General features: G+C 30.0%; 64 protein-coding genes and 1 riboswitch (1 of these 65 running past the window's edge). Of the genes, 50 read left to right on the top strand and 14 right to left on the bottom strand.

The window, feature by feature from the left end; translation table 4 throughout:
* Positions 1-552: 552 nt before the first annotated feature.
* The 12 genes from CP520_RS00005 to CP520_RS00055 all read right to left on the bottom strand — a co-directional run bounded on the left by CP520_RS00005 (position 553) and on the right by CP520_RS00055 (position 13,447).
* Entirely contained in the window at positions 553-2,199 is a 1,647-nt protein-coding gene (locus CP520_RS00005) for a hypothetical protein (RefSeq protein ID WP_096862437.1), read from the bottom strand.
* Positions 2,187-3,083: a carbohydrate ABC transporter permease gene (locus tag CP520_RS00010; protein WP_096862438.1), complete on the bottom strand. Its 897-nt coding sequence runs from the start codon at positions 3,081-3,083 to the stop codon at positions 2,187-2,189. The genes CP520_RS00005 and CP520_RS00010 overlap by 13 nt, the downstream gene beginning before the upstream one ends.
* A complete protein-coding gene (locus CP520_RS00015; protein ID WP_096862439.1) occupies positions 3,070-3,891 on the bottom strand; it encodes a carbohydrate ABC transporter permease in 822 nt (273 codons plus the stop codon). Before CP520_RS00015 ends, CP520_RS00010 begins: the two co-directional genes overlap by 14 nt.
* Positions 3,884-4,954 carry an ABC transporter ATP-binding protein gene (locus CP520_RS00020; protein ID WP_096862440.1) on the bottom strand — a complete coding sequence of 357 codons (1,071 nt, stop codon included), beginning with the start codon at positions 4,952-4,954 and terminating at the stop codon, positions 3,884-3,886. Before CP520_RS00020 ends, CP520_RS00015 begins: the two co-directional genes overlap by 8 nt.
* Complete coding sequence (locus tag CP520_RS00025) at positions 4,938-5,663, bottom strand: PD-(D/E)XK nuclease family protein (protein WP_096862441.1); 726 nt, start codon at positions 5,661-5,663, stop codon at positions 4,938-4,940. The genes CP520_RS00020 and CP520_RS00025 overlap by 17 nt, the downstream gene beginning before the upstream one ends.
* A 119-nt stretch (positions 5,664-5,782) precedes the next feature.
* Positions 5,783-5,846, bottom strand: a riboswitch (nucleoside riboswitch).
* 585 nt (positions 5,847-6,431) lie between these two features.
* Positions 6,432-8,072, bottom strand: coding sequence for a hypothetical protein (locus tag CP520_RS00030; protein ID WP_096862442.1), 1,641 nt, complete (start codon positions 8,070-8,072; stop codon positions 6,432-6,434).
* Positions 8,060-8,956 carry a carbohydrate ABC transporter permease gene (locus CP520_RS00035; RefSeq protein ID WP_096862443.1) on the bottom strand — a complete coding sequence of 299 codons (897 nt, stop codon included), beginning with the start codon at positions 8,954-8,956 and terminating at the stop codon, positions 8,060-8,062. The genes CP520_RS00030 and CP520_RS00035 overlap by 13 nt, the downstream gene beginning before the upstream one ends.
* Entirely contained in the window at positions 8,940-9,725 is a 786-nt protein-coding gene (locus tag CP520_RS00040) for a carbohydrate ABC transporter permease (RefSeq protein WP_169835694.1), read from the bottom strand. The genes CP520_RS00035 and CP520_RS00040 overlap by 17 nt, the downstream gene beginning before the upstream one ends.
* 44 nt (positions 9,726-9,769) lie before the next feature.
* A complete protein-coding gene (locus CP520_RS00045; protein WP_096862445.1) occupies positions 9,770-10,807 on the bottom strand; it encodes an ABC transporter ATP-binding protein in 1,038 nt (345 codons plus the stop codon).
* Positions 10,801-10,953 (bottom strand): hypothetical protein, encoded by a 153-nt coding sequence (locus tag CP520_RS03680; protein WP_157755758.1) that lies wholly within the window; start codon positions 10,951-10,953, stop codon positions 10,801-10,803. Before CP520_RS03680 ends, CP520_RS00045 begins: the two co-directional genes overlap by 7 nt.
* A gap of 267 nt (positions 10,954-11,220) precedes the next feature.
* Positions 11,221-13,119 (bottom strand): AAA family ATPase, encoded by a 1,899-nt coding sequence (locus tag CP520_RS00050; RefSeq protein WP_096862446.1) that lies wholly within the window; start codon positions 13,117-13,119, stop codon positions 11,221-11,223.
* 4 nt (positions 13,120-13,123) lie between these two features.
* Positions 13,124-13,447: a helix-turn-helix domain-containing protein gene (locus tag CP520_RS00055; protein WP_100679880.1), complete on the bottom strand. Its 324-nt coding sequence runs from the start codon at positions 13,445-13,447 to the stop codon at positions 13,124-13,126.
* 203 nt (positions 13,448-13,650) lie between these two features.
* On the opposite strand from CP520_RS00055, the gene alaS reads away from it, so the two are divergent.
* The 7 genes from alaS to CP520_RS00090 all read left to right on the top strand — a co-directional run bounded on the left by alaS (position 13,651) and on the right by CP520_RS00090 (position 23,451).
* Positions 13,651-16,332, top strand: a complete 2,682-nt coding sequence (gene alaS, locus CP520_RS00060) for an alanine--tRNA ligase (RefSeq protein WP_096862448.1) — start codon at positions 13,651-13,653, stop codon at positions 16,330-16,332.
* A gap of 63 nt (positions 16,333-16,395) precedes the next feature.
* Complete coding sequence (locus tag CP520_RS00065) at positions 16,396-18,822, top strand: hypothetical protein (RefSeq protein WP_096862449.1); 2,427 nt, start codon at positions 16,396-16,398, stop codon at positions 18,820-18,822.
* Entirely contained in the window at positions 18,773-19,108 is a 336-nt protein-coding gene (locus CP520_RS03685; protein WP_100679879.1) for a hypothetical protein, read from the top strand. Before CP520_RS00065 ends, CP520_RS03685 begins: the two co-directional genes overlap by 50 nt.
* Before the next feature lie 109 nt (positions 19,109-19,217).
* Entirely contained in the window at positions 19,218-20,075 is an 858-nt protein-coding gene (locus CP520_RS00075; protein ID WP_157755759.1) for a DpnII family type II restriction endonuclease, read from the top strand.
* A complete protein-coding gene (locus tag CP520_RS00080; RefSeq protein ID WP_096862452.1) occupies positions 20,075-20,899 on the top strand; it encodes a DNA adenine methylase in 825 nt (274 codons plus the stop codon). The genes CP520_RS00075 and CP520_RS00080 overlap by 1 nt, the downstream gene beginning before the upstream one ends.
* 7 nt (positions 20,900-20,906) lie before the next feature.
* Positions 20,907-21,620 carry a hypothetical protein gene (locus tag CP520_RS00085; RefSeq protein WP_096862453.1) on the top strand — a complete coding sequence of 238 codons (714 nt, stop codon included), beginning with the start codon at positions 20,907-20,909 and terminating at the stop codon, positions 21,618-21,620.
* Between the two features lie 64 nt (positions 21,621-21,684).
* Positions 21,685-23,451, top strand: coding sequence for a hypothetical protein (locus tag CP520_RS00090; protein ID WP_096862454.1), 1,767 nt, complete (start codon positions 21,685-21,687; stop codon positions 23,449-23,451).
* A gap of 75 nt (positions 23,452-23,526) precedes the next feature.
* On the opposite strand, the gene CP520_RS00095 is transcribed toward CP520_RS00090, so the two are convergent.
* Positions 23,527-24,735, bottom strand: a complete 1,209-nt coding sequence (locus CP520_RS00095) for a hypothetical protein (RefSeq protein ID WP_096862455.1) — start codon at positions 24,733-24,735, stop codon at positions 23,527-23,529.
* A gap of 224 nt (positions 24,736-24,959) precedes the next feature.
* Here CP520_RS00095 and CP520_RS00100 point away from each other — a divergent pair, with 224 nt between their 5' ends.
* The 31 genes from CP520_RS00100 (at position 24,960) to CP520_RS00250 (ending at position 41,638) form a co-directional block, all read left to right on the top strand.
* On the top strand, positions 24,960-26,072 hold the full coding sequence (locus CP520_RS00100; RefSeq protein ID WP_157755760.1) for a hypothetical protein: 1,113 nt from the start codon (positions 24,960-24,962) through the stop codon (positions 26,070-26,072).
* 194 nt (positions 26,073-26,266) lie between these two features.
* The gene (gene rpsJ / locus CP520_RS00105; RefSeq protein WP_096862457.1) at positions 26,267-26,575 is read left to right on the top strand and encodes a 30S ribosomal protein S10; all 309 of its coding nucleotides are present in this window, start codon (positions 26,267-26,269) and stop codon (positions 26,573-26,575) included.
* A 62-nt stretch (positions 26,576-26,637) separates the two neighbouring features.
* Positions 26,638-27,339, top strand: coding sequence for a 50S ribosomal protein L3 (rplC, locus tag CP520_RS00110; RefSeq protein WP_096862458.1), 702 nt, complete (start codon positions 26,638-26,640; stop codon positions 27,337-27,339).
* Positions 27,340-27,354: 15 nt separating this feature from the next.
* The gene (gene rplD / locus CP520_RS00115) at positions 27,355-27,981 is read left to right on the top strand and encodes a 50S ribosomal protein L4 (RefSeq protein WP_096862459.1); all 627 of its coding nucleotides are present in this window, start codon (positions 27,355-27,357) and stop codon (positions 27,979-27,981) included.
* Positions 27,981-28,265 (top strand): 50S ribosomal protein L23, encoded by a 285-nt coding sequence (rplW, locus tag CP520_RS00120; RefSeq protein ID WP_096862460.1) that lies wholly within the window; start codon positions 27,981-27,983, stop codon positions 28,263-28,265. Before rplD ends, rplW begins: the two co-directional genes overlap by 1 nt.
* Positions 28,266-28,341: 76 nt before the next feature.
* The gene (rplB, locus tag CP520_RS00125) at positions 28,342-29,181 is read left to right on the top strand and encodes a 50S ribosomal protein L2 (protein ID WP_096862461.1); all 840 of its coding nucleotides are present in this window, start codon (positions 28,342-28,344) and stop codon (positions 29,179-29,181) included.
* 21 nt (positions 29,182-29,202) lie between these two features.
* Positions 29,203-29,469, top strand: coding sequence for a 30S ribosomal protein S19 (gene rpsS, locus CP520_RS00130; RefSeq protein ID WP_096862462.1), 267 nt, complete (start codon positions 29,203-29,205; stop codon positions 29,467-29,469).
* Between the two features lie 20 nt (positions 29,470-29,489).
* Positions 29,490-29,825 (top strand): 50S ribosomal protein L22, encoded by a 336-nt coding sequence (rplV, locus tag CP520_RS00135; protein ID WP_096862463.1) that lies wholly within the window; start codon positions 29,490-29,492, stop codon positions 29,823-29,825.
* Between the two features lie 14 nt (positions 29,826-29,839).
* Positions 29,840-30,589, top strand: a complete 750-nt coding sequence (gene rpsC, locus CP520_RS00140) for a 30S ribosomal protein S3 (protein ID WP_096862464.1) — start codon at positions 29,840-29,842, stop codon at positions 30,587-30,589.
* A 2-nt stretch (positions 30,590-30,591) separates the two neighbouring features.
* Entirely contained in the window at positions 30,592-31,011 is a 420-nt protein-coding gene (gene rplP / locus CP520_RS00145) for a 50S ribosomal protein L16 (protein ID WP_096862465.1), read from the top strand.
* Entirely contained in the window at positions 31,004-31,405 is a 402-nt protein-coding gene (rpmC, locus tag CP520_RS00150; RefSeq protein WP_096862466.1) for a 50S ribosomal protein L29, read from the top strand. Before rplP ends, rpmC begins: the two co-directional genes overlap by 8 nt.
* Entirely contained in the window at positions 31,405-31,665 is a 261-nt protein-coding gene (gene rpsQ, locus CP520_RS00155) for a 30S ribosomal protein S17 (protein ID WP_169835712.1), read from the top strand. Before rpmC ends, rpsQ begins: the two co-directional genes overlap by 1 nt.
* Before the next feature lie 32 nt (positions 31,666-31,697).
* A complete protein-coding gene (gene rplN / locus CP520_RS00160) occupies positions 31,698-32,066 on the top strand; it encodes a 50S ribosomal protein L14 (RefSeq protein ID WP_096862468.1) in 369 nt (122 codons plus the stop codon).
* Between the two features lie 13 nt (positions 32,067-32,079).
* Complete coding sequence (gene rplX, locus CP520_RS00165) at positions 32,080-32,397, top strand: 50S ribosomal protein L24 (protein ID WP_096862469.1); 318 nt, start codon at positions 32,080-32,082, stop codon at positions 32,395-32,397.
* Between the two features lie 20 nt (positions 32,398-32,417).
* Complete coding sequence (gene rplE / locus CP520_RS00170; protein WP_096862470.1) at positions 32,418-32,963, top strand: 50S ribosomal protein L5; 546 nt, start codon at positions 32,418-32,420, stop codon at positions 32,961-32,963.
* Positions 32,964-32,988: 25 nt separating this feature from the next.
* Entirely contained in the window at positions 32,989-33,174 is a 186-nt protein-coding gene (locus CP520_RS00175; protein ID WP_096862471.1) for a type Z 30S ribosomal protein S14, read from the top strand.
* A 23-nt stretch (positions 33,175-33,197) separates the two neighbouring features.
* The gene (gene rpsH, locus CP520_RS00180; protein ID WP_096862472.1) at positions 33,198-33,587 is read left to right on the top strand and encodes a 30S ribosomal protein S8; all 390 of its coding nucleotides are present in this window, start codon (positions 33,198-33,200) and stop codon (positions 33,585-33,587) included.
* A gap of 19 nt (positions 33,588-33,606) precedes the next feature.
* Positions 33,607-34,149, top strand: a complete 543-nt coding sequence (gene rplF, locus CP520_RS00185; RefSeq protein WP_096862473.1) for a 50S ribosomal protein L6 — start codon at positions 33,607-33,609, stop codon at positions 34,147-34,149.
* A 21-nt stretch (positions 34,150-34,170) separates the two neighbouring features.
* Complete coding sequence (gene rplR, locus CP520_RS00190) at positions 34,171-34,524, top strand: 50S ribosomal protein L18 (RefSeq protein ID WP_096862474.1); 354 nt, start codon at positions 34,171-34,173, stop codon at positions 34,522-34,524.
* A gap of 15 nt (positions 34,525-34,539) precedes the next feature.
* Entirely contained in the window at positions 34,540-35,217 is a 678-nt protein-coding gene (rpsE, locus tag CP520_RS00195) for a 30S ribosomal protein S5 (RefSeq protein WP_096862475.1), read from the top strand.
* A 17-nt stretch (positions 35,218-35,234) separates the two neighbouring features.
* Positions 35,235-35,672: a 50S ribosomal protein L15 gene (gene rplO / locus CP520_RS00200; protein WP_096862476.1), complete on the top strand. Its 438-nt coding sequence runs from the start codon at positions 35,235-35,237 to the stop codon at positions 35,670-35,672.
* Positions 35,673-37,163: a preprotein translocase subunit SecY gene (gene secY, locus CP520_RS00205; protein ID WP_245832615.1), complete on the top strand. Its 1,491-nt coding sequence runs from the start codon at positions 35,673-35,675 to the stop codon at positions 37,161-37,163. It abuts the gene before it with no gap.
* Between the two features lie 12 nt (positions 37,164-37,175).
* On the top strand, positions 37,176-37,826 hold the full coding sequence (locus CP520_RS00210; protein WP_096862477.1) for an adenylate kinase: 651 nt from the start codon (positions 37,176-37,178) through the stop codon (positions 37,824-37,826).
* Positions 37,827-37,828: 2 nt separating this feature from the next.
* On the top strand, positions 37,829-38,590 hold the full coding sequence (gene map / locus CP520_RS00215; protein WP_096862478.1) for a type I methionyl aminopeptidase: 762 nt from the start codon (positions 37,829-37,831) through the stop codon (positions 38,588-38,590).
* 2 nt (positions 38,591-38,592) lie between these two features.
* On the top strand, positions 38,593-38,814 hold the full coding sequence (gene infA, locus CP520_RS00220) for a translation initiation factor IF-1 (protein ID WP_096862479.1): 222 nt from the start codon (positions 38,593-38,595) through the stop codon (positions 38,812-38,814).
* Positions 38,815-38,933: 119 nt separating this feature from the next.
* Entirely contained in the window at positions 38,934-39,047 is a 114-nt protein-coding gene (gene rpmJ / locus CP520_RS00225) for a 50S ribosomal protein L36 (RefSeq protein WP_096862480.1), read from the top strand.
* A 58-nt stretch (positions 39,048-39,105) separates the two neighbouring features.
* On the top strand, positions 39,106-39,471 hold the full coding sequence (gene rpsM / locus CP520_RS00230) for a 30S ribosomal protein S13 (RefSeq protein WP_096862481.1): 366 nt from the start codon (positions 39,106-39,108) through the stop codon (positions 39,469-39,471).
* Positions 39,472-39,490: 19 nt separating this feature from the next.
* Positions 39,491-39,880 carry a 30S ribosomal protein S11 gene (gene rpsK, locus CP520_RS00235; RefSeq protein ID WP_096862482.1) on the top strand — a complete coding sequence of 130 codons (390 nt, stop codon included), beginning with the start codon at positions 39,491-39,493 and terminating at the stop codon, positions 39,878-39,880.
* A gap of 5 nt (positions 39,881-39,885) precedes the next feature.
* Positions 39,886-40,833 carry a DNA-directed RNA polymerase subunit alpha gene (locus CP520_RS00240; RefSeq protein ID WP_096862483.1) on the top strand — a complete coding sequence of 316 codons (948 nt, stop codon included), beginning with the start codon at positions 39,886-39,888 and terminating at the stop codon, positions 40,831-40,833.
* A 29-nt stretch (positions 40,834-40,862) separates the two neighbouring features.
* On the top strand, positions 40,863-41,222 hold the full coding sequence (gene rplQ / locus CP520_RS00245) for a 50S ribosomal protein L17 (RefSeq protein ID WP_096862484.1): 360 nt from the start codon (positions 40,863-40,865) through the stop codon (positions 41,220-41,222).
* Positions 41,223-41,320: 98 nt separating this feature from the next.
* Positions 41,321-41,638, top strand: coding sequence for a hypothetical protein (locus tag CP520_RS00250; protein WP_096862485.1), 318 nt, complete (start codon positions 41,321-41,323; stop codon positions 41,636-41,638).
* Here CP520_RS00250 and CP520_RS00255 read toward each other — a convergent pair.
* The gene (locus CP520_RS00255; RefSeq protein ID WP_096862486.1) at positions 41,635-42,108 is read right to left on the bottom strand and encodes a dihydrofolate reductase; all 474 of its coding nucleotides are present in this window, start codon (positions 42,106-42,108) and stop codon (positions 41,635-41,637) included. The genes CP520_RS00250 and CP520_RS00255 overlap by 4 nt on opposite strands.
* A 492-nt stretch (positions 42,109-42,600) precedes the next feature.
* On the opposite strand from CP520_RS00255, the gene CP520_RS00260 reads away from it, so the two are divergent.
* The 12 genes from CP520_RS00260 to CP520_RS00315 all read left to right on the top strand — a co-directional run.
* On the top strand, positions 42,601-43,467 hold the full coding sequence (locus CP520_RS00260) for an energy-coupling factor transporter ATPase (RefSeq protein WP_373423239.1): 867 nt from the start codon (positions 42,601-42,603) through the stop codon (positions 43,465-43,467).
* Positions 43,452-44,480 carry an energy-coupling factor transporter ATPase gene (locus tag CP520_RS00265; RefSeq protein ID WP_096862488.1) on the top strand — a complete coding sequence of 343 codons (1,029 nt, stop codon included), beginning with the start codon at positions 43,452-43,454 and terminating at the stop codon, positions 44,478-44,480. Before CP520_RS00260 ends, CP520_RS00265 begins: the two co-directional genes overlap by 16 nt.
* Before the next feature lie 26 nt (positions 44,481-44,506).
* Entirely contained in the window at positions 44,507-45,499 is a 993-nt protein-coding gene (locus CP520_RS00270; protein WP_096862489.1) for an energy-coupling factor transporter transmembrane component T family protein, read from the top strand.
* A 12-nt stretch (positions 45,500-45,511) separates the two neighbouring features.
* A complete protein-coding gene (locus CP520_RS00275) occupies positions 45,512-46,282 on the top strand; it encodes a tRNA pseudouridine synthase A (RefSeq protein ID WP_245832616.1) in 771 nt (256 codons plus the stop codon).
* A 1,033-nt stretch (positions 46,283-47,315) separates the two neighbouring features.
* Positions 47,316-51,626 carry an ABC transporter permease gene (locus CP520_RS00280; protein ID WP_096862490.1) on the top strand — a complete coding sequence of 1,437 codons (4,311 nt, stop codon included), beginning with the start codon at positions 47,316-47,318 and terminating at the stop codon, positions 51,624-51,626.
* Between the two features lie 124 nt (positions 51,627-51,750).
* On the top strand, positions 51,751-52,905 hold the full coding sequence (locus CP520_RS00285; RefSeq protein ID WP_096862491.1) for a hypothetical protein: 1,155 nt from the start codon (positions 51,751-51,753) through the stop codon (positions 52,903-52,905).
* Positions 52,895-53,647 (top strand): ATP-binding cassette domain-containing protein, encoded by a 753-nt coding sequence (locus tag CP520_RS00290; RefSeq protein ID WP_096862492.1) that lies wholly within the window; start codon positions 52,895-52,897, stop codon positions 53,645-53,647. Before CP520_RS00285 ends, CP520_RS00290 begins: the two co-directional genes overlap by 11 nt.
* Positions 53,640-55,199, top strand: coding sequence for a hypothetical protein (locus CP520_RS00295; RefSeq protein ID WP_096862493.1), 1,560 nt, complete (start codon positions 53,640-53,642; stop codon positions 55,197-55,199). Before CP520_RS00290 ends, CP520_RS00295 begins: the two co-directional genes overlap by 8 nt.
* Positions 55,200-55,377: 178 nt before the next feature.
* Complete coding sequence (rplM, locus tag CP520_RS00300; RefSeq protein WP_096862494.1) at positions 55,378-55,851, top strand: 50S ribosomal protein L13; 474 nt, start codon at positions 55,378-55,380, stop codon at positions 55,849-55,851.
* Positions 55,851-56,249, top strand: a complete 399-nt coding sequence (gene rpsI, locus CP520_RS00305) for a 30S ribosomal protein S9 (RefSeq protein ID WP_096862495.1) — start codon at positions 55,851-55,853, stop codon at positions 56,247-56,249. The genes rplM and rpsI overlap by 1 nt, the downstream gene beginning before the upstream one ends.
* A gap of 211 nt (positions 56,250-56,460) precedes the next feature.
* Entirely contained in the window at positions 56,461-57,399 is a 939-nt protein-coding gene (gene pfkB / locus CP520_RS00310; protein WP_096862496.1) for a 1-phosphofructokinase, read from the top strand.
* Positions 57,400-57,409: 10 nt separating this feature from the next.
* Positions 57,410-57,671, top strand: partial view of a PTS fructose transporter subunit IIABC gene (locus tag CP520_RS00315; RefSeq protein ID WP_096862497.1) — the 5' portion only. The gene runs 1,835 nt beyond the window's last position; the window shows 262 of its 2,097 coding nt (coding positions 1-262); it begins with the start codon at positions 57,410-57,412; the stop codon falls past the right edge of the window.

Consider the following 57,671-nt stretch of genomic DNA (forward strand, 5'->3'; position numbering starts at 1 on the left):
TCCTCTGAACTTTATCTAATAAAGAATAAGAGAAAAATTGAAAAAAATCCCGAATTATTTTAAATTTCTTTTTTGTTTTTTCTTTATAAAACCGCAAGAAATAGGGGTTTTAATAGTATACAATGATTAATGCGGGTTGAACCACCAAGTAGATTCCGTAAAATATTATTAAAGAAATTCTACACTTACTCAAACGTGTTGAATTTCAAGGAAGGAGGGCCTTCCTTATAGAAACAATACGAAATGAATCAAGTATTAATACTTGTGCTGTTAGTTATCATTATTTACATTATTTCTAAATAGTTATTTAATAAATTAATAGTTAAAATGCATGTCGGGTGGGACATGCATTTTTAATTTTTGAAATAAAAAAATAGATCTCGAAGGATCTATTTGTATGCAATATTATGTAAATAATATTCCTACACTTACTCATACTTTTATTATATACAAAAAATAAAAAAAGTAATCTAAATTAATAGATTACTTAATAGAAATTACTTATTGGTTAATAAGTAAAGTCACCAAACCTCATTTGTATTTTACATCAACTTATTGAACAATTTTACTTCTGTTAAATAAGTCTCCAAAGTTTGTATATTTCTTAAAGTTATCATATGTAAATACTTCATTAAAGCTACTACGGTTGATTAAATAGTTATTTATCCATAAAGTACCCAAAGCTTCACGAACGAAGCTATCAGCAGGGTTATTTACTTGATAAGCACTATTTGTTAAAGGGTCTTTATTCTTTAATTCTTTGTTAATTCCATAAACTTTGCTTTCCCATTGTTTATAACCAAATTCAGTTGCAGGAATATAGTTAGCAGCATTTGCCGCCTTATTTAAATTAGTTCCTTCTTTGTAAGTTATTTTTTCATCAAGTAGATATTTTGTAAATTCTTTAACAGTTTCTTCTTTTAAATCAGCATTTTTACCAACTGATTTAAATCCGGCTAATCCAAGCCCTTGTGAGTAGAAACGATCTCCACCATTTTTAGTTGGATTGTAAACAACAGTTAGTGATTCATTATATTCACCATTAGGTTTGATTGATTTTGGGTCACCCATAATATCGTATTTTGAATCAGGGTCATTTGGATGATCGCTTTTTCACTTAATGTAATTTGGTGATTTTTTATTTATGGACATATCACCAGTTTTATAATCTTTTGGATATGCTTTATTAGCAACCCATCTATTAGTTTTTTTATCTAAGTAGAAGGGGTCAACACTAAACGCCCATAATCCGGCACTTGAACTTGAAGTCATTAACATTTTTCCGTTTTTAAATTCAGTTGAAGTATATTGTTTTTGGCCATTCTTAACAATGGCTCCCATGAAAGCACCACTTTCATGCATTTTGTCATAATAATCAGCGTCTTTAATATTGAATTTTAAATCGAAGTTATCCCTGAATCCTGTTTTATTTACATCGAAAGTGAAATTTTGATTATTAAAAGGGTCGATTGCACCTTTGCCAGTTGATTGGTTTAAATATAGTTGGTTAGGCAAATCATCTAAACCAAAACCTATATTTCCCTTATATTCATCTTTGCTGTTATATTGTTCAACTAAATTCAAAATATCTGAATATTTAAAATGTGGATCATTCTTTGTATCGAATTTTTGCCCAGTGATATCATAATAAACTTTAGTATTCAAAACAGTAATATCATAAGACTTAAATAAGGGTAAACCATATTGCATATCTTTGTAGTTGTATTCAGATAATAATGTTTTATTAATTTTTCCATTAGCATCAAAAGTTCTCATTTGACTAGATGCTTGTGAAGTTGAGTACTGTGCAACTCCACTAGCTCTTGTTAAATATAAATCAGGTAATTGATAACCAGCTGATATTTTGGTATAAGTATTTTTCGGTTCTCAATAAGCATATAATTGCGGAATTTCTTTTAATCCTTGTGACTTTCTTTGCTCATTTATTTTTGGAAGTTCAATTTCATTAAAGTTATTAACAATACCGGCGTTATTCGGATCTGAATCTTCTTTAATTCAAGCATCTTTAGCTCTTCCAGCTGATGCCATAACATCACTATTTAAAGCTAATAGGGGTCGTTCATCTAAAACTGGATGAAAGGGTGTAAAAGCTAAAACTAAACCAAGACCAGTTACTAAAAAGATAATTACTATTAATCATCTTCATGAAGTCATTAATCATACTCTTAACTTTTTCATTGTTTTAAGATTCCTTTCATTAAGGGTTTGTTTAATAAAACAAACCCAACAAATAATGGCGCCACACTTAAAGTAGCAGTTGCCATTTTTAAATTAATTAAGTTAACTCCACCATTTAAGTTAGGAACAAGTTGCATTTTATTTAATTGATCTGCTGTCATAGTATTAATGTAATACATTAAAACAGGAACGGTTGCATACTTACTTCCAGGTTCTAAAACTAAGATTGGTCATAAAACTGCATTTCAAGCAGTAATAAATCCAGTAATAAAGTTAGTAACAATCGCTGGCATGATTGCTGGAATGGCAATCATTCAAAAGTAAGCTCCAGGTTTCATTCCATCAGCAATTGCTGCTCGTTTAGTATTTCTGCTTAAACGATAAAACATACTTCTAAATTGATAGATTCCATAAACATTACCTAAAAAAGGAACAATTAAAGCTAAAGCCATATTTTGTCATCCTAATTCAGTATTTTGAATAAATCTTCCTAAAAGTAGGGCTTCTCCTGGAATGGTCATAATTGCCATAAATAGAACTTCAATAACAACATTGAATTTAGTTCTTCAATAATAAAGTCCAAATCCAGCCAAAGCACACATAATAGTTTGTCCGATCATCATGATGGTTGTAATTCACAATGAGTTAGTAAAGTACTGTCAGGTTGGAATACTATTATTTTCTTTTGTTAATTTAAATAAAACTTCATAAGCTTTAGTATCCCAAGTTTTTGGGAAAAAACCTCTTGAAGTTCCTAACTCTTCAAAGGATTTAAAAGAGTTAAAAACCATGTATAACATTGGAAGAAGAATTACTAATGCAACCAAAGCTAAAATAAGAATTAATGCTACTTGATAGTAATATTTTTTATTAGTTTTTCGCACGTTTTTTCCTCCAGACCAAGCGGTTGATAATAGTTAAAGTTAAAACTATTAAAATCAAGATAATTGATGCTGCACTTGCTTTTCCATAGTTTTGAATTTCATTAATTTGTGCATAAATATAATAAACAATTGTTTGTCCACCATGCGCAACTGCAGCATTATAGTTTGTAAATAATCCAAACGGAATAAATTTTAAAGCAGAGATTATCCCGGTTGTTAAGGTATATAGCAAGATTGGTGCAATCTCAACTAAGTCAATCTTGAAAAACATTTTTCAAGATTTCATTCCATCAGCTTTTGCTGCTTGATAAAGTCTTTTATCAATTGCCATATAAGCAGTTGTAAACATGATGACTCTAAAAGGTAGGGTTTGAAAAACCCCATAAATTACTAATAAAGCTTTTGTTTGAGCTTGATTGGTAAATCCCATCGGGTTAAAGATGGTTTGAAAAACCATCCCGATAGCTAAACTTGAAGCTAAAAAGGGCATAAAGAAAGCTGATTGTAAGATTCTTGGATGTCAAACCTTACTAATTCCTTTGGCAATTAAGATTGCTAAAAATAAAGAAATTGGAATTGCAATTAATGCATAAATAACGGTATTTAAAATTGCGTATAAGAAGTTTTTATCTTCAAAAATTTGTTGAAATTGATATCAACCACCAACAAACTCACCACTAACAGGCACTGAGTTAAATCCATTTTTGAAGATAATAAAAACAGGATAAGCAATAAATAACAGAATTAAGATTACTGCTGGCATTACTCATGCTGCTTGATATAGTCAATTAGTTTTTTGCTTACTCATCTTTATAGACCTCTTCAATGTCAACGTTATAAACAACAGCGTTTTCATAAGGACTATCTAAAAGGGGATTTTCAGGATCAATTAATCTTCCTTGATCATCAAATTCAATTACTCTACGACCATATAAATCGGCAATTTCTAAAATCTTAGAGTGGGCTGGTTTAATCATTCTAATTTCTTGTGGTTGAGTTCCAAAATCATTTGGAATGTTATAAACCAATAAGACGTTGTCTCCAACATATTCTTGATTTACCAAAGTTCCTTGACCTAAATAATGACCAGTTTGTTCATAGACAACGTCTTGAGGTTTAACTCCAATTGTTTGTCTATTTCATTTAATAATGTTTGTATTACCAACAAATTTAGCAGTGTAGATATTTGGTGGTTTATTTCAAAGTTGTGAAGGATTTCCATAACTTGAAATATGTCCACCTTCCATTAAATAAATAAAATCAGACATACTTAAAGCTTCTTCTTGATCGTGAGTAACCATAATAGTTGGTACTCCTAAATCTTTAACTAAATCACGAACTCAATCTCTTGTACCTTTTCTTAAAGCGGCATCAAGAGCTGAAAAAGGTTCATCTAATAAAAGAACTGTTGGATTTTTAACAATCGCTCTTGCTATGGCTACACGTTGTTTTTGTCCTCCAGATAAAGAGTGTGCTTCACGCTTTAAGAAGGAAGCCATACCAACTTTTTCAGCTATGGCTTGAACACGTTCTTGGCGTTCTTTTTTTGGAATACCTTGCATTTTTAAAGGCATTTCAATGTTTTGATAAACAGTTTTATTTGCATATAACGCGTAGTCTTGAAAAACAACTCCAATGTTTCTTTTTTGAGTTGAAGTATCTAATCAAGTTTGACCATTATAAAGAATATCTCCGTCATCAACTTCTAAAAAACCAGCTATAGCATTTAAAGTTGTTGATTTACCACAACCAGAACTTCCTAATAAAGAAATAATTTCTCCATCCATTAGTTTTAAAGAAATTCCATCAACAACAGTTTTCTTATTCTTCTTGTTTCCATAACTAATAACTAGGTTATTTACTTCTAACATATTGAGAACCTCTTACATTAATAATGAAATTGTCTAAAAGAACATCAACACGATGATCATAATCTTTGAAATCAAATGGATATTCTTGATAAGTTCCATCAGGTTTAATTTGAATTAAAACACCTTTTTTAAATAAGTCTTCACCTAGAGCTTTATTTAAAAGTCTTCCATACATTACAAGTTGTAATGGAGCATAATTCATATTAATAAATGCACTTGTTTTAAAATCACCAACAATATAATTACCATCTTTATCAGTTAATAAAAGATCTGCAATTCCACACATTAAATTATCTTTATCACATAATAAAACTTCAGAACCTCATCAGTCGTATTTATCTTGACTATCGTTTAATCAATTACTCATACCTTTGAAGTATTTTCCAACTTCATCTTTATATTTATCTTCTCAGTCATTTTCAGTATCGTTTTTAACGATTCATTCTTCAACTGTTGGAATCATTTCATCAAGATAAGATTGTTCTGCTAATTCGTGAGTCATTGTTCCGATTTTTGCTTTATATCTCATACGATCCCAATCAACTTTTTCAAACATGAAAGTTGTGATTTGTTTCAAAATTCTTGAAGGAGAATCTAACATGTCATCTCCAATTCAATAAGAATGATCTTTTGGTTTAAAAACTAAACCTTCAGCTGCTTTATCAATTTTGGCACGTTTATCGGCATATTTCTGTTTGTTATTTCCCATTATTCAATTAATCCCTTTTTATTATTTTCTGAATAAAAAAAGACAAGAAAAGGGGTAATTTTAGAGATAAAAAAAGAGTGCTTCTTCTCCTATAACGAAAAAGCTACTCTCTTAATATATCTCATAGTCCCTAATTTGGATTAGGGGTGGAGTCAGTAGCCCGTTATGCTACCCTATATAAGCTTTTCTTGTAATATTCAGTTTCTAACTTAATCTTACTTAATCTTTTTTGAAAAAGTAGACTTGACATTAAAATAATAGTTTCAAAATGAAACTAAAAATGTGGATAACTTAATCTAAGGTTTTACTCTTAGGCTTTGTTGCATTTCTAATTCACAAAAAGAATTTTTTCCAATATTTAAATAAATTTTAGAGTTTATTCCAAGAATCATGGACTGTGATTTGTTAACAATTAATCTAATTTTGTGCTATCAATCATGGACTGTGTTTAGCTAACACTTATTTCAAAAATATGATATATAGGAGCTTTTATGGACTGTGATAAGCCGAGAATTTTTCATTTTTTATGGTATGAAGATCTATTTCATGGACTGCGATTTGTTAACAAAATTTTGTAATTTATGGTATGGGCTATGGACTGTGAAATGACTACAAAATTTTTATTTTTGTGATATGAGAACCCAAATTCATGGACTGCGATTTGTTAACAATTAATCAAATTTTGTGATAAATAAGCAAAGGAAAAACCGATCTTAACGACCGGTTTTGTGGACTGTGATTTAATCACACTTATTTAAAATTTAATATCTAGTTAATAACTTTTGATTTATTATATAAATCTCCAAAGTTTGTATATTTAACAAAGTTTTCATAATTAAAGACTTCATAGAAAGAATTTTTACCTCTTCCTGGAAGATAATTATTCGTTCACATTGAGTTTAAAGTATTATAAGCAAATGTATCTGCTGGGTTATTTTCAAAATAAACATTCTTTTCTAAAGGATTATATTGAGCATATTTCTTATCTAAAGCGTTTGTTCCATTTAGTTTTGTTTCTTTTCAAGCTTCATATCCAATGGTTGTTGTTGGAACATAGTTAGCAGCTAAAGCTAGTTTATTTAATTTATCTCCTGAAAGTACATAATCAATAAATCCATTTACAGTAGCTTCTTTTAAACTAGCGTTTTTACCAACTGATTTAAACCCAGCTAATCCTAAAGTTCTTGATCAGTTTTTTAATTCACCACTTCTAGTAGTATCTGCTGTCATGTTTAAACATTGTCCAAATTCATCATCATTTGGTTGTAATGATTCATTGTCTTTATTTGGATTGAAAGTTTCTTTTGAGTTCCCATCTTTGATTCATTTTTGATATTGTTTTGAATTTTGATTAATTTGCATTTTACCAAGTTTATATCCTTCAGGATAGGGAATAGCGATTGGTTTATTTCCATCATCCATTCCTTGGTTTGCTACTCATTCATTTTTAGTTTTACTTCAACGATATGGTTTGATATCAAGTGGAAATAAACCAGCAGTTGAACAAGAACTCATTAACATTTTTCCTTTTCTCATTGTAACTGAGGTATAAGTTTTTTGACCTGAATTAACTGGTGCTCCAATAAAGTAACCTGAGTCCATAATTTTTTGGAAATAGTCTCCATCTTTGACATTGAATTTCATGTCAAAGTTATCACCAGTTCCAGTTGTTTTATAGTCAAAAACAAAGTTTTCGTTAGGTTTATAAGCACCAGTTCCTGTAGCTTGATTTTCAAAGATTTGGTAAGTAAAATCATCAAATCCAAGCATAGGAATTTTGTTACCTTTTTCATCTCTTGAAAGGTCGGGTCTAGAATCTCAAACTTTAAGTAAATCTAAAACTTCATCATAAGTAAAGGTTTTATTTAGTACTCAATCTTTTCCTGTTAATTGTTTGTAAACTTTCGCATTCACGATATTAACGTTAAATGATTTAAAGATTGGTGCACCAATTTGACGATTTTCAAAGTTAAATTCTGGTAAAAAAGTTTCGTTAATAGTTGAGAGATTATTGAATTCTCTAATTTGATTTTTAGCTTCACTAACTGCATATTGGCGAACATTTCCAGGTCTAGTCAGAATTAAGTCCGGAAGCTGATATCCGGCAGCTATTTTTGTATAGGTGCTTTTTGTTTCATAGTAAGCATGAATTTTAGGAAGTTCTGGATGTTCTTTTGCTCAATATTCATTAAAAGTATCAATAACACCAGTTTTATCATCATTAGTTCAAGCTTTTCTTGAAGGTTCAGCATAACCCATAACATCGCTTCCTAATGCAAATTGTGGTTCTTCATCTATTTTTGGATGAAAAGGTGTAAAGGCTAGTGTTAAGCCGACTCCTGTAGCCAGAAATAAAACTACAAGAACTCATTTCCAGGTTTTTTGAAAGAATTGATTTATTTTGTTCATTGTTTTAAGACTCCTTTCATTAATGGTCTATTAAAGATTACGAATCCAACAAAGATTGGAGCCATGCTCAATGTAGCTGTAGCCATTTTTAAGTTAACAAGGTTTACACCTGCATTAACTTTTATTCCAAATCCCATTTTTGCAAGTTGATCAGAACTTAAAGTATTAATGTAGTACATAAGAACAGGAACGGTTGCAAACTTACTTCCGGGTTCCATAACTAAGATTGGTCATAAAACAGCATTTCAAGCTGTAATAAATTGCACCATAAAGTTAGTCAAGATTGCTGGAACTATAGCTGGAATTGCTATAGTTCAGAAGTACTCTCCTGGAGTCATTCCATCAACCATAGCGGCTCTTTTTGTATTTGGTGTTAGTCTATAGAACATACTTCTAAATTGATAAATTCCATAAACATTTCCAATAAAAGGCAGGATTAAAGCTAAAGCTGAGTTTTGTCATCCTAAAGCGGTATTTTGCATAAATCTACCTAGTAATAATGCTTCAGCTGGAATTGTCATAACTGCTGCAAATAAGCATTGTACAAAGGTATTAAATTTAGTTTTTCAGTAGTATAAACCAAAGCCGGCTAAAGCACAGATAAGGGTTTGAAAAATCATCATAACTGTTGTGATTCACAATGAGTTTGTGAAGTATTGTCAGGTTGGAATATTATTTTTTTCTGAAGTTATTTTAAATAAGGTTTTATAAGCATCTGTATTCCAAGTTTTTGGTAAGAAATTATTTGAAGTTCCTAATTCTTCAAAAGACTTAAATGAATTTAAAACCATGTAAATTAATGGTAATAATATTCCAATTGCTAGAATGGATAAACCGAAAACTAAACCAATCTGAATCCAATATTTTTTATTTGTTTTTCGCATGTTTTTTCTCCCTTCAAATTAGTGCATTAGCAATTGTTAAGATTAAAACAATAATGATCAAGATAATTGAAGCAGCACTAGCTTTTCCATAGTTTTGGATTTCATTAATTTGCGCATAAATGTAATAAACCATTGTTTGCCCACCATGAGCAATTGCTGAGTTATAGTCAGTAAATAATCCAAACGGAATAAATTTAAAAGCAGAGATTATTCCTGTTGTTAATGTATATAAAATGATTGGTGCTATTTCACTTAAATCTATTCTTCAAAAGATTTGATATCATCTCATTCCATCAGCTTTTGCTGCTTTATACATTCTTTGATCAATTGCCATATAAGCAGTTGTAAACATAATTACTCTAAAGGGAAGGGTTTGAAAAACTCCATAAAGAATTAGTAAAGCTTTTGTTTGAACTTGGCTAGTAAATCCCATCGGGTTAAATAGGGTTTGAAAAACCATTCCTAAAGCTAAGCTTGAAGCTAAGAAAGGCATAAAGAAAGCTGATTGTAGGATTCTTGGATGTCAAACTTTGCTAATTCCTTTAGCGATAATAATCGAAATAAATAAAGAAATTGGTATGGCTATAGCAGCATAAATAACTGTATTTGCTATAGCCCATAAAAAGTTCTTATCTGTAAAGATTTGGTGGAATTGATATCAGCCACCAATAAAATCTCCACTAACAGGAACGGAGTTAAATCCGTTTTTAAAGATTATGAATAAAGGGTACGCTATGAAAAGTAGAATTAAGATTACGGCTGGTAGCACTCAATTCAACTGGTATAGCCAAGTTGTTTTCTTGTGTTTCACAGCTAAATAACTCCTTCTATTTCTAAAGTTAAGGAATTAAGCATTGGAGTTAATTTAACTTCTCGTTCTTTAATTAAGTTTCCATTTTCATCAAACTCAATTAATCTTCTTCCATAAAGTTCAACTACTTCTTTAATATCGGAATGAGCAGATTTAATCATTTTAATTTCTTGTCCATCTTCTAATTGATAGATTAGAATTGCATCATCTCCTGCATAATCCATTCTAATTAATATTCCAATTCCTAATAGTTTAGAAGTTTTTTGATAAAGAACATCTTGAGGTTTAACTCCAATAGTTTTATTGTTGTAGTTAATAATGTTTGTATTACCAACAAACTTAGCAGTATAGGTATTACATGGTAGATTTCATAAATCGTATGGATTTCCTTCACATGCCATTTTTCCATCATGAAGTAAGTAGATATAATCACTCATACTTAAAGCTTCTTCTTGATCGTGAGTAACCATGATTGTTGGGATACCCATTTCTTTAACTAAGTCATGAACTCAATCTCTTGTTCCTTTTCTTAAAGCTGCATCAAGAGCTGAAAAGGGTTCATCTAATAAGAGAACGGTTGGATTTTTAACAATTGCTCTAGCAATAGCAACTCGTTGTTTTTGCCCTCCAGAAAGTAATGAAACTTGTTTATTTAAAAAACTAGCCATTCCAACCCTTTCAGCAATTGTTTCTACTTTTTCTTTTCTCTCTTTTTTATTCATTCCAAGCATTTTTAAAGGCATTTCAATATTTTGATAAACACTTTTATTTGCATATAAAGCATAGTCTTGAAAAACAACTCCAATATTTCTTTTTTGAGTTGAAGTATCTAATCAAGTTTGACCATTATAAAGAATGTCGCCACTATCAACTTCTAAGAATCCTGCTATCGCATTTAAGGTTGTTGATTTACCACAACCAGAACTTCCTAATAAAGAAATAATTTGTCCTTTATCCAAGGTTAAAGAAATATCATCAATAACTGTTTTTTTATCTTTTTTCTTTCCATAAGAAATACATAAATTCTTAACTTCTAGCATTTTTTAAAACCTTCCTTAAAGTTATTTGCTTCTATTGATAAATTTTTACAAAAAAATAAACCAACAGAAACATCAAAAATGCTTCCGTTGGTTTTATAAGTTTCTTGAGCTTCTAGGCTCAAATTCTTGTCAATAATTACTCTCATAATCAATGTTTCTCCCTTCAATTTTTAAAGAAATAATTCTAAACAAGTGAAAAAAGCCTAAAAAAAGGGTGCTTCCAAGGTTTTTGAAAGCATCTTTTTTCGGTTAATATCTCACGATATTTATTATTTAGTTATTATTTGTCTCTCACAAATAATTTATTTCTCTTTGAAAGTTAGTATACCTAAAAATTGGTATTAATTACAAGAAAAATAAAAATTAATTTTCAAAATAAAAAATGGCCTAAACCATTTTATACAAGTCAACAATTATTTTATTTCCATAAATAATTTCTCAAAATTATTTAATGTTTCTTTTGATAAATCTTCTTTTTTAACAGTTTTTTTAAAAACCGATGCATTGTTATAAGTTTTGTTTTTTAATCCAAATTTTTCTAAATCTTCTTTAGAAAATAAATCTTCAATCACTTTAAAACTAGGGTTTATATCTGTAAGAGTAATTGCTTCATAATCATTATCTTCCGCAATCTTTTTAAACTTCATACCTGCATTATCCCCATCAATCAAAAATCTTGGATTCTTCCTAATTTTTCTTAGTTTTTGTATTAATTCTTCGAATTTTTCTTTATTCATAAGAACGCCTTGAATTGGTATGAAGAAAAGAATTTTACCTAAACCGAAGAAATTTTTCATAGCAGATAGATAACTATAGTCTGTTTCACCTTCTACAAAAACAACTTCGACATTCGGATCCATAATTTGGTGTTGTTCAACGGTTAGAGCGGCTTTTAAATCATAAAGAATATCGTAATCTCCTTCTTTGCTGTCGTTCATTGTAAAACGATTTTTAATTGTTGAGTTGCTTCCTTCATCAGATTCTTGTACGATTCTTAACTCCTCTAAACAATCGTTATTTACCATCTGACAAGAGTGTGTAGCAGTAACAAAAGTTAAATCATTTTCTATAGAATAATCTTTTAAAAATTCTCTTAATTCTATAATGCCCTTTGGATGAAGTCTTGATCCTATTTCATCAATTAAAACTATATCTCCAGGCTTAAAAGGCTTTTCTAATAGATAATTGAAAAAGAAATTAAAGAATCATTTAAATCCTTCAGACGTTCTTGAAATAGATACAGCTTGCTTTTTATCGGTCATCGCAAAAGTTACATCCGATGGGTTAATTAGTAGTTTAAATTTATAACGTTCTTTTCCAACATTATAAATATTATTAAATTTTTTAGAAATTTCTTGCAGTCTTTTGTTTAGAGGCGCTTCCATGTCTCTAATAAGGCTTAATCTCTTATTTGTTTTGTAATTGTTATATGAATCAGTGAATTCTGAAGGGTCTTGGTTTATTGCCTTAAATATTCTTTCTAAGAAGGGGTTCAATTTCATTTGACCGTCATGTACTTCAACAGATAAATCAGAATCCTTTATTTCTAAATTATCCTTATATTCATAAATGTTTGGAATTAAGTTAAAACCTAATTCATCATCAAACGGTGAGGTTAAAACCTTAGATAATTTATTATATTTTTTAGATAGAATTCTTTTTACAAATTCATTGTTTCTAGATTCACCTTCTTCAACTAAATAATTTTTTAGTCATGTCGAAAGAATTGATAGTGATTGAATATCGTTTTTCGCGTTATCTAAAATGAAGTTGCGGTTCTTAAATCATTGAGTATTCATCTCAAATTGCGCTTCTGCAAGTTCTACTTGTTCTGTGTTATTGTAAATATATCTACCGTTGGAATAGTGACCATTATTATTTAACGCAGGTATTTCATTTTCCTTTGCTTTTTCTATAACTTTTTCACATATATCTTTGAATTCTTCAAAACCATAATCAATTCTTTCTTGTGTTTCGTTATTGCATTTTCATGGTGTACCAAATCACTCATTCTTTGTTTTCTTATAGTGGAAAGTAAAACCACTATCAGTATTTACAACAAGATCTAATGAGACGTCTTTTTCATCTTTAGACATTGCTCTTTCGTTGATATCATAATCTGTAATTCGATTGTAGTTTGATATATTTTTAATAGCTGCTAAAACGTTACTTTTACCTAAGTTATTTGGTCCTATTAATGTAACTAAATCTCCAATTTTTCCTTTGCTTAACGCTTGGTTTAAGATGACTTCATCATCTTTTTTAATTCCTAAATTTCTGTATTTAGAAATTTTAATTTTTCTTTGGCTCATATACCTATAATTCCCCTTTTAATAATTTCAGCAATTCTTTTGCTTGTTTTGTATTCATCTCATTAACAATAGCAATAATTTCTTCTTTATCTTTTGATGTCCTTTCATTGGCATCAAAATCATTCAATATGTATTTAATTACTTTGTTTTTTGAGGCAAATTTATTTTTTTCAATAAATTTAAATAATTTTAAAACTTGTCTATTTATCTCTTTTGTATGCCCGCTATCATATAGCTCTATATATCTATACAAAGTAGGTCTAGATATGTTTAAATAAGTAGCGAGTTCTGAGATTTTTATATCCATGTTTTTTAATATTTCTTGCATGAATTTATATTAACTCACTTTACATTTTTTGTAAAGTATTACAAAAAATGTTTTTAAATTTATTTAGAAATAAATAATTATTTACCTAATTTCACCTTTTAAAAGTGAAAGAGAATTAAGTATAATAAAAGATAACGTTATTTAAAGAAAATAAGTAACAAAACTTTATATTTAAAACAAGTTATAGAATGAGAGAAATATAAATGAAAAAATTAACTTCAAATCAAATTAGACAAATGTGATTAGACTTCTTTATTTCAAAAGAACACCACTTTGTTGAACCAGTTAGTTTAATTCCAGTAAACGATCCAAGTTTATTATGAATTAACTCTGGAGTTGCTACTTTAAAACCATATTTTGATGGGAGAAAAACACCTCCATCAAAAAGATTAACAAACTCTCAAAAAGCAATTAGAACAAATGATATTGAAAATGTTGGAGTCACTGCACGTCACCAAACCATGTTTGAAATGTTAGGAAACTTTTCAATTGGAGATTATTTTAAAACAGAAGCAATTCACTTTGCTTGAGAATTATTAACTTCACCAGAATGATTTGCCATTCCAAAAGATAAACTATATATCACTGTTTTTGAAGAAGATAGTGATGCTTATGATGTTTGAACTAAAGAAATCGGGATTCCCACAGATCATATTTTTAAAATGACTCGTGATACCAACTTCTGAGATGTTGGACAAGGACCATGCGGTCCTAACACTGAAATCTTTTTTGATCGTGGAATTAAATGAGATAAAGATAATTTAGGAACTAAATTATTATCAGAAGATATGGAAAACGACCGTTATATTGAAATTTGAAACATTGTTTTCTCACAATATAACAATGATGGTCATGATAACTATAGTGAACTTCCAAGAAAGAATATCGATACTGGTGCTGGATTAGAACGTTTAACTTCAATCTTTCAAGATACACCAACTAACTTTGAAACTGATTTGTTCTTACCAACTATTAAAGCAGTTGAGCAATTAAGTGATGGGTTTAATTATTCAATTGAAAACTATGAAAACCCAACAAAAGAACAAACAAGAATTAATACTGCTTTTAAAGTTATTGCAGATCACGTGAGAGCAGTTTCATTTGCCATTGCTGATGGAGCTTTTCCTTCAAACAAAGATCGTGGGTATGTTATTCGTCGTTTAATTAGACGAGCAACTACTTATGGAAGAGAATTAGGAATTAATGAACCATTTCTATATACATTAGTTGATTATGTAATTGATGTAATGGGTGAATTCTATCCTTACTTAAAAGATAAAAAAGAAATTATTCAAAAAACTATTAAAAAAGAAGAACAACAATTCTTAAAAACTTTATCTAAAGGATTTGAAAAATTAGAAACTATTATTAAAGAAAAAAATAAAGTTGATGGAGCTGATGCTTTATTATTATTTGAATCATTTGGTTTCCCGATTGAATTAACACAAGAACTAGCTGCTAATAGAAATGTTGAAGTTGATTTAGATGAATTCAACCGTTTATTAGAAGAAGCTAAAGAAGCTAGTCGTACTTCTAGAAAAGATTTAAAAGCTTGAAATAAACAAAACGAATTATTTACAAAATTAGATGTTGAATCTGAATTCATTGGTTATGACACTTTAGAAAATCCAGAAGCTAAAATTGTTTATATGTTTGTCGATGAAACTCCGGTAGAAAAAGCTTCAACTGGAAGTGTCTTTGTGATTTTAGATAAAACTCCTTTCTATGCTGAAAAAGGAGGACAAGCTGCAGATAACGGATATCTATTCTTAAAAGATGGTTCAAAAGTATTTGTGAGTGACGTTCAACAAGGACCAAAAGGTCAAAACATTATGGAAGTTGAATTAAAAGGTCATGAACTTAAAGTCGGTGATCTAGTTGATGCCAAAGTTAATGAAGAAAAACGTGAATTAACTATGAAAAACCATAGTGGTACTCACATGGTTCATGCAGCTTTACGTCAAGTATTAGGAAACACTGTAATGCAATCTGGTTCATATAACGATGAACACGGATTAAGAATGGACTTTACTTATGATGGTCATATTTCAAATGAAGAACTAGAACAAGTTCAAGATACAGTTAATGACATTATTAACTTAGGTATTAATCGTGAAGTTTATCATACAACTATTCAAGATGCGATTAATAAATATCATGCCTTAGCTTTCTTTACAGAAAAATATGATGATATTGTTCGTGTTGTAAAATTTGGTGATTTTTCTAGTGAACTTTGTGGGGGAACTCACGTTGAAAACACAAGTGATATTGAAGACTTTATTATTACTAAAATTGAATCAAAAGGAGCTGGAGTTTATCGTGTGACTTGTTTAACAAGCAACGATACAGTTTCTGAATATGTTAATAATGTTTTTGATGAACAAAAAGAAGAAGTTGAAAACTTAATGTCTAAATACAATATCTTAAAAGATACTTTAAGTGATAAAGATTTAGAAACTAAGTTTGAACAAATTAAAAAACTAACTGTTGATAAGAAAAACATTACCAAATTAAAAGAGTTAATTAATGAATTTAAACAAAGCTTTAAAGATTGAGATAAAAAAGTTGAAGAATTAAAAACTAATAACAAGATTAAAGAATACGAACAAGTAACACCAACTAAAAGCAAAAATGGTGTTGATGAAATCAATTTAACTGTTAAAGATCTAAATATTAAAGAATTAAAAGCTTTAGCTGATGTGTTAAGAAACAAATATGATGGTGTAATTGTGATTCTTTTAAGTGAAACAAATAATGGTAATTTTGCTGTTGTTGCAGTTTCTGAAAGCTTACAAGATAAATACAAAGCAATTGATATTTTCAAAAACCTTGAAGTTTCACCAAAAGGTGGAGGAAATGCTAATATCGCTCAAGGTAAATATTAATAATAGAGTAAAATAAGCGTAACGAGGGATTACGTTTATTTTTTTATTAGGGAGAGAAAAAATATGGGGCAAATAGAAGAACAAAAAAGTGAAGTGCTAGGACATTTAAATAGCAATATTAAGATTGATTTGCACATTCATTCAATTGGTAGCACAAAAAGGGATGAAAATTTAGTACCTGAAAGTACAATAGACAATTTAAATATTTTATTCGATAAATTAGAGGAGTATGGAATTGGTTTATTTTCATTTTCTGACCACAACAATTTTGATAAGGAAATCTTTATGGCAGCAGAGGAAATGATTTCTAAAAGAGAAAAGAAAATAGTTAAAAATATCATTCCAGGAGTTGAATTAAATGTTAAATTTGATGATTCTCCGGTTGATGGTCAGCTCAATGTATACTTTGATGCTAAAAACGAAAATGATTTGCAAAAAATTCAAGATGTTATCGCTGAAAAATGCTGCCACATACAAAAGAAAGAATTTCTAACTGAAAAACAATTAATTGAATTAATTTCAGCAATTGGTTTAAATGTTCTAATAATTCCTCCACAAACAAAAGGGAAGGACCACAAAAAAATTAATGGGTCTGCTACAGATATGACAAGAGATTTTGATAATAAGTTTGGGTATTTTTTTAATGGAGCTGAATACCAAAAACCAAGAGTCGAAGGAATATTTAGAAATGATTTAAATAGAATTAATATGCCATATGGATTGATAACTGGTAGTGATTGTCATAATTGAAACATTTATCCGTATCATGATGAAAAAACAAGAGAAGAACAAATGGCCGAAGATCCTAAAAAGTACTTTACTAGTGTAAAAATGCTTCCGAATTTTAGGGGATTATTGTTCGCACTTTCTTCACCTACAACCAGAATAGATAGAATAATTAATGAAAATAATATGAATTATATAGAAAGCATCGACATTAATGGAGAGAAAATCCTTCTAGATAAATCAGTAAATGTTTTTATAGGAAATAATGGTTCTGGTAAGAGTGCTTTATTTCAAAATATATTAAAAGATAATTCCAAAATAAATAAGGTACCTGAGTATTATGAAAAAATAAAAAAGATTAATGGCTTGTCTTTTAATAATGCTTCTCAGAATTTGGATATAACTTCCATTTCACAAAATGAAATAACGTATAAAGATTCACTTATTGATGATGTAGTAAACGAATTAAAATTAAACATAAATAATGATGATTTCGTAAAATCAGTTAATTCAACAATAAAAGTTATAAAAGACGTTGTACAACAGAATATTGATTTTGATAATCAAAAAATTGAATTAAATAGATTTGATTTTAACGTAAAAATTCTTGATGATAAACCAATGTTTTATCCAAGAATAGAAAAAACAAAATGCTATAGCAAAAAGGATTATGAAGATGTAGTGACAAAAATTAAATCTTCTATCGAAAATATACAAGACATTATTAGTGGGCTTTCCAAAAATTTATTGAAAGAAGATATTGAAACAAATGAAGATATTCAAAACCTAAATAAGGTTATTGAATATTTAGAATTTTTAAATAAAAAATATTCTTTAAAATTTTATGAAGAAAAAGCAAAGGAACGTATGTTTGCTAAAGTTGATAGCTTAATAGGTGATAAAAATAAAGCGATGAATTCTAAAAGAAATGCAAAAGAAAAAGAACTTACTAACTATCGAGATTCTAAGGATAAAATAAACAACAAAGTAAAAGGTTTTATTAAATCCAAGATTGCCAAAGAAAAAAACAAAAACATAACTTACGATGCTATAAGACAGGAACATTTAAGTACGTCTGGTGGAATAGCAGTATCTAAACCAGATGAATCTGGGTATGAATTTGAAATGCATACAAAATATCACGGAATCACTTTAGAAAAAGGTGAACTTATCGCAAGCATTTTTAACAAAAATTGTGAAAAGTTTGAGTTGATAACTACTGATGAAGAATTGAATGATTCTATAAATAAACAGTATATTTCTCCAGAAGCTAAAAATGGAATCAACGAAATAATTGATGCCAAAAAAGAGAAATTCATTAACTCTTATTCAAAAACTAATATTATTATTAATAATTCTTATGATAGCGAAAAAGGTTCTACACCAGGTGAAGAAGCTAAAATTTATATAAAATATAAATTAACAAAAGCTGAAAATAATAATGCCATAATTATGTTCGACCAACCAGAAGATAATATTTCTAACAAAAACATTAACGAAATAATTGAAACTATTAATGCTATTAGGGATGAACATCAAATTATTATTATTACTCATAATCCTTTATTGGCCATTAATTTGGATGCAGATAATATAATATTCCTAGAAGCTAATAAAAAAACAAAAAAAATAACACCGAAATTCGGTTGCTTAGAACAAGTAGACCCGTTTGATACTACAAAATTAATTATTGATGAAATGGAAGGTGGAGAAAATGCAATCAAAAGAAGATTTAAATTTTACAACTCAACAGAAGGATTGTAAGGAAATAGTTATCAATCTTGAACTTACTAAAAACAATGAAATTATTTTTTGTGTCGATGACAATGAAATATATAAATTGACTTCAGAAGGAGAAAAAGTGCCTGGGGAAGTATTTGCAAAAATGTATGATGTTGATGATGTACTCAATACAAAATTCAAATTAATTTCTAACAAACAAAAAGGAATGTCAAGGGATAAATTTTTTGATGAATTATTTGAGCTATTAAAAATTCAAATTGAATCAATTAATGAAATAATTGACGAAGAATCTTTAAATCTAGCATAGCTAGATTTTTTTATTTTAAATTGGTGTGAATAAGTTTAGAAGATCTCATTATTGATATAATCTAACTAGTGATGAAATTTTATAATTTCAGTATTAAGGGATAATGGTTATGAAAAAAGATTTTAATGAGTTTATTCAAACTCTGCAACCAGGCATAATGACCTATGAAGATTTGGTTGATGTAGATAAAGTTATTTCAAATTATGAAAAATGATCTTTTGAATTTGATGAGGTAAATAAAATTATCGGAGATAAGGAAAACTTTTATAAAAATTTAAATAAAGTTTTAAATGATAATCCTTCTATAAAACAATATGTACCACTTCTTTTTGCTACAAGAAATGAGCAAAAGAAAATGTTAGGTAAAGATTATGAATTAATTCAATTTAATAACAAAACTCCAAACGAAGAAGTTATTGAAGTTATTAAGAATTCACCTTTAGATGAATTAGTTGGAAAAGGTTATGTTAAGAATATTAACGATTATTTAATTGGTGTTGAAGTGGGATTAGACACTAATGCTAGAAAAAATAGAACTGGTAAAGTTATGGAAACTAAAGTTGCAGAATTATTAGCAGATAAAGGTTTAGATGTAACTTTACAATACAACTCTAAAAATCTATTAATTAATCACTTAATCAGTGAAGAAGATATTTTAAAGATTTTCCCTGATGGTAGTGCAGATAAAGTATTTGATTTCATGTTTGAATACGATGGAGAAATTTATTTAGGAGAAACAAATTTCTACTCATCTGGTGGTTCTAAATTGAATGAAGTTGCAAAATCATACATTCTATTGGATGAAAGAATTAACAATGTGAAAGGTTTTCACTTTGTTTGAATTACTGATGGAGTTGGATGAAAATCTGCTAAAAATCAAATTGAAGAAGCTTATGGAGATATTGAATATATTTATAACTTAGATGAATTAAAAAACCATACAGTAAAGGAGTTGTTTTCTAAATAATGAAACCATTTGTAAAATGAGCTGGAGGAAAATCCAAACTTGTTGATGAAATCAAAAGTAGAATTCCAAAGGATACTAAGAGATTAGTAGAACCTTTCGTTGGAGGTGGGGCTTTATTTCTAAGTTTAGAAATGCCAAATTCTCTAATTAATGACAATAATAAAGAACTAATTAACCTTTATAAAACAATTAGAAATAATCCTAAGAAATTAATGAACAACGTTGATAAATTAGCAATTGAATATAACAAAAGTCCTGAAGAGTTTTATTACTATTTAAGAAATCTTGATAAAGCGGATGTTATTTACAAAAGCTTTAACCCAACTTTTAGAGCCTCAAGAGTTTTATTTTTAAACAAAACTGATTTTAATGGATTATATCGAGTGAATGCGAATAATAAATTTAATGTACCTTGAGGAAGAAAAGAAAAAGCACCAGAAATTTATGACAAAAAAAATATTGATGAAATTTCTGATTTTTTAAAAACTACAACAATTGTAAGTAAAGACTATAGAAAACTTCAAAAAGACATTAAAGCAGGAGATTTTGTTTATATTGATCCACCGTATGACAAATTAAAAGAAGATACTTTTACAACTTATACTAAAGACGATTTCGATAGAGCAAATCAAGTTGAACTAAAAGAATTCTGCGACGAGTTAAATAAAAAAGGAATTAAATTCTTAGTTTCAAATCATAATACAGAATTTATAAGAGATTTATATAGAGACTACAATATCTCAATTGTGATGATGGCTAGAAACATTAATTCCAATGGACAAAAAAGAAATGCTGTGGAGGAAGTATTAATAAGTAATTATTAATCAGAATATGAAGAATTTTTACGACAAATATGAAAATCTACTTACACCGGATAACTATGAATTATGAAGGCTAAAAGAAGATGTAAATAGAATTAACGCTACTATAAAAGATGCTGATTTAATTTTAAGTAATGATGAGGGGAGTAAGTTTCCTAATTTTAAAAAGATTGAAAAACAAATTTACAAACTAGAAAAGTCAATTAATTCTCTTAGTGATAAAAAAGAATCTCTGGTCAAGAAAATTAAAATCAAACGGAATATCAAACAAATTAACAAAATTAAATCAAAAATTGGTTTAGAAACATCTACACCTACAAAAATAAAACCTGTAAAAAATGCTTTTTTAATTTTAGGAAATCCAGGTTGTGGAAAAACTTATTATATAGAAAATGATTTTTCAACAAAAATTAATAAAAAAAATGCTTTTCTTTTCAACTGCTTTCAAATGCAAAATAATTTTAGAGATGAATTGTTTTCCCAATTTATGAACTATAGTTATCTTTTTAAGAAGGGAATATATAAAAGGTTACCTAATTTCTTTTACAAAATCTTCAATTTCTTTTCAATTTCTGTTCTTGCCAACTTTAGTAGCGATTCCAGGAGCGATAATTTCTGCCGCCGAAAACAATTGAGAATTAAAATGATATTTTTGATTGTTGATAGCTATTTCCTGCCTATTTATTCTAATCTCTATAGTTATATGGATTGTTCATTGATATAACTTCAATTCGCACGATGTACTTGAAATTAAGAAAAGCATATTTTTAAGACATGATGAAATTTACATGATTTTTGACGATTTAGATAGAGTTGAAGATGCACAAAAAAGGAAAAATATCTTAACAGATATAAGTCTTATTGCCGACATGCTGGTTGCTTCCAATAAATTTAAGATTGTTAATATAATTGTTTTAAATAATGGCGAACCTTATTTCAGTGTACAAAAAACACATCCGCCCACAAACTTTTCAACGACCGATAAAGTAAAAAATGAAGAGTTAACTATTGGTAAATTTTTCGATTTTTTATACCCGTTTGGAAAAAATAAAAATGAAAATATAGAGGCAATGAAAAATTGGATAAAAAATCCGAATAATTATCAAGGTAAAAAATGAGCAAAATATAGATACGACATCATCAATGTCATTGAAACAGAATTCACAGCTGATTTTTTAAAACATATAGTTACACCATTAGACTTAAGAATTCTTCCTAACGTTTTCAATGAAATTAATATATTATTAGAGCTTTATAACGAACATATTTGAAAAATTATATTTGATTTTGATTTTTTTCTAACTATAGCTACTTATTATTCTTTTTTTAAAAATATCGATTACATTAAATATGTGCAAATAAATGAAAAAAAATGAGTAGAATTAGATTTCTCTGATTTTCATACCGAAGTTAAAGGATCTACAGGAAAATGAGAATCGTTATTCAACAATCTTTATTTAGGAGAAAAAAATAGAGAAATTATTTTTAGTTTGTTTGATTCCTTGACCGATGAATCATTTGGAAGCAAAATTGGTTGAACATTGTTTGATGTTGAAAATGTAATAAATAGATTGAATGATTATTTTAGCAACTACAACGAAATCTCAATTTCAGAAATTTTTGTTTTTTTGGATAGAGAATTTGGTGGACTAATGAATAGACAATCATTTTATACATATATTCCAGGTATTATTTCAGCACTTGATAAAAAAATTAAAATTAACTATGAACCTAATATTGAAAATGTAATAGTTGAATATGGTAGCAAAGATTTTTATGGATTATACTATTTATTTTACCAATCTATCGGTTTGCCATCACAAAATTGGAGCAACACTAGATTTAGTATTTCCAACATTTTAAATGACTACTCAACGTTAGAAAAATTTAAAAATTTAAAATGAAAATATAAAAAAATTATTTTTAACATATTTATTACTAACTTTGACAAATTGATTCATTGTCGTTTCACAAATTCCTTTGTTGATTCCGACGGTCAAGAATGAGTGCAATTTTTTGAAGACCTTAGAGAATCTAATTATCAACTTTCTCTAATGGAAAATCCATTTTTTATTCCTGACAAACATATCAAATTTTATGTTAAATATCCAAATATTTTCATTGATGAATTTGATATAAAAAACCCATCAAGCCTAAGATTTGCTATATATAACGCGAAAGACGGGGAACACTCCCTTTTTAATTTTAATTTTTCTCTTCTTACAGAAAGCCTTGATAGTCAAGATTTTTCTGCATTAAGTGTAAACGAAAAGGCTAGAGATATAATAGAAATCTTTAACTTACCTTTGTTCACAGAGGAAAGCTATTCTTGATTTGCTAAAAATATTTACTACTTTGAAATATTTGTTTCTTTCTTAGTTACATTAGTGGGAACGAAAAATCAAGAAATTATAATCGAGATTAATAAAATTATTAACTTAAAATGTTTGAAAGATTCAGCAAATGAATATTATTCAATAGATGATGATAGAACGTCAAATGCACCAACATATTTTAATAATATGATTGATAAATTAATTTCAGTTTTAAAATAATAATTAAAAAAAATCATTCCTATAGCGGGAATGATTTTTTATATATTAATTTTTATTAATTAAGAGATTGTCTGATTAACGTTTTAAGTATTTTTTAATTTGTTTGATATCTTTTTTATCTCTAGCAACCATAATTACTAATCCGTTGTCTAAAACGTAGTATTTATCAGCAAAGGTTGTTTCTGATTTAACAGCAGTAGGTAAGTTTTTGATTACTTCTTTTTGTTCTGAGCTAGTTAAGTTAGTAATAGGTCTGATTTTTAAAACAGGACGATCGCTTGATGAAACTTGTTGTTTTGTTCTTTGGTTAATAATTGTATCGTTTGTAATGATGTTTGTTGTAGTGGTTGTATTAACTGGTTTTTCTTTAGTTTCAACTTTTTTAACTGGTTTTTTACTTGATTTAGCTTTGGTTGGTGTTGTTTTTTTATCAGCTTTCTTTTCAAGATCAGCTGTTCTTTTATCAACAGCTTTTGTTTCAGCTTTAATCTTAGCATCTTGTTTAGCCATATCTTTTTTAGCTTCTTTTTGCTCAGTTTTAATTACTTTTTCTTCATGGAAGTTGGTTTTTTTAGCATCAGTTGGGTTAAACATGATTTCATTGTCATCATCGTTAATTGTTGTAACTTTTGTTGCTGGTTTATCAACTTTTTTCACAGGAGCTTTTTTAACTGTAGTTGGTTTTTTAGTAGTTGTACGTTTTTTTGGTTCAACGTTACTTGTTTTTCCTAAATCAATCATTGGTTTTGATTTATAACCTGTTAATCATTTAATGATTTTTTGATTATCAACCATATCAACATCATTGATTTCAGCTTTTTTACTTAATCCAAGTCCATCAAAACGACGAACTACTTCTTCAGCATTGATTTTAACTGTGTGTAAGTTTAAATCTTTTTTAACTTGACTAGTAGTTTCATCAATGTTCTTTTTATCAACTACAAAGTAGATATTTTTATATCCTTTTTCTTTTAAGAATTTTTCTGAAATTGCTTCAGATTCCATTCTTCCTGCAACTTTAGCACCACTTCAGAATTTACGATGAGAAGTAAAGATTACTCAATCTCCATCGTTCATAGTGTTTCAAAGGTTTTTACCTCTGTTTTCAAAACCATCAGCAATCCCTCATAAGTTTACAATTCCATCAGGTGATGCTTTTTGTAATTTATTATAAGTTTCATGATCTAGTAATGGTTTTAAGTCTTCAATTTGGATTGGAGTGTTAACACAACGTTTGTATTTTGCCATGTTATCTCCAACTGGTTGGAAGTATACTCTGTTCATTATTATTCACCTCTCTATAATTCTAATGGAATATTGAATTAAAAACGTGTTATAAGCGCATTATTTCAAAACACTTTGCAACTTTTTTCTAGCTATAAAGATAAATTAAGTCATTTTTTTTAATCTAGCTATAGAAAAATGACTTAATTTGTTTAAATTTGTATAATAACAAATGATTTATTTAATAAAAGTTAACAAGAGAAATAACTTTATAAAAGGGAGAAATGATTAGAATGTTATATTTACAAACTAATAATGTTTTAGTAGAAATTAAGACAATAACTTATCTTGATAAGAAAGAAAACATAACAAAACAAGGTTATTTAGTTGGAGATAAACTCTTTTCTCACTTACCAAAAAAAGTTTTAAATAATAGTTTCTTATTAACTAATTGAAATAGAGCTTTAAAATACAACGTTAATGAAGAAATGATTTCTGATGGAATTGAAATCAAAAACTCAACTTCTAGTTGAAATCAAATTGAATTTGATTTGTACCTTGATTATGAAAACGAAAGGTTAAAAACTTTATCAAAAGACGTCTTTGCTAATAAGATTATTTCTCAAACTACTTTTCAAACTACTTTTTTACATAAAATCATTGAAAGTTATAACAAATTTAAAACTGATAATGATTTTATGATTGACTATGAGTTATTTTCACAAGTTATTTGTCAAACTGTTAAACAAACACCCTTAAACATTGATGGTGATTTAGTTAATAAAAACTTTGATTTGAATTATAAGAAGGTTAAATGAAACAAAATTATTAAATTAGGTAATGAAACTAAACTTGAAAGAACTAAGAATAACCAACTTGTTTATTTAGTTAATAAAGATAAGATTAATTCACCAATCAAAGACATCTTTAAATATATTAACTTTGCAACTGATGAATGTTTCTGCTGTGGGTATGTAAAAATTCAAAATGATGAAAAACTTTATTTAAACCTAGAGTTTGAATCAGATATATTAATTAGTGATTTAAAAGAACAAGTCTTTAAAGAACTAAAACCTTTATTTAATGATTCAAAAGAAAAGTATCTTCATTATTACAACATCACATCAAATCTTGACTTTTTAATTGAAGATTTAAACCAGTTTAAAAATGAAGGTTATTTTGAAACAAAGAACCTACTTGAGCAACAATTTGAAGAAATTAAGCAAAATTATTATCAACAGTTTTATTCAGAAAACCTTTTAAAACAAATGCTTTTCTATAAAGTTAACACTTTAAGCGAATTAGTTGATTATCGTGAAAATTTAACCAGATATGGGGTTGTTTCACTTGATGATAAGAAAGAAATCGATTTAAGACAAAAAGCTTTGAATAGTTAGAAAATGAGAAGGTTATTTAACGATAAAAACCTTTATTTCTAGCCATTTCCTGGCTTTTTTATTTTTTATAAAAATTAATAAAAAAATACCTTTTCTTTTTTGCTTTTTATGGTTATAATCTAACTTGCATGTGTATTTTGTGTGCGTAAAAGACAACACACCAGAGAGAGTTGTCGTTAAATAGGAGGATTAAGATGGCTGAACAAAAAATCAGAATCAAACTTAAAGGGTATGATCACGCAACAGTTGATCAATCAGCAACAAAAATTATTGAAGCTGCTCAAAAAACTGGAGCTCAAGTAAAAGGACCAATCCCTTTACCAACTGAAAAACAAATCATTACTGTTTTAAGAGCTGTTCATAAGTATAAAGACTCACGTGAACAATTCGAAAAAAGAACACACAAAAGAATTTTAGAAATTTCTAACCCATCACCAACTACAATGGATACTCTATCAAGAGTTCAATTACCTAGTGGTGTTGACATCGAAATCAAACTTTAATATTTAACTAAAGAAATAAATTAACAAAATATACATGATTATCAATCAGGAGGATAAGAAACATGAAAGGAATCTTAGGACGTAAGGTTGGTATGACTCAAATCTTTACAGAAACTGGTGCATTAGTACCTGTAACTGTAGTTGAAGTACAACCTAACAAAGTTTTACAAGTTAAAACTGCTGACAAAGATGGATACCAAGCATTACAATTAGGTGTTCAAGACAAAAGAGCTAACTTAGTAAACAAACCTGGAACTGGTCACTTTAAAAAAGCTGGTTCTAATCCTAAGCGCTACGTAAAAGAAATCAGAGGAATGGAAGGATTTGAACAAGGAGCAGATATTACTGCTTCAGATCTTTTCAACGCTGGTCAATTCGTCGACGTGACAGGAATCTCAAAAGGAAAAGGTTTTGCAGGGTCAATTAAAAGACATAATTACCACACAGGACCTATGGCTCATGGATCAGGATACCACAGAGGTGTTGGATCAATGGGAGCAATTATTAACAGAATCTTCAAATCTAAAAAAATGCCCGGACACATGGGACATGAAAAAGTAACAATTCAAAACTTAGAATTAGTAACAATTGATGCAAACAACAATTTAATGTTCATCAAAGGTTCAATTCCAGGACCAAAAAATGCATTTGTTCAAATTCGTGAAAATGTAAAAGGTAAAAACCCAACAGAAGCAGCAACAATTTTAACAAGAAACGCTAAACCAACAACAGAAGCAGCACCAGTTGCTGAAGAACAAGCATAAGGAGAGATAGTATAAATGAAATCACAAGTATTAGATATCAAAGGTACTAAAGTTAAAGACATTGAATTAAATGATTCAGTTTGAGCAATCGAACCACATGATCAAGCAATGTTTGACGCTGTTATCGCTCAACAAGCTTCAATGAGACAAGCAACTTCTAAAGTTAAAACTCGTGCTGAAGTTCGTGGTGGGGGAAGAAAACCTTGAAGACAAAAAGGAACTGGACGTGCGCGTCAAGGTTCAATTAGATCACCTCAATGAAGAGGTGGGGGAGTAGCTTTCGGACCAACAGGTGAAAGAAACTACAAACTATCTGTTAATAAAAAAGTTAGAGCTTTAGCAATGAAATCAGCTCTTTCACAAAAAGCAAAAGAAGACAACTTAGTAATCGTTGACAAATTTGTGTTTAGTAAACCTTCAACCAAAGATATGGTTGCAGTATTAACTAGCCTAAACATTGATGGTCAAAAAACTTTAATTATCACAAAAGAACACGATAACTTAGTAGTTAAATCAGGATCAAACCTTGAAACAGTTAACATTCTTAACCGTAGTCAATTAAACATCTTTGATTTAATGAACGCTACTAAATTATTAGTAACTGAAGATGCTATTCAAGCAATTGAGGAGGTATATGCATAATGCACGTAACTGAAGTAATTAAAAAACCAGTCTTAACTGAAAAAACATACTTAGGACACGCTGATGGAACATATACTTTCATCGTTGATAGACGTGCCAATAAGACACAAATCAAAAAAACTTTCGAAGAAATTTTCGAAGTTAAAGTTAAATCTGTCAGAACTTTAAACTATGATGGAAAAGCAAAACGTTTAGGACGTTTTGAAGGAAAAACAAATAACTATAAAAAAGCCGTTATTACATTAAAAGACGGTGAACAATTAGATATTTTAAACGACTTATAGAAAGACCTAACCCTTAGGTAAATTATTGTAAGCGTACTCACAAATAAAACATATGAGTTTTAGAAAGGGAAAACCAATGGCAATTAAAAAATATAAACCTACGACTAATGGTCGTAGAAACATGACAACCATTGATTATTCACAAGTATTAACAACTGATACTCCAGAAAAATCATTGACAACGTCATTAAATAAAAAAGCCGGACGTAACAATCAAGGACGTATTACTACTCGCCACCAAGGTGGGGGGCACAAACGTAAATACCGTATCATTGATTTCAAACGTAATAAGTTTGACGTGCCAGGTAAAGTTGCGACTGTGGAATATGATCCAAACCGTAACGCATTCATTTCATTAATCAACTACGCTGATGGAGAAAAAAGATACATTATCGCTCCAAAAGGAATCAAAGTTGGAATGGAAGTAATCTCAGCTGAAAACGCTGATATTAAAATCGGGAACACAATCCCATTAAAAAACATCCCAGAAGGTACATTAGTTCACAACGTGGAAATGAGACCAGGTAAGGGAGGACAAATGGCTCGTAGTGCGGGTGCATCTGTTCAAATCGTTGGTAAAGACGAATCAGGAAAATACGTAACTTTACGTTTAGCTTCAGGAGAAGTTAGAAAAATTCTAGCTGACTGTTTAGCTACAATCGGTGAAGTTGGAAATGACGACTACAATTTAGTAAACTGAGGAAAAGCTGGACGTAACCGCTGAAAAGGTGTTCGTCCAACAGTTCGTGGGTCAGTTATGAACCCTAACGATCACCCTCACGGAGGGGGAGAAGGTCGTGCGCCAATTGGACGTAGTGGACCAGTTACCCCATGAGGAAAACCTGCTTTAGGAGTGCAAACTCGTAATAAGAAAAAAGCCTCACAAAAATTAATTGTAAGACGTCGTACTAAGTAAGAAAGGAAATAGGAAGATTATATGTCAAGATCATTAAAAAAAGGTCCTTTTGTGGATGAATACTTAATTAAAAAAGTTGAAGCCATGGGAGATAAAAAAGAAGTTATTAAAACTTGATCACGTAGATCAACTATTTTCCCTGAATTCATCGGACACACATTTGGTGTATATAACGGAAAAGAATTTATCCCAGTTTACGTAACTGAAGATATGGTTGGACACAAATTGGGAGAATTCTCACCAACTCGTAAATTCGGTGGTCACGGAGACGACAAGGCTAAAAAATAGGTAGAGGAGAGTCATAAATTATGGAAGCAAAAGCACAATTAAATATGATCCGTATCTCTGCAAGAAAAGTAAGACTTGTCGTAGATGCGATCAGAAATAAACCAGTAGATGTAGCAATCGCTAATCTACAAAACATGGATAAACGTTCAGCAGAACCAGTATTAAAATTATTAAACTCAGCAATCGCTAACGCAGTTAATAACAATGGTATGGACGCTGACAAATTATACGTAAAAGAAGCTTACGTGAACGAAGGGCCAACATTAAAACGTTTCCGCCCACGTGCTCACGGTAGAGCTTATGAAATTTTAAAAAGAACATCACACATCACTATTGTAGTTAGTGATGAAAGATAGGAAGGAGCAGGAAAATGGGACAAAAAGTATCACCAAATGCATTACGTCTTGGAATCGTTAGAGATTGAGAAGACCGTTGATATGCAGAAAGAGAAGAATACGTTAAATGACTAGATCAAGATATCAAAATTCGTAAAGCAGTTTTAAAACAATTAGATAACGCTGCTGTATCAAAAATTGATATTGAAAGAACTAAAAAAGAAATCACTTTAATCATCAAAACTGCTCGTCCAGCAATCGTTTTAGGTGCTGAAGGAAAAAATATTGAAAATATTGCTTTAACAGTTAAAAAAATCGCTAAAGATAAAAACTTAAAAGTTAATGTAAAAGTAGTTGAAGTTAAAAACCCTGATGCAGATGCAACACTAGTTGCTCGCTGAATCGGAGAACAAATTACAAACCGTGCTTCATTCAGAACTGTGCAAAAACTTGCTATTCGCCGCGCTTTAAAAGGCGGAGTAAAAGGAGTTAAAACATCAGTTTCTGGACGTTTAGGTGGAGTTGAAATGGCTCGTACAGAAGGTTATTTAGAAGGTGCAGTACCTCTATCAACCCTAAGAGCTAACATCGATTACGCTTTATACGAAGCAAAAACAACATATGGACAAATCGGAGTTAAGGTTTGAATTAACCATGGTGAAATCATTGGTAAAATGCCAAAAGATGAAACTAAACCAGCTGCTGAACAAGATATTAAGAGAAGACAAAACAACGCTCGTCGTAACAACAGAACTCTTAATGTTGACAGAGGAGGTCGAAAATAATTATGTTAATGCCAAAAAGAACAAAATATCGTAAACCTCACCGTGTAAGTTATGAAGGTAAAGCCAAAGGGGCTAAACAAGTTGACTTTGGAGAATATGGACTAATGGCAATGGAAGGTGCTTGAATCACTGCAAGACAAATTGAAGCTGCCCGTGTTGCTATGACACGTTATATGAAACGTGATGGGAAAGTTTGAATGAGAATCTTCCCACAAATGTCAATGACAAAAAAACCTGCTGAAGTTCGTATGGGATCTGGAAAAGGGAACCCTGAAGAATGAGTAGCAGTAGTTAAAAAAGGAACAGTAATGTTCGAAATCGGAGGAGTTTCAGAAGAAACTGCTCGTGAAGCATTAAGATTAGCAATGCATAAATTGCCAATCAAATGTAAATTTGTTAAGAGAGGTGACGTTAATGCCTAAGAATAATCAAATGACAGATCTACGCAAAATGAGCGTTGATGATCTTATCAAAACTGGTGAAGATAAAAGAGCTGAATTATTCGCTTTAAAATTCCAAGCTGTCTTAGGTAGCTTAGAACAAACTCACCGTATCAACCAAATTAAAAAAGAAATCGCAAGAATTGAATTAGTTCTTTCAGAAAAAAAACGTGAAGGACAAAACGTTAATAAATCTGTTAAAGCTGATTACAATAAAGCAGTTGAACAAGCTGATGCTGATGGAAAAAAAGTTCGCGAAAAACAATTAAAACAATTACAAGATTTACAAAACAATTTACAACAACCAACTGAAGAAGCACAAGCTGACGCATTGGCAAAAGCTACAGTAACTGAAGCTAAAGGAGAAACAAAATAATTATGGAAAGAAATAGTCGTAAAGTATTAACTGGTAAAGTTGTGTCTGACAAAATGGACAAAACTATTACTGTGTTAGTTGAAACCTATAAAGATCACCCAATCTACAAAAAACGTGTTAAATATTCTAAAAAATATAAAGCACATGATGAACAACAAGAAGCTCGTATCGGAGACAGAGTTGAAATTATGGAAACTCGTCCCTTATCAGCAACTAAAAACTTTAGATTAGTTAGAGTTATTGAAAAAGCTGTTCTTTAATAAGAAATTATAAGAGAAGGAAGTATTAAGATATGATTCAAGAATTATCAAAATTAAAAGTTGCAGATAACTCAGGTGCAAGAGAACTTAGAGTTATCAGAAACCTTGGGGGATCACGTAAGAAATTTTCTGGAATTGGAGATATCGTTGTGGCATCAGTGATATCTGCTCAACCAGGAGCTGCAGTTAAAAAAGGGCAAGTTGTAAAAGCCGTTATTGTAAGAACTACTCGTGAATTACGTCGTGAAGACGGAACATACATTAAATTCAGTGAAAATGCTGCTGTGTTAGTAAAAGATGATAAAAACCCACGTGGTACTCGTATTTTCGGGCCTATTGCTCGTGAAGTTAAAGAATCAGGGTTTGTTAAAATCTCATCATTAGCACCAGAAGTACTATAGGAGAAACAGAAAGATGGCAAAATCAAAATTATTAAAAGGTGATATTGTTAAAGTTATTGCTGGTTCTCACAAAGGAGAATCTGGTCCAATCACTTGAATATCAAAAGATAAAACAAGAGTATCAGTACAAGGAATTGAAGTTTCAAAACACCAAAAACCTAGTCAAGCTGATACAGAAGGTGGAATTAAACAAATTCCAGCAACAATTCATATTTCAAACGTTGCTTTAGTAGATCCTAAGAAAAAAGATACTGCTACAAGAGTTGGTTACCAAATCAACGATGGTAAAAAAGAACGTTTTGCAAAAAAATCAGGTCAAGTTATTAAATAGTAGGAAGGAACAAGAAATTTATGAACAAAAGTAGAATCGAAACAAACTACAAGGAAAATATTGTTCCTGAACTATTCAAAGAATTTGAATACCAATCAGTAATGCAAGTACCTAAAATTGATAAAATCGTTATCAACATGGGTATTGGAGACGCTGTTCACGATTCAAAAAGAATCCAAGAAGCAGCAGATGAACTTGCAATTATTACAGGACAAAAACCTTTAGTTACAAAAGCTAAAAAATCACTTGCCGTATTTAAATTACGTGCAGGAATGCCTATTGGAGTAAAAGTTACTTTAAGAGGTAAAAAAATGTACGATTTCTTAGATCGTCTAATCAACATCTCATTACCACGTGTACGTGACTTTAGAGGGGTTTCAAAAACAGCATTTGATGGATTTGGAAACTACACTCTAGGAGTTAAAGAACAAATCATTTTCCCAGAAATTGATTTTGATAAAGTACAAAAAATCCGTGGAATGGATATTACTATCGTTACAACTGCAAAAACTAATAAAGAAGCATTCGCACTACTTGAAAAAGTAGGAATGCCTTTCCAAAAATAATACTTAAGAAAGGATATAAGAAAAAATGGCAAAAAAATCATTAAAAACAAAACAAGCTAAACATCAAAAATTTGCTGTGAGAAATTACACTCGTTGTAATAACTGTGGAAGACCTCACGCTGTGCTAAAAAAATACGGAATTTGCCGAATTTGCTTTAGAAAATTCGCTTATGAAGGACAAATCCCTGGTGTCAAGAAAGCATCTTGATAGAAATTAATAGGAGAAAAGAATAAATGACTACAGACGTAATCGCAGATATGTTAACAAGAATCCGTAATGCAAACCAAAGATATTTACCAACAGTAAGTATGCCAAGTAGTAAGATGAAAGTTGAAATTGCTCAAATCTTAAAAGCAGAAGGATTTATTGAAGACTTTAAAGTTGAAGGCGACAAAAAGAAAACTTTAACTATTAACTTAAAATACAAAGGTAAAACCCGCGTAATTCAAGGACTTAAAAAAATCTCTAAACCAGGACTTAGAGTATATGCACCAGCAAATGAAATTCCTCAAGTATTAAACGGATTAGGAATCGCTATTGTATCAACATCAAAAGGAATCATGACAGGTAAAGACGCTCGTAACCAAAAAGCTGGTGGCGAAGTGTTAGCCTTTGTCTGATAAGAAGGGAAGTTAAGAATATATGTCACGTATCGGAAATAGATCTTTAACTTTACCTGCAGGTGTTGAAATTAGCGTAGCAGCAAATAACGAAGTAACAGTAAAAGGACCAAAGGGAACTCTTATAAAAGAATTCTCACCTTTAATTACAATTGATGTAAAAGATGGTGCAGTAACCACCACTCGTGCAAACGAACAAAAACATACTAAACAATTACATGGAACTACAAACTCAATCATCAAAGGGATGATTGAAGGAGTTTCAAATGGATTCTCTAAAGAATTACAAATCGTTGGGGTTGGGTACCGTGCGCAATTAGCCGGAAACAAACTTAACTTATCTTTAGGATTCTCACACCCAGTTGCATATGATATTCCAGAAGGAATTACCATTGAAGTACCTAAACCAACTATTGTTATTGTCAAAGGAATTGACAAACAATTAGTTGGTCAAGTAGCAGCTGATATTAGATCATACCGTCGTCCAGAACCATACAAAGGTAAAGGAGTTAGATATGCTGATGAGCACATTATTAGAAAAGAAGGAAAAGCAGCCGGTAAATAGGCTGTAAGAGGAGATTAGAGAATGAAACACACTAAAGCAGAACAAAGAAAAAGAAGACACTACCGTGTTAGAAACAAAATTAGTGGTACTGCTACAAAACCTAGATTAAATGTTTTTAAATCTAACACTAATTTCTATGCTCAAATAATTGATGATACTACTGGTAAAACATTAGTTTCAGCATCAACATTAAAACTAAACGACTTAAAATCTAAATCAAACATTGAAGCAGCAAAAGCTGTTGCCAATGAATTAGCTAAAGAAGCTAAAAAAGCCAATATCACTGAAGTAGTATTTGATCGCAGTGGATATTTATACCATGGTAAAGTAAAAGCATTTGCTGATACTATGAGAGAAAACGGTATTAAATTCTAGAAAGGGAATAAGTGAATGACAAACGAAGAAACAAAAGTAACTGCTCAAACAACTGAAGTAAAAGCTCCAGTTGCTAAAGCAGACGAAAGAACAAGTAGAGCTCCAAGAAACGACAGAAACGATAAAAGAAAACCAAAACGTAATACTCAAAACCGTCGTCCTCGTCAAGAAAAAGACGATTTCGAAGAAAAAGTAGTAACAATTAGACGTGTTACTAAAGTTACAAAAGGTGGACGTCACTTCCGTTTCGCAGCTGTTGTAGTTGTAGGAAACAAAAAAGGACAAGTAGGATTTGGAACAGGTAAAGCAAACGAAGTTCCTGATGCTATTAAAAAAGCCGTAAAAGAAGCTCGTAAAAACTTAATTACTGTACCTTTAAGAGGTACAACAATTCCTCACGAAATTTTAGGAACTTATGGAGCAGGTAAAGTTTTAATTAAACCTGCTAAAGAAGGGACTGGAGTAATTGCTGGGGGACCTGCTCGTGCTGTAATTGAACTTGCCGGAATTTCAGATATTTATGCTAAATCTCTAGGATCAAATACACCAATCAACATGATTAGAGCTACTCTTGATGGGTTAGCTAATGTTCAAACTCTTGACCGTGTAAACGAATTAAGAAAGAACAAACCAACAAAAAACACAACAACAGAAAAAGTAGCTCCTAAAACAACTGAAGCTGCTATTGCTTAAGGAAGGAGAAGGTATCGATGAAATTAAACGAATTAAAATCAACAAAAGGAAGTCGTAAAGACGTAACTAGAGTCGGTAGAGGTACTGGATCTGGAAAAGGTAAAACTGCTTCACGTGGACACAAAGGACAAAACTCACGTTCTGGTGGTGGAGTTAGACCTGGATTCGAAGGAGGACAAACTCCTTTATTCAGAAGATTACCAAAAGTAGGATTTAACTCACTAAATCGTAAAGAATATGTTTTAATTAACTTAGGACAAATCGAAAACTTCGATTTTAATGATATCAACCCAAAAACCCTAGTTGATAACAAAATCATTAAAAATGAAGACGTTTTAGTAAAAATTTTGGGAAACGGTACATTAACTAAAAAAGTTAATGTTAAAGTTAACAAAATCTCTCAATCAGCAAAAGATGCTATTGAGAAAAATGGGGGAACTGTAGAGGTGTTTTAGTTGTCAAAACTTATTAAAGCTAGAAGAGATAAAGAACTAGCAACTAATAAAAAAAGACATTCTAAAAAAGTAAAAAACGATTTCGACAAGTCAAATTTCTTTGTAAAAAACAAGGATTTGATTTTGAGAATCGTTTTTACTTTTTTTGTACTTGTTATAATCCGCGCAGGGATGTATTTAACTGTGCCTGGAGTTACAATCGATCAAAAAGCGATGAGTGACGCTCAGGGAATGGATTTTTTTCAATTAATGTCTACTTTAGGTGGAGGAAGTATTGGTAAATTCTCAATTTTAGCATTGGGAGTTTCACCATACATCACTGCATCAATTATTGTTCAACTACTTTCAACAGATGTTATTCCAGTTTTAACTAACTGGGCTAAGTCTGGAGAGCGTGGGAGAAAGAAATTAGACCGCTTAACTAAAGTCTTAATGATTCCGTTTGCAATTATGCAAGCTGAAGCTACTGTCTTTACGTTAGCAAATATGAAGAGTGCTGATGGTAAATCAGTTATCAATTTAGCTTGAGAAACTGCAGGAAGCCAAGTTGGAATGGCTCCAGCTGCTTTCTACTATGTCTTGATTCCGTTAATTATGTTAGCTGGATCATATCTAATGCTATGAATTGCTGATCAAATTACTGTTAGAGGTGTTGGAAACGGAATTTCAATTATTATCTTCTTGGGAATTATTACAACATTCCCAAACAACTTTAAATCAAGTTTCCAATATTGAATTCCTTCAATGCATGAAAGTGCTGGGATACTCTTTAGCGGAATAATTAAATTTGTAATTTATGTTGTTGTGTTCTTATTAGTTATCTTCTTTGTTGTTTTAATGAATGAAGCCGAACGTAAGATACCAATCCAACAAACCGGTAGTGGTCTTGTTAAAACAGAAGATTACACACCATACTTACCGTTGAAATTAAATAATGCTGGAGTTATTCCTGTTATCTTCGCATCAGCGATTATTTCAACCCCAATTACAATTGCACAAATTGTAAGAGCTGGAAGTCCAAATTCTGGATTTGTTAAGTTCTGTGACAATGTCTTGTCATTTGGAAGTTGATGAGGAATTGCGATTTATGCAGTCTTAACGATTGCCTTCACATTCCTATATGCCCAAGTGCAAATCAACCCAGAAAAAATCGCTGAAAACTTTAAAAAGTCAGGAACATTTATTCCAGGGATTAAACCTGGAAAAGACACAAGTAAATTCTTAGCTGGAACAATTAATAGACTTTCAATTATTGGGTCATTGTTCTTAGCAATTATTGCTGTGTTACCATACATCATTTCTAAAATCACTGGTTTACCCTCACAATTTGCAATTGGAGGAACTGGATTAATCATTTGTATTTCTGTTGCAATTCAAACAATTCAACAACTTAAAGGTCGTGTGATTCAACAATCATTTATCGACAAGAAAAAACAAAAATTCGGCGACAAACAAGTGATGGAACAAGAAAGAGAATCTCATATTTGATAGGAGAATGTTAATATGAATATTATTTTATTAGGAGCACCTGGTTCAGGAAAAGGAACACAGGCTGAAAAATTAGTTAATAATCAACATTTCGTTCAGTTTTCTACTGGAGACGTAATGCGTAAAGAAATGAAAGAAAATACACCTCTTGGTCAAGAATGTAAAAAATACATTGATAATGGTCAATTAGTGCCAGATTCAATCGTTAACGCAATGGTTGATAACTACTTAACAAACGAAAAACACGATAACTTAATCTTCGATGGTTATCCAAGAACTTTAGATCAAGCAAAAGAATTAGACAAAATGTTAGCTAAATTAGATTCTAAAATTGATCGTGTAATCTATATTGATGTTGCGCCTGACATTATTATGGAAAGAATCAGTGGACGTTTAGTGTGTCCAGTATGTAAAAGAAGTTATCATACAACAAACCGTAAACCAAAAGTTGAAGGAATTTGTGATTATGATGGAGCTAAATTAGTTCGTCGTAGTGATGATGAACCTGAAAAGGTTAAAACTCGTTTAAAAGAATACGAAAAAAACACTAAACCATTAATTGAATACTACAAAAACATTGAAAAAGTAGTAAAAATTGATGGACAAGATCCAAATCCAGAATATGCTTATGAACAAATCCTTAAAGACTTGGGGATGAATAAGTAAAAATGGTAACAATTAAAAACGAAGAACAAATTGAAAATATGCGTAAAGCTGGAAAGGTTCTTTCTGAAGCTCTACACATGCTTTATGACAAAGCACAAGTTGGAGTTAATATCCTTGATTTAGATAAAGCGTTTGCTGAATTTATTGCTAAAAATGGATGTGAATCTAACTTTCTAGATTATGGTGGATTTCCAAAAACTATTTGTGTTTCAATCAATGACCAATTAGTACATGGGATTCCTCGCGACCGCGTGATAAAAGATGGGGATATCGTCAGTATTGATGCTGGATGTATCTATAATGGATGACATGCAGATTCAGCTTTTACAAAAATTTGTGGGACACCGAAAAGTGAAAAAGATGTTATACTATTAAGGGTGACTGAAAAATCTCTTGATATGGCAATCGAACTTGTTAAACCAGGTGCGAGAATCGGAGATATTGGTGCGACAATCCAAGAATATGTAGAAAGTTTTGGATTTTCTGTACCAAGAGATTACACTGGACACGGAATCGGCGCTGAAATGCATGAAGATCCCTATGTTCCAAACTATGGATCACATGGATCTGGGATGAGACTTCGTGCTGGAATGGTTATTTGTATTGAACCAATGGTTCAAGAAGGTAGTCATTTAACCAGAACTGATCCAGATGGATGAACAGTGTATTCAGTCGACCACAGCAATAGTGCTCATTTTGAACATACTATTTTGGTCACTGAAACAGGTCATGAAGTATTGACACGTTATAAAGGAGATAAATAGATATGGCTAAAGAAGACTTATTAGAAGTTGACGGGACTGTTGTTGAAGTTTTGCCAAACGCAATGTTTAAGGTGAAATTAGAAAACGACGTTATTATAGATGCCCACGTGTCAGGTAAAATCCGAATGAATTACATCCGCATTTTACCTGGAGATAAGGTAACTGTCGCAATTTCACCATATGATATGACACGTGGAAGAATTACATATCGTTTTAAAGGTTAATATCCAAAAACGATATTTAAAAGGTTATAAAATCAAATCTTTTGTCAATTGTTCTTTTTGATAGAAGTAAAATACTAATTTAGATAAATTAGTTTTTTTGTAGATGGAGGGCTATAAAGATGAAAGTAAGATCATCAGTCAAGAAAATTTGCGACAACTGTCGTGTAATTAGACGTAAGGGACGCGTAATGATTATTTGTATCCACCCCAAACATAAACAACGTCAAGGGTAATAACCTGACGAGTTTTGTTTTATTTGAATAAAAATAGTAAAAGAAAGGAATTGAATTAATGGCTCGTATTAATGGAGTAGAAATACCAAACAATAAAAGAGTAGTAGTTGCTTTAACTTACATTTACGGTGTAGGACCAACAACATCAGAAAAAATCTTAAAAGATGCAAACATTTCTGAAGATATTCGTGTTAAAGACTTAACAGAAGAACAAATTAAAGAAATTACTCAAGGATTAAGTCATGTTAAAACTGAAGGAGATTTACGTAGAGAAACTTCTTTAAACATTAAACGTTTAATGGAAATTGGAAGTTACCGTGGAATTCGCCACCGTAAATCATTACCAGTTAGAGGACAATCTTCAAAAACAAATGCAAGAACTGCTAAAGGTCCTAGAAAAACTGTAGCAAACAAGAAAAAATAGTAGAAGGAGTTTATAAGATATGGCAAATAAAAGACCACAAGGTAAGAAAAAAATCAAAAAAAATATCCCTAAAGGTATCGCACACATTCATTCTACTTTTAATAACACAATTGTTACTATTAGTGATGAAAAAGGTAATGTATTATCATGATCAAGTGCTGGTGCATTAGGATTTAAAGGATCTAAAAAATCAACACCATATGCTGCTCAAATGATTGCTGAAGCAGCTGGTAAAGGTGCAATGGACAACGGTGTTAGAAGCATCGCTGTTGAAGTAAAAGGTCCTGGACCAGGACGTGATGCTGCTGTAAGAAGTTTACAAGCAGTAGGTTTAGAAATTTCTTCAATTAAAGATACAACACCAATCCCACACAACGGAGTTCGCCCTAGAAAACGTCCTAGAGGTTAATCAAGATGAAACAATTTACAAGACCTGATTTTAATCTTTTAAAAGAAGAAAAAAGTAATTCTTATGGGGAATTTATGGTGGAACCTCTTGAAAGAGGTTTTGGAACTACTTTAGGAAACGCAATCCGTAGAACATTACTAGCAGCAACCCCTGGAGCTGCAGTGTACGCTATTAAATTAGATGGTGCACCACATGAATTCATGTCACTTCCAGGAATCGTTGAAAACGTATCAAGAATCGTTTTAAACATTAAACAACTAGTATTAAAAATCGATCCAAAAATGTACGGAGACGAAGAAGTAAAACTAAAAATTAAAACTACTACACCTGGAGACATTACAGCTGGAGATATTGAAGTTCCTGCTGGAGTGGAAATCTTAAATAAAGATTTACACATCGCAACTCTATCAGATGGAGGAGTATTCGACTTAACTTTATATGCTAAAAATGGTCGTGGATATAAATCATTTAAAGAAAATAAAGAAGAAGTCAAAGAAGTCGGTTTAATTACTATCGATTCTAATTATTCACCAGTAACAAAAGTTGCTTATCATGTTGAACCTACCAAAATTGGTCGTTCAATTGATTTAGAAAAATTAATAATCGAAGTAACAACAGATGGATCAATCACACCTGTAACAGCAATTTCAATTGCTGCTAAAGTGCTAGTTGCCCATTTAGAATACTTTGTAGACTTAAACCAAGAAATTAACGATTTAGAAATAATCGGTGTTGAAGAAGAAGATAATCAAGAATTGGACGAATCAATTGATGATTTAGACTTCACACAACGTTCATTAAACTGCTTAAAAAGAGCAGGAATTGAAACTTTAAGAGATTTAGTTTCTCGTTCTGAAGATGAAATTCAAGAAATTAGAAATCTTGGACGTAAATCATTCAAAGAAATTAAAGATAAAGTAAGCAATCTAGGTTTAAACTTTAAACAAGATTAATAAGAAAGTAATAGAGGAGGTTAGTTTTTATGTCATACATTCAAAAACGTGGTAAAAATACCGCTTGAAGAGAATCATTAATGCGTAACTTAACAACTGAGTTAATCCTTAATGAATCATTAGAAATCACTGAAACAAGAGCTAAAGAATTAAGAAAACACTTCGATCACATGATCACTTTAGCAAAACGTGGTGACTTACATGCTAGAAGACAAGCTAATGCTTGATTAAGAGATATCCAAGCAAACGAAAAAGAAACTGCTTTACAAAAACTATTTACTGATTTAGGAAAACGTTACAAAGACCGTAATGGTGGATACACAAGAATCCTTAAATTAGACAACCGTAAAGGTGATAATGCACCAATGGTTATCATTGAATTAGTTTAAGAAAAAGTTAAAAAAATAAATGAGATGCACTTAGGTGCATCTTTTTTTGTATTGTGATATTCTTATTTTGGAACTGTTAAATTTAAGGAGGTGTTACATTGGCTACAACTCTTGTATATAATGATGCAAAACAACGACACGAGTTCTCTACACGTGTTAAACAGCATCCAAATTACGAAGCAATGACTTTAGACCAAGCTTGGGATTGATATTACACCACCCGTATTTTAGAAGTCTATTCTGACGATTTTAAAAAAATTCTTTCTTTAAATACTTATAATGTTGATGAAACAATGAAAGTATTTGAAGGGGAGCTACAATTAGAAAACCGTGAAACAGCAGAATTCTTCTTAGCGTATGCTTACGATGGTAATATACCAACCATAATTGTTAACTATAAGTTCCCATTTAATTAAGAATTTCTCACATAAGTAACTACATCAAATAATAAATGTGGTTCAACACTTGTTGAATGTCACTCATCCGAATTGATGTTAGGTGCATAAATATCACCAACATAGTTATCTTTGATATAGCTGACGATTAATTCATCAGCATAAGGTAAAACGAGATCAAAAACTTCTCTTCCCCCAATCACAATTAGTTCTTTTGAACTATTTTGATATGGTTTGATAAAGTTATTTAAATCTGAGATAAGCAAAACTCCTTCAGGCAACTGAAGGTTTTTTTGATGTGATAAAACAATATTTTTTCTATGTTTTAATGGTTTTTGATATAGAGAATCTCAAGTTTTTCTTCCCATTAAAACATCATGATTAATGGTTGTTTTAACAAAATGTTGCATTTCTTCTTTGATATTTCAAGGTAAATTATTATCTTTAGCTATAACACCATTCATACTTTGAGCTCAAACTAGTTTAATCATTGAAATTTCGCCATTTCTTCCTATTTTTAAGTATTATCACATATAATTGAAGTAAGGTTTACTATTATTTTGTTTATAAAAAGTATAAACTAATAGTAATAATTATACTTATCAGATGAGGTATCCATGAAAGAAAACGAAGCATTAAGTCAATATAGTAAAGAACGTTTAACTAAAAAAGATCTAAACGATTTTTCTATTAAATTAAATGATTTAAATGAAAAAGTTGATGAATCTTTAGAAGATTATTTAGATACCAAAAAACAATATAACCAAAAACAAACAACAAAAGAACAAGTTAAAGCTAAAAAAGAAGTTTATGAAAAAGCTAAAGAACGTTATAATAAAGCAATTAAAATCAAAGCTTTTAAGAATAACTTAGACAACATTAATAGCATTGTTAATAAGATGGATGAAAATGATCCAAGTTATCAAAAAGCTAAAGAAGAAGAAAAATATGCTCAACAACTTTATAACGATTTTAAAGAAGTTGTGAGAAGTCGTGGTAAATATGGAAGTTTAGAAAAACTAAATGATATTGCTGTTGAAGTTAAAAACTTATCATTTTCATATGATGAAAACGGACCATTAGTTTTAGATGATGTTTCTTTTAAAATTAATAAGGGTGAATATGTAGCAATCGTTGGTCATAACGGAAGTGGGAAATCTACTTTATCAAAAATTTTAATTGGAGTTATTACTCCAAATCATGGAACTGTTAAAATGTTTGGAAATTTAATGACTCCACAAAACGTTGAAAAAGTTCGTCAGTTTATTGGAATTGTTTTCCAAAACCCAGATAACCAATTTATTGGTTCAACTGTTCAAGATGACATTGCTTTTGGTTTGGAAAACAAACGTGTTGATCCAAAAGATATGCCTGGAATTATTCTCGATGCAGCAACAAGAGTTGGAATGCAAAACTATTTAGATAAAGAACCATTAATGTTAAGTGGGGGACAAAAACAAAGAGTTGCGATTGCTTCAACTTTAGCCTTAAACCCAGACATTATTATCTTTGATGAAGCTACAAGTATGTTAGATCCAAAAGGAAAACGTGAAATTAAAGAAATCATGGTTGATTTAAAAAATGAAGGTCACAAAACTATTCTTTCAATTACTCATGACATGGATGAAATTTTAAACGCAACTAAAGTTTTAGTTATGAACCAAGGAAAAATGATTAAGTTTGGAACGCCAGATGAAGTTATGAAAGATAAAAACTTCCTTCGTTCAGCTGGATTAGAACTTCCGTTTTATGGAATGGTTGAAGAAGCTTTAGAAAAACAAGGTTTAACTATTAAATCTGGTGCAAAAACATTAGATGAGTTGGTGGATAATATATGCAAAATCAAGTAAATAAACAACAACTTCGTCTTGCTAAAAAAGAAGCTAAGCTTGATGATAAAAAAAGAAAAGCTTTTGATAAGAAAAACAATAAACCTTATTTTGAACAACTTAAAGAAGCTAAAAAAACCAAATCTAAATTTGATTACACTAAAGATATTGATTTAAAAGATGTTTCTTATACTTATTCAAAAGGCTCACCTTTTGAATTCAAAGCTTTAAACAATGCTAATGTTACTTTGAAGGATGGAAAAATTACTTGTATTATTGGAACCACTGGTTCTGGTAAATCAACTTTAATTCAGTTAACAAACGGATTATTAATTTCAGAAACTGGAGTTTCTTTAATTGGAAACTATCCAATTCCTGCTGGAGTTAAAAAACTTTATGATGTTAAAGAATTAAGAAAAGAAATTGGTTTAGTTTTCCAATTTGCAGAATACCAATTATTTGAAGATACAGTAGAAAAAGATATTTCATTTGGACCAATTCACATGGGTGAAAACAAAAAAGAAGCAGTTGCTCAAGTTCCAAAATTATTAACTTTAGTTGGCTTACCAACTAACTATGCTTCACGTAGTCCTTTTGAATTATCTGGAGGACAAAAAAGAAGAGTTGCCATTGCTGGAATTTTAGCAATGAATGGAAATACTCTTGTTTTAGATGAACCAACTGGAGGATTAGATCCCCAAGGTGAAGAAGATTTCATGAATTTATTCTTAAACTTGAATAAGAAATATGGAAAAAGAATTATTATGGTTACTCACAACATGGATCAAGTTTTAAAAATTGCTGATGAAGTAATTGTGATGCATGAAGGAGAACTATTTAAAAAAGATACTCCTTTTAAAATCTTCTCAGACAAAGCTGTCTTAGAAGATATGGAGATTGAACCACCAAAAGTATATGAGCTAATCTATGCTTTAAAAGATCGTGGAATTGATTTAACAGGAAAAGAAATTAGAACTGTTGATGATTTCGCTTTAGAGTTTAAAAACTATTTAGACAATAAAAAGAAAAAATAAACCATTAAAAGAAAGGAAGAAAATATATGCGCTTATCATTTGGTCGATATATCCCGATGAATTCAGTAATCCATCGTATGGATCCAAGATTTAAATTAGCAATGATTATTTTATTAATCGTAGCTATTTTCTTCCCGACTGGTTATACTGGGTATCTTGTTTTAAGTACTGCAATTTTAGGATTGTACGCTTTATCAAAACTAAGTTGAAAAATGCTTTCAAAACTATTAATTCCAGCTTCAATTATTTTCTTAGTTATTTTCATTATTAACATGTTCTTAATGAAAATAACTCCAGATATGATTAATGCAATTAATAGTAATCCAGAATTTTCAAGTTATTATCATCCTAGTGGAAACGGATTTGCTGGATTTATTCCAGGACCAAGTCAATGAATAACTTTTAATGGAAATGACGTTAAAATTACCGCTTTAGGTCATTTCTATCGTTGAAAAGCTTTCTGATTTTCAGAAAAAGCTGTATATAGTGCCTTTTTAATGGCATGACGTATTTTCTTAATGATTACTTTAACAACAATTATTACTGGAACTACTCAACCATTAGAAATTACTTTAGGGTTAGAAGACTTAATGATGCCATTAAAATGAATTGGAGTTCCAGTTTATATTCTTTCAACTATTATTTCACTTGCTTTAAGAATGATTCCAACCTTAATGGATGAAGCTGGAAGAATTATGAAGGCTCAAGCTTCAAGAGGAATTGATATGAAAAATGGAAATATCAAAGATAAAGCTAAAGGTTTAGTTTCTTTAATCATTCCCTTATTAGTTTCATCATTCCAAAAAGCAGAAGACTTAGCTTATGCAATGGACGCTAGAGGATATGATCCTCATGCTAAAAGAACAAGATTCCACCAATTCAAATTTAAATGAGTTGATTTAGCAATCTTTACTTTCTATGTTGCAATTGCTGTTTTAATGATTGTTTATTCAGTTACTTGTCCAACATCTGGAAGTTTCTTACATATCCCATACATTGATAAACTAACTGTTTATTAGAAAGAATTATTAATGAGTATGTTAGATTTTAAATACCATTATTTATTAACTATTAGTTATGATGGTTCTAGTTTTAATGGTTGAATTATTCAAAATAATAAAAGAACCATTCAAGGTGAATTAACAAAAGCCTTAAATAAGTTAACAAAAAAAGCAGATTTCAGTCTGCTTGGCGCTAGTAAAACTGATGCTAAAGTTCATGCTTTAGATCAAAAAGTTTTGTTAGGTGTTGATTTTGAAATTAAGAATTTAAGCTTATTTAAAAGAGGACTAAATCGTAGTTTACCTCTCGATGTTAGAGTGAATGATTTAATAACCGTTGATAAAGATTTTAAAGTTCGTGATGTAAAACAAAAAACTTATCGTTACACAATTAATGATCAAAACTTTGACTTATTTACGCAACGTTATGAATTAAATTGGTTTGAAGAAGAAATTGATATTAATAAACTTCAAGAAATATTTAACCTTTTTGTTGGTAGTCATGATTTTTATTTATTCTCAGGTTTATCTGAAAAAGAAAAAGCTGATTTTAAAACCACAAGAGATATTGAAGAAATTAAAGTTTTAAGAAATAAAGAAAATAAGATTGAAATCTATTTCAAAGCCAAAGGATTTATCCGTTATCAAATTAGAATGATTGTTGCTGCAAGCTTACAATGTTATTTAAATTCAAAAAGAAGTAGTGTTGAATTAATCAAAGAACGTTTAAACGGTAAAGGGGATAAATCTCCTTTTAATATTGATGCAAAAGGTCTTTGTTTAATGAAAATCGAATATTAATGTTCTATAATAAAGACGTGAAAAAATGTTGGGGTTTCGAAAGAAATACAATGTAAAAGTGATTGATGTAATTTCAATCACTTTTTATTTTGTCAAAAATCAAATGTATAATACCTATGTGAAGAAATGATGATGGTTTCAGAAAAACATTGTTACTTTTAAAAATATTTATATAAGATAGATTAATCATTATAGATATTAAGATGTATAATATAAGTGCGTTGAAGTAACATGAGTTTCGAAAGAAACACAATTACTTAAAAATGGTTGGCTAACAACCATTTTTTTATACCAAAATAAAAACACGGACTGCTATTCCCGTGTGATTACCATAATTATTACTATCCGAAGAGAATAATAATTATTACAATAATAGCTATGATTGAAGTCACAGCTACAATTGCTAAGAGTTTCATTAGTTTTCCTTTCCGTTGGAAAGGTAAATTGTACAAAACAATCACTCCTTCCTTTACCATTAAGGAACTAATGCTATTCTACGTTGAAGTAACATGAGCCCCTAGGACAACGCTTCGATCGAAATCGCCAGCAGTAAGACAAAGTCCATAAATTAATTTTACATTACATTTTTTTAATCATTTGCAAGTGAAATTTCAAACGATTTTTAAAAATCATCCTATTAGTTTATTGAAGAAAAACTTCTTTAAATTCAGTTGTTATTATGGAATTAAACCTAAATGTGAGATATGATTTAAACAAGTGATACAGATAACTAAAACAATGTCACTAAATAATAAATAAAGTTAAGAATTAATTATTGATATTTTATTTAAGTTTTTGGATGAGCATTCCTATGAGTGTGAGAAGGAAATTAAAATTAATATGAATTATTAATTATTCGTTCTGTATGACTAATGATAGGTATAAACCTATCTTTTTTTATTCTTTTTTGTGCTGAAATAAGTTAAAATAAACTCATAAGTTTTAATTATTATCAGATAATAGAAATATAATTATAAAAGACTTTAAAAACGTTTAAATAAATTAACAATAAAAAAGAGAAAGGGAATGTGGAATGAAACTTAAGGGATTTAATTTAATTGTTAAGAACTCATTTCGCAATGCCTTTCGTTCTTGATCGCTATTAATTGGGCTAACCCTTTTAATTGCGATGTTATCTTTAGTAATTTCATTAATTAGTTCAATTTCTAATGTTGTTATTAATAACTATAATGAACTTGCTTCAATTTCTAATTTAAGAGATATTGTAGCTGATGTTAATCAGCAATTTACTGTTAAAACATCAACAAATGATAGTGCTGATGGAGATGTGCCAAGAAACAATGTTGAAGCCCAACAATACTATATCTATCGTTTAAATGAACAATACAAATACACAAACCCTAACTTAACTTTTGATTGATCTAGAACTGATGGAAGAAACTTTATGGGGGTTAAAAATCATGATAATGATTTAACCATTAAAGGAGTTGCTAAAACAACTAGTTTTACTTCTGAACATCGTGTTGATCAATTAGTTATTTCAGAAGGAAAAGGATTTGGTAATAGTGCTAGATATACTGTTATTGATTCTACTTTTGCTAAGAAAAACAAAATTAAAATTGGTGATATTGTTCGTTTCCAAGAAGATAACTTAGGAAACCAATTTTTAGTTAAATCTTTAGAAAATAATATGGATCCTAAAATTCAAAACCAAATTGATAGTATTGAAGATTTAGATGATCCAAATGATACTTTTAATAAGTTATTTTCAACTTATAAATGATTCCAAGTTGTTGGTTTTGGAGAATCTGTTGATTTTACAATGCCAATCATTTCTCAATCAACACCATTGCCAAATAAAAGAACCGAATTAATTGCTTATGTTAATCCATCAAACTTTGGATTAATTCAAAATGATAAAAATGATTTAGGTTTATGAGCTTTCGATCAAAACCGTTCTCCATTAACTGCTAGTGGGAATGGGGATAGTGAAGCTTACTACTCATTAAAATTTAATAACTTAAATGGTTATAAAATCACTGATGCTGATATTAAAAAAATGAACCTTGATTTATTAACCATGATGGGAAAAGAAAACTTTATTTCATCAAGTGGGTATCAACCAATCCTTTATAAAAACGGGGATGCAGCTTATCCAATGTCTGGAAGAACTGCTGCAATTAAATCAACAATTAAGATTTATCAAATTATTGCTTCAATCATTTTAATTGTCTTAATTATTGTTGTTGTGTTCACAATTGTTTTAGTAACGCAAAAACAAATTAATCAAACTAAATCTCAAATCGGGATTTTAAAAGCTTTGGGATATCGTAAACGTGAAATTGTTTGAAACTATACTTCACTACCATTCTTAAGTGCTCTGTTCGGGGGATTATTAGGATTTATTATTGCACAATTCGTCCAAATCCCAATTTCAATTGTCTTTACAACATACTTTAACCTTGATTTAGTTAAATGACATTTCGATGTTGTAGCATTTGTAGTTGTTGTATTTGGAATGTGAATCTTTGTAACTGCAATTACCTTCTTGATTGCATACTTAACAATGAGAGAAAACACTATTGATTTAGTTTATGCTGCGAAATCTTCAAATATGAGTGAACTTGGTTTATTTGTAAAATCATTAAACCGTTCTAAAAAAATTGAACCAACTATGAGAGCTTCATTATTAGGAAGCTCGTTAGGAAAAATGACTGGAGTTGGATTTGTTGTCTTACTTGCAACAATTCTGATGACAATTACTTTTGCAATGCCAACGTTCTTAAAACATAACGAAAAAGCAAGTTATGAAGGATTGAAATATAAACAATTAGTTGAATATAACGATCCAGTTTACAATAACCCATACACATTCTTAAAAACTTATGATGCTTCAATCAAAGTTCCAGAAGACGAAAGTATTTTCAATTATTCAAAAGCTTTAGGAAAATTAACTTCTAAACCATTGGATAAAGATGGAAATTACGACATGGATAAAATTACTCAACAATTATTATCTGGAAAAATTCCAAATGAGTATTATGCTTTAGAATTAAAAGCTGATCCTGATGGAACTGTTAATCCATTAAATGTTATGACTGCTAACTTAAAAATGTTAAACAGTTATGGAGTAATTCTTTCAACACAATACATGAAGTTAATTTCTGATTTTGCTGAAATTGATCCATTTGGTTGAAACATTTTAAATAATCAATGACCTGATTATTTAAACTTTGTAAATAATATTCATGATGTACCAGTAATTTATCCATCAAATAAAAATGGTGAACAAACAAAAGAATACTTTAGAATTTTACAAACCTTCTATAAAACATATACTGAATCAATTGGTTTAGTTATTACTCGTGATTTCTATGACCCATTAGTTACTAAAGATGGTAAAACTATTGATAAAAAAGATATGACTTATGATGAACAAATTAATCAGTTCAACAAAAAAGTTGGTGTTGATAAAAATTATGATTACTTTGGAACTTATAAAAATGAAAGACGTAATGGTGATTTCACATTTGGAAGTTATCTAACTTCTTTACAACCAAACAATAACTTTACAATTAGTGATTCACAATCACAAATTGGTGCAAATCACATCTTAGGACAATTAAATACACCAACTTCAACAGTTGATAAATATATGACAATTGATCCTGATGAAATCATGAAAAAAGGTACTGATGTTGGAATTGCTGAATTAAATTCTTACATGGCTGATATGTTAGGTTGATATTCAATTTACTTCTCACAACGAAGTGGAACTGCAATTACTCAAGCTGCATATTCACGTCCACCATACTTTGTTCGTCAATACTTTAAAAAAGCATACTATGCAATGAACAATGCTGATGTTTATAACTTCTCATTTGGAGTTACTCCATTTAACCCTGATGAAGAACAATTAGGAGTTAAATTAAAAGTTGAATCAATTGATAAAAAACCTTTATCATTCAACATTTATGGAGTTGAAGACAACAATGAATTCGTTGACTTAAGAGATAAAAACAACAATGACTTAATCAAACGTTTATATGATAAAAATAACGATGATGAAGTTAATTCAATTGTTATTAATGAATCACTTGCAACTAAGTTAAAACTAAAACAAGGTGATGATGTTGATTTAAACATGTTGTATCAAGAAATGAATTCTGATGACAACGGAAATAAAAAAGCATATGAAGTTAATGATTGAGTTCAAGATAACCCGAGAGCCAATAACTTAACTGATAATTATCAATCAATGGCTGATATGAACACTTTAAATGTTCAAGTCAAAGATCCAAACACTGGTCAGTATGATGAAATGAGTGCTGGTTCACTAAACATTAATAATAAACCTGGTGAATTATATGAAAAATTCATGGCTGGAAATGTTAGTGTTGATGAACAAATGCAAAAAACTAAATTCAAAGTAATTGGTGTTCACAAAGGTTATGGAACCCCGATGGGTTGAATTCAAAATGATCAAGCTAAGAAATTGATGAAGTATGAACAAGCCCAAAGATATCTATGGAATACTTTATTTGTAACCCAATTTAAAAATGCCTTTGCTTATACTAACAATGTTAACTTTGAAGTTAAGTATACAAAAGCTGATGGAAAAGGACACATTCCTGGAGAAAAAAACACAGATGGTTTAATGGCTTTAAGTTATGATGAGTTTAAAAAAGTTTATCTTGATGATGAAAACAATCCTCAACATCAACAAGCTTTAAAAATCTGACAAATCTTTAATAATGCTTTCCCTATCTTTAACTTCAAATTCTCAATGAATGAAGATATTGGAGATATTCAAGCTGGAATGCCTTCATTTGATAAACTTGGAGACTATGCTCCTGTGACATTAAACGGGGGAATTAGTGGAAACAAAACTTATGATGGAATTGGTGATAGTGCCATGAGAACAATTATGCCAATTAGTATTTCTCAAGGAATTTTAAACCAATTAACTTCAGTTGTCTTAGCAATTCTTGTTTTAGTAATTACTTTGGTTGTTATTATTACCTTTATTATTGTTTTATTAACAACATCATTAATTATTAAAGACAACACAAGATACATCGCCACTTTAAAAGTCTTAGGCTATGAAAACAAAGAAATTGTAAACATGATCTTAGGAATGTATGCAATTATGATTGTGATTGCCTTTGTAATTGGATTTGTAGCTGGATGATTCTCATTGGTTGGAATCATACATTCATTTGCAATGAGCTCAAGTTTTGTAATTCCAGTCATCTTCCCATGATGGTTAATCTTTGCTGTCATTGCTGGAGTTGGTGGAATCTACATCATTACTTTTGCAGTTGGATATCGCTATGTTGCAACAACAAACGCAACCTTAGTTCTATCAAATCAAGAAATTTAATAATCTAAAAATAAGAACCTTTGAGTTCTTATTTTTTTTCGAGAAATTCACTAAATTTCAGTGTTGGACCACACTTAAAAGGTACTTTACGGTAGAATAAAAACTAAGAAAAGAGGAAAAAGTTATGAAAAGTTTATTAGCTGCTATTGCTGCAACCACTTTAAGTGCGTCACCAGCTGTAGCAACAACAACCACAATTCAATCAAATAAGATTGAAGAAAATAAAAATGATTACGCACTTGCTAGTGCAACAAAACCGAATATCTACAACGGTTACACTCAAAATCAATTGACTGTAATGAATGTTGATGATAAAAAAGACACTTATAAAGGAGCCGCTTACGAAGAAGGATATAAAACAAATATAAAAAATCAAACTGGTGCTGGTAAAAATAAATGGTACGAAAATAATGTAACTGACTATTCTAAAGTATTCAATAATTCAGCCGAAAAAGACAAATGAGTTGCCAATAATAGATGAGTTACTTTAAATATCGAAGTTAAGTACAACACTTGAAACAGTTGATATGGATGAAGTAACCCTTTAGGAACTGGAGGAAAATATACAAATTTCGAAACCATTAATGAGACCTTTGCTTTACAAGGTTCTTCAACTTCAAACCATGACATAAAATATTATACTGATGGTGACCATTCGGAAAATGAAAGAGTCAAATTAGTTGCTAGAGAAATTTGAGAAGGAAATTCTTTAAAAATTGTTTTAAGTTACCAAGGATTAGTAAAATGACAAAGTGGTTCAAATGTGAAACATGCTGGAATTATTGCCGGAAGAAATTCAACTTGAGGTATGAGTAAAGATTATGGAGATTTCGATCTTAAAAATCTTAATGCTTCAAAAATATTAACAACTGTTGGATATGGAACTTATAGAGTTAATATGGATGATATCTTTATCCAAATTCTTCAAGAAAGAGAAAAATTAAACCAAGTTACTAAAGAAATAACTGACTGAAAATTATTAGTATCAACAAACATTTCAGATTTTAATAATGTTATTACTTTTAAAGTTGGTGAAAATGACGCCATTGTAAAAGATATGAATGATGTTTTGTCTGGAAAGTATAATGGATTAGGAACTGATATGGTTATGGAAGTTAGTTCAAATGGAATCACATTGAAATATAACAATGCTACAACTGGTAGAAGTTCAAACAATGTATTTTCATTCCCTTCATCAGCATATGCTTATAAAATAGCAACTGAAAAATTAACTTGGGATGGTATTTCAGGAGCAACATTAGTTAGCTATGCCAAATAATAAATTAATTTTAAAAGACATAAAAAAAAGCTTCAGTAAAAAAGAAGTTTTAAAAGATATAAATATAAATTTTGAGTCCGGAAAAGTATACGGACTTTTAGGAAATAACGGAGCGGGGAAAACTACTTTAGTTAGAATTCTTTTTAATGAAATCAAACCAGATGGTGGTTCAATTCAATATACCGGACAAAACCAAGCCTCAATTAATTATGACAATTGATATTATTTCACCGAAAATCATGATTTACCATTGGAATTTTCAACATATGAATTCTTATGAACTGATGCCATGCTTGCTAAAATTAGTGAAGAAGAATTTAAAAAAAGATTAGAAAGTGCTCAAAAAATAATTCCTATTAATTTTGATTTAAAAACAAAAATTAAAAAGCTTTCATCAGGACAAAAGAAAATGGTTTCTTGTTTAGCAGCACTAATTTGTAAACCTAAAGTTATTTTCTTAGATGAACCAACAGCTAATTTAGATCAAGAAAATAAGGGTATTATTGTTGATCTAATAAATGCTTTAAAAAATGAAAACAGAATTATCGTAGTAATCACACACTTGATTAAAGAAATTCAAGATTCTTTAACTGATGTTGTGATTATTGATGATGGAATTGTTAAAAAAGAACAAAAGTTAACTTCTAAGGATGATGCTTATCAAATTTTCCAAAATACCATTAAGACTGGAAAACCAAAAATTCAAAAAACTAAAAAAATGGAGGAATTCTTAAATGGGTAATTTTGAAAACACAATGTACTTAACAAAAACTAGATTTAAAGCACTTAAATTCAAGAAAAGAAACTTCATCTTATATGGTGTAATAATGAGTCTAATTTTATTATGTGCAATTGGAATTGGAGTCATTGGAGTTACTAGTAAGTATCCAGATGATTTAAGAACTTTTACAAATATTGTAGTAACTATTGAAACTATAATCATTGGAGTATTTTGCATTGTTATGAATGTTTGAATTTTTAGAATGGAGAAAGATACAAAAATAATTAAAAATGAACAGCATTATGGATATAATAGTCGTTCAATTTTCCTTTCGCGCTTAATCGAGTCTCTTGCTTGAGTGGTCTTAATTCTTGTTTCAATAATAATTATTAACTTAATATTTGCTGCAGGATTTGGAGCGTTTAACAATGTTAGTTTATATAAATCTTATTTAATCGCTCTTGGATGATTTGCAATTATGGCAATTATGGCAACAGCCTTAACTATTTTATTTACAACGTTTGCTTCTATAATTTGAAGTACATTATCAACTGTTCTTTTAGTTATCGTGTTAGCTATTTTTCCAGCAATCGGTTCAATAAACGCTATACCTTCAAGTCAAGATGATTTTGATCAATATCAAAATATCTTAAGATATCAAAATACAAGTAAACTATATCCTGCTTTGAAAAGTGATAAGTATACAAAAATTTATGATAATTGAGAAGGCTTCATTATGTATTCTTCGTGGGAAGAGAAAACTTTTGGTTGACAAGAAAAATGAATGAATCCTAATAGTGAATTCGATTTATCTGAAATTAGGAATTTCTATATTACTTTTGATTCAATATTCAGAAATAATGAATCAGAGTTTGAAAAGTTTAAATACACTGATATTCAAAATTTTTATAATAAAAACGCAGCCGATAAAGTAAATGCTGAACCAATTAGAAAATTATTAAAACAAGTTTCAAAAATGGATACTGGAAATTACAAAGAATTAATTTCTATCTTGGAAGATGTCTTTTCTGATGACGATTTATCGTGAGGAATGAGATATTATGATCCATATGGAGACACAGGAAGTTATGATAACAAAATAACTTGAGAAAGTATGGCTAAAGATAGAAAGGCAACACCAGCAATGGTTATGTTTTACCAAGTCTTTGTAAATGCAATGAATAATGTGATTGAAGATATATCAGAAATCTCACATGCAACTCCAGAACAATTAGAGAATATTAAAAAAAGCAGCTACATCTCAGAATTAGCTAATAATACCAAGAAAAGAGCTTTTTATAATCCATTTACTCAATTTAACTTAATGTTTAGCGGAGTTGATTATAAAAATGAATTAGGTTCAAATACTTTAGCTAGTCAAGACAGTGCATTTAGTGCTGTTCCAATCATGAAAATGAATAAATTACCAACTACTGATAATCCTGAAGATTGAAAAGATATTAAAGGTGTTAGAGTTGTTAAAACTGAAGGTTTATATGTTGGATACTTAGTTTTAAACGGATTAATTATCTTTGCAAGTTACTGAATCTTTAAAAAACAAATTCAAAAATAATTAATATTATTCTTAACAAAACGTAAAATTTAATTACGTTTTGTTTTTCTTTTGCAAAGACATTATTTTTTTGTTTTAATCTGATTAAATTTTCATTGAAAAAAAGAATATTAATCCTTATAATTAATTATGCTTACGACACTTTTAACCCCGGACAAGTTAAAGGAGATTAGCAATCATGAAACAAACAACTTTAATCAAAGCTTCTGATATCAAAAAAGATTGATGAATCGTTGACGCTGAAGGACAAACAGTTGGGAGATTAGCTACACAAGTAGCTATGGTATTAAGAGGGAAACACAAACCTACTTTCACTCCACATATCAACAATGGTGATCACGTTATCATCATTAACGCTGACAAAGTAGCCTTCACAGGTAAAAAAGAACAAGGGAAAAACTACTACCACCACTCAATGTACCCTGGTGGATTAAAACGTAGAAACGTTGCCACTGTAAGAGAAAGAAAACCAGAATTCATTTTAGAAAACGCAGTTAGACTGATGTTACCTAAAGGAGTTCAAGGACATAACCAATTCCGTGCATTACACGTATTTGCTGGAACTGAACACCCTTACGCTGCACAACAACCAAAACAACTTGTTGTAAATACTACTAAGAAAAAATCACTTAAAGAAGGAGGACAAGAATAATGGCAGATAAAAAAGTAATTTATCGTGGAACTGGTAGAAGAAAATCTTCTACAGCTCAAGTTATCTTAACTCCTGGAACAGGGAACGTTATTGTTAACGGAAAACCTGCTTTAGAATTTTTCCCATACGCAACTTTAGTTCAAGATCTTGAACAACCATTAGTTGCAACTGGAACTGAAAAAGACTTCGATATCACAATCACTGTTAGAGGTGGAGGATTCACTGGTCAAGCAGGAGCTGCTAGATTAGGAATCGCTAGAGCTTTATTAGAAGCTTCAGAAGATTACAGAAAACAATTAAGAGCAGTTGGAATGTTAACTCGTGACGCACGTATCAAAGAACGTAAAAAATACGGATTACGTGGAGCACGTAGAGCACCTCAATTCTCAAAACGTTAGTATTCAGAAATTGAAGAAACTATGAAAAGAAACCAAAATTATTGGTTTCTTTTTGTTTTTAAACCTCATGATTCTATTTCCGTTTCATTGGAAAAGAAAGTGTAAAAACAGGCTTATTTAACCGTTTTTAAATCTGCTTATAAATATAATTAAAGTAATAGAAGTTAATAGATTATAAGTTAACTTAACTATGAAAGGAAAATGGGTAAATATGATTTATACAATTACGTTAAATCCAGCAATTGATCATGTTATTGAAACAAAAGATTTTGTTCTCGATGAAACAAACTACTATCAAAATGATTATCAAACAATTGGTGGAAAAGGGATTAATGTTGCTGTGTTATTAAACAACCTTCAAGCACAAGTTAATGCACTTGGGATTATGGGAAAAGATAATAGTAAAGTCTTTTTAGAAAAATTTAAAGAAATTAACTTACATAATAACTTTATTATGTTTGACGGAAACACAAGAACCAACTATAAGATAAAAGATCTTGATAATAACAAAGAAACTGAACTTAATGGGTTAGGTGACAGTTTTGATGCTCATAAATTCAAAGATGGAATGGAATTTTTAAGAAAGAACTTAAAGGCAAATGATTTAGTTATTGCTTCTGGTTCTGTTCCAACATCATTACCAGATGGTGTTTATTTTCAAATTGGTGAACTAGTTGAAAAGAAAAAAGCTATCTTTATTCTTGATTCATCTAAAAAATGAAGTTTAGAAGGGATTAAAGCTCATCCTTATTTAATCAAACCTAACTTGCAAGAAATTTGTGAGTTGTTAAAAATTGAATTTAGAAATGATTATTCTTTATCTGATTTAGAAAATATGATTCTTGAGGTTAGAAAACTTGGAGCTAGAAATATTTTAGTAAGTATGGGTGGACAAGGCGCTTTATACTTTTCTGAAAATGATGAACTTTATAAGGTTGGGATTGCTAAAGGTAAAGTTGTTAACTCAGTTGGAGCTGGTGATAGTATGGTTGGTGGCTTTGCTTATGGACTAGTAAATAATTTCTCAATTGAAAAAACCTTACAATATGCAGCAGCTAGCGGTGGAGCTACTGCATTTAGTGAGTGAATTGGTTCAAAAGAATTAATTGAAGAACTTGTACCAACTATTATGATAGAAAAACTAAAATAAGGATAAAACAATGGCATTAAAAGATATGTTTCGTTCAGAGACCTCTTTTTTTGGTTTAGAAATTAAATCTAAAGAAGAAGTTTTAGAATTTTTAAGTGATAAATTTTTAGCAAATAATATTGTTAATAGTTATGAAGATTTATTACAAGCCTTAAATGATCGTGAATCACAAGATTCTACCGGAATTGGGGATGGAATTGCCATTCCCCATGCTTTAAATCCTTGTGTTTTAAAATCAACAATTGGTTTTGTTAGATTAAAAGACCCAATTG

Source organism: Mesoplasma lactucae ATCC 49193 (genome assembly GCF_002441935.1).
In the GTDB taxonomy this organism is placed as follows: Bacteria; Bacillota_I; Bacilli_A; order Mycoplasmatales; family Mycoplasmataceae; genus Edwardiiplasma; species Edwardiiplasma lactucae.